The sequence below is a fragment of the Klebsiella sp. ME-303 genome (assembly GCF_007910085.1).
GTDB classification, from domain to species: domain Bacteria; phylum Pseudomonadota; class Gammaproteobacteria; order Enterobacterales; family Enterobacteriaceae; genus Klebsiella; species Klebsiella michiganensis.
The window spans coordinates 32,392-85,803 of sequence record NZ_VOJB01000072.1 but is presented as its reverse complement, the minus strand read 5'-3'; the positions used below and the strand labels follow the sequence as shown (position 1 = coordinate 85,803).

42 protein-coding genes, 1 tRNA gene and 1 pseudogene are annotated in these 53,412 nt (G+C 56.7%); 28 read left to right on the top strand and 16 right to left on the bottom strand.

The window, feature by feature from the left end; genetic code table 11:
- Positions 1-36 precede the first annotated feature (36 nt).
- Complete coding sequence (gene rpoD, locus FQK12_RS11145; protein ID WP_004105908.1) at positions 37-1,881, top strand: RNA polymerase sigma factor RpoD; 1,845 nt, start codon at positions 37-39, stop codon at positions 1,879-1,881.
- 244 nt (positions 1,882-2,125) lie between these two features.
- Entirely contained in the window at positions 2,126-2,788 is a 663-nt protein-coding gene (locus tag FQK12_RS11140; protein ID WP_014226899.1) for a TetR/AcrR family transcriptional regulator, read from the top strand.
- Between the two features lie 69 nt (positions 2,789-2,857).
- Here FQK12_RS11140 and mug read toward each other — a convergent pair whose 3' ends face one another.
- Complete coding sequence (gene mug / locus FQK12_RS11135) at positions 2,858-3,364, bottom strand: G/U mismatch-specific DNA glycosylase (RefSeq protein ID WP_009651862.1); 507 nt, start codon at positions 3,362-3,364, stop codon at positions 2,858-2,860.
- 124 nt (positions 3,365-3,488) lie between these two features.
- On the opposite strand from mug, the gene FQK12_RS11130 reads away from it, so the two are divergent.
- Positions 3,489-3,564: transfer RNA gene (locus FQK12_RS11130), tRNA-Ile, on the top strand.
- 94 nt (positions 3,565-3,658) lie between these two features.
- Here FQK12_RS11130 and FQK12_RS11125 read toward each other — a convergent pair.
- From FQK12_RS11125 to FQK12_RS11115, 3 genes are all read right to left on the bottom strand, one after another.
- Positions 3,659-3,982 (bottom strand): DUF1889 family protein, encoded by a 324-nt coding sequence (locus FQK12_RS11125; RefSeq protein WP_071532228.1) that lies wholly within the window; start codon positions 3,980-3,982, stop codon positions 3,659-3,661.
- 139 nt (positions 3,983-4,121) lie between these two features.
- Positions 4,122-6,035 (bottom strand): dihydroxyacetone kinase operon transcriptional regulator DhaR, encoded by a 1,914-nt coding sequence (dhaR, locus tag FQK12_RS11120; RefSeq protein ID WP_014226900.1) that lies wholly within the window; start codon positions 6,033-6,035, stop codon positions 4,122-4,124.
- A 104-nt stretch (positions 6,036-6,139) separates the two neighbouring features.
- Entirely contained in the window at positions 6,140-7,237 is a 1,098-nt protein-coding gene (locus tag FQK12_RS11115; protein WP_009651847.1) for a glycerol dehydrogenase, read from the bottom strand.
- A gap of 596 nt (positions 7,238-7,833) precedes the next feature.
- Between FQK12_RS11115 and dhaK the strand changes: the two genes are divergently transcribed.
- The 4 genes from dhaK (at position 7,834) to FQK12_RS11095 (ending at position 12,694) form a co-directional block, all read left to right on the top strand.
- Complete coding sequence (dhaK, locus tag FQK12_RS11110) at positions 7,834-8,904, top strand: dihydroxyacetone kinase subunit DhaK (protein WP_009651831.1); 1,071 nt, start codon at positions 7,834-7,836, stop codon at positions 8,902-8,904.
- A gap of 11 nt (positions 8,905-8,915) precedes the next feature.
- Entirely contained in the window at positions 8,916-9,548 is a 633-nt protein-coding gene (gene dhaL / locus FQK12_RS11105; protein WP_014226902.1) for a dihydroxyacetone kinase subunit DhaL, read from the top strand.
- A gap of 10 nt (positions 9,549-9,558) precedes the next feature.
- Entirely contained in the window at positions 9,559-10,977 is a 1,419-nt protein-coding gene (dhaM, locus tag FQK12_RS11100) for a dihydroxyacetone kinase phosphoryl donor subunit DhaM (protein ID WP_014226903.1), read from the top strand.
- 67 nt (positions 10,978-11,044) lie between these two features.
- Positions 11,045-12,694 (top strand): glycerone kinase, encoded by a 1,650-nt coding sequence (locus FQK12_RS11095; protein WP_014839591.1) that lies wholly within the window; start codon positions 11,045-11,047, stop codon positions 12,692-12,694.
- Positions 12,695-13,397: 703 nt separating this feature from the next.
- On the opposite strand, the gene FQK12_RS11090 is transcribed toward FQK12_RS11095, so the two are convergent.
- On the bottom strand, positions 13,398-14,171 hold the full coding sequence (locus FQK12_RS11090; protein WP_014226905.1) for a siderophore-interacting protein: 774 nt from the start codon (positions 14,169-14,171) through the stop codon (positions 13,398-13,400).
- Between the two features lie 238 nt (positions 14,172-14,409).
- On the opposite strand from FQK12_RS11090, the gene FQK12_RS11085 reads away from it, so the two are divergent.
- Positions 14,410-14,964 carry a PadR family transcriptional regulator gene (locus FQK12_RS11085; protein ID WP_004854392.1) on the top strand — a complete coding sequence of 185 codons (555 nt, stop codon included), beginning with the start codon at positions 14,410-14,412 and terminating at the stop codon, positions 14,962-14,964.
- A 240-nt stretch (positions 14,965-15,204) separates the two neighbouring features.
- Positions 15,205-16,584, top strand: a complete 1,380-nt coding sequence (gene ygjG, locus FQK12_RS11080; RefSeq protein ID WP_004854393.1) for a putrescine aminotransferase — start codon at positions 15,205-15,207, stop codon at positions 16,582-16,584.
- 37 nt (positions 16,585-16,621) lie between these two features.
- On the opposite strand, the gene FQK12_RS11075 is transcribed toward ygjG, so the two are convergent.
- Positions 16,622-16,954, bottom strand: coding sequence for a tRNA-binding protein (locus FQK12_RS11075; RefSeq protein WP_014226909.1), 333 nt, complete (start codon positions 16,952-16,954; stop codon positions 16,622-16,624).
- A 219-nt stretch (positions 16,955-17,173) separates the two neighbouring features.
- Here FQK12_RS11075 and ebgR point away from each other — a divergent pair, with 219 nt between their 5' ends.
- From ebgR to FQK12_RS11025, 10 genes are all read left to right on the top strand, one after another.
- Positions 17,174-18,157 (top strand): transcriptional regulator EbgR, encoded by a 984-nt coding sequence (gene ebgR / locus FQK12_RS11070; RefSeq protein WP_014226910.1) that lies wholly within the window; start codon positions 17,174-17,176, stop codon positions 18,155-18,157.
- A gap of 636 nt (positions 18,158-18,793) precedes the next feature.
- The gene (gene ebgA / locus FQK12_RS11065) at positions 18,794-21,886 is read left to right on the top strand and encodes a beta-galactosidase subunit alpha (RefSeq protein ID WP_014226911.1); all 3,093 of its coding nucleotides are present in this window, start codon (positions 18,794-18,796) and stop codon (positions 21,884-21,886) included.
- Positions 21,883-22,332, top strand: coding sequence for a beta-galactosidase subunit beta (locus FQK12_RS11060; RefSeq protein WP_014226912.1), 450 nt, complete (start codon positions 21,883-21,885; stop codon positions 22,330-22,332). The genes ebgA and FQK12_RS11060 overlap by 4 nt, the downstream gene beginning before the upstream one ends.
- 93 nt (positions 22,333-22,425) lie before the next feature.
- On the top strand, positions 22,426-23,859 hold the full coding sequence (locus tag FQK12_RS11055; protein ID WP_014226913.1) for an amino acid permease: 1,434 nt from the start codon (positions 22,426-22,428) through the stop codon (positions 23,857-23,859).
- Between the two features lie 228 nt (positions 23,860-24,087).
- The gene (locus tag FQK12_RS11050; RefSeq protein WP_014226914.1) at positions 24,088-25,521 is read left to right on the top strand and encodes an amino acid permease; all 1,434 of its coding nucleotides are present in this window, start codon (positions 24,088-24,090) and stop codon (positions 25,519-25,521) included.
- 46 nt (positions 25,522-25,567) lie between these two features.
- Positions 25,568-26,626, top strand: a complete 1,059-nt coding sequence (gene ygjJ, locus FQK12_RS11045; RefSeq protein WP_014226915.1) for a protein YgjJ — start codon at positions 25,568-25,570, stop codon at positions 26,624-26,626.
- A gap of 17 nt (positions 26,627-26,643) precedes the next feature.
- On the top strand, positions 26,644-28,995 hold the full coding sequence (ygjK, locus tag FQK12_RS11040; RefSeq protein ID WP_038422969.1) for an alpha-glucosidase: 2,352 nt from the start codon (positions 26,644-26,646) through the stop codon (positions 28,993-28,995).
- A 337-nt stretch (positions 28,996-29,332) separates the two neighbouring features.
- Positions 29,333-30,025, top strand: coding sequence for a hypothetical protein (locus FQK12_RS11035; protein ID WP_014226917.1), 693 nt, complete (start codon positions 29,333-29,335; stop codon positions 30,023-30,025).
- Between the two features lie 7 nt (positions 30,026-30,032).
- The gene (locus FQK12_RS11030) at positions 30,033-31,499 is read left to right on the top strand and encodes a PAAR domain-containing protein (protein ID WP_038422968.1); all 1,467 of its coding nucleotides are present in this window, start codon (positions 30,033-30,035) and stop codon (positions 31,497-31,499) included.
- Complete coding sequence (locus FQK12_RS11025) at positions 31,480-31,893, top strand: hypothetical protein (protein ID WP_014226920.1); 414 nt, start codon at positions 31,480-31,482, stop codon at positions 31,891-31,893. Before FQK12_RS11030 ends, FQK12_RS11025 begins: the two co-directional genes overlap by 20 nt.
- A 39-nt stretch (positions 31,894-31,932) precedes the next feature.
- Here the strand turns inward: FQK12_RS11025 and FQK12_RS11020 are convergent.
- The 7 genes and pseudogenes from FQK12_RS11020 to lsrA all read right to left on the bottom strand — a co-directional run.
- Positions 31,933-32,055, bottom strand: a pseudogene (locus FQK12_RS11020) (hypothetical protein); the annotation flags it as partial.
- Between the two features lie 238 nt (positions 32,056-32,293).
- Entirely contained in the window at positions 32,294-32,590 is a 297-nt protein-coding gene (gene lsrG, locus FQK12_RS11015; RefSeq protein WP_014226921.1) for a (4S)-4-hydroxy-5-phosphonooxypentane-2,3-dione isomerase, read from the bottom strand.
- The gene (gene lsrF / locus FQK12_RS11010) at positions 32,587-33,474 is read right to left on the bottom strand and encodes a 3-hydroxy-5-phosphonooxypentane-2,4-dione thiolase (protein WP_004105939.1); all 888 of its coding nucleotides are present in this window, start codon (positions 33,472-33,474) and stop codon (positions 32,587-32,589) included. Before lsrF ends, lsrG begins: the two co-directional genes overlap by 4 nt.
- 11 nt (positions 33,475-33,485) lie before the next feature.
- Positions 33,486-34,487, bottom strand: coding sequence for an autoinducer 2 ABC transporter substrate-binding protein LsrB (gene lsrB, locus FQK12_RS11005; protein WP_014226922.1), 1,002 nt, complete (start codon positions 34,485-34,487; stop codon positions 33,486-33,488).
- A gap of 1 nt (position 34,488) precedes the next feature.
- Positions 34,489-35,481, bottom strand: coding sequence for an autoinducer 2 ABC transporter permease LsrD (gene lsrD / locus FQK12_RS11000; protein WP_014226923.1), 993 nt, complete (start codon positions 35,479-35,481; stop codon positions 34,489-34,491).
- A complete protein-coding gene (gene lsrC, locus FQK12_RS10995; RefSeq protein WP_014226924.1) occupies positions 35,482-36,516 on the bottom strand; it encodes an autoinducer 2 ABC transporter permease LsrC in 1,035 nt (344 codons plus the stop codon).
- On the bottom strand, positions 36,513-38,000 hold the full coding sequence (lsrA, locus tag FQK12_RS10990; protein WP_014226925.1) for an autoinducer 2 ABC transporter ATP-binding protein LsrA: 1,488 nt from the start codon (positions 37,998-38,000) through the stop codon (positions 36,513-36,515). The genes lsrC and lsrA overlap by 4 nt, the downstream gene beginning before the upstream one ends.
- Before the next feature lie 219 nt (positions 38,001-38,219).
- On the opposite strand from lsrA, the gene lsrR reads away from it, so the two are divergent.
- The 3 genes from lsrR to FQK12_RS10975 all read left to right on the top strand — a co-directional run bounded on the left by lsrR (position 38,220) and on the right by FQK12_RS10975 (position 43,066).
- The gene (lsrR, locus tag FQK12_RS10985; protein ID WP_004105944.1) at positions 38,220-39,191 is read left to right on the top strand and encodes a transcriptional regulator LsrR; all 972 of its coding nucleotides are present in this window, start codon (positions 38,220-38,222) and stop codon (positions 39,189-39,191) included.
- Positions 39,192-39,228: 37 nt separating this feature from the next.
- Complete coding sequence (gene lsrK / locus FQK12_RS10980; RefSeq protein WP_014226926.1) at positions 39,229-40,821, top strand: autoinducer-2 kinase; 1,593 nt, start codon at positions 39,229-39,231, stop codon at positions 40,819-40,821.
- 223 nt (positions 40,822-41,044) lie between these two features.
- Complete coding sequence (locus tag FQK12_RS10975) at positions 41,045-43,066, top strand: NADPH-dependent 2,4-dienoyl-CoA reductase (protein WP_014226927.1); 2,022 nt, start codon at positions 41,045-41,047, stop codon at positions 43,064-43,066.
- A 170-nt stretch (positions 43,067-43,236) separates the two neighbouring features.
- Here FQK12_RS10975 and rlmG read toward each other — a convergent pair whose 3' ends face one another.
- Both rlmG and FQK12_RS10965 read right to left on the bottom strand, forming a co-directional pair.
- Positions 43,237-44,367: a 23S rRNA (guanine(1835)-N(2))-methyltransferase RlmG gene (rlmG, locus tag FQK12_RS10970; RefSeq protein ID WP_014226928.1), complete on the bottom strand. Its 1,131-nt coding sequence runs from the start codon at positions 44,365-44,367 to the stop codon at positions 43,237-43,239.
- A 104-nt stretch (positions 44,368-44,471) separates the two neighbouring features.
- Positions 44,472-45,815, bottom strand: a complete 1,344-nt coding sequence (locus tag FQK12_RS10965; protein ID WP_004854424.1) for a glycoside-pentoside-hexuronide (GPH):cation symporter — start codon at positions 45,813-45,815, stop codon at positions 44,472-44,474.
- A 107-nt stretch (positions 45,816-45,922) separates the two neighbouring features.
- On the opposite strand from FQK12_RS10965, the gene FQK12_RS10960 reads away from it, so the two are divergent.
- The 6 genes from FQK12_RS10960 to sstT all read left to right on the top strand — a co-directional run bounded on the left by FQK12_RS10960 (position 45,923) and on the right by sstT (position 52,923).
- The gene (locus tag FQK12_RS10960; protein WP_014226929.1) at positions 45,923-46,789 is read left to right on the top strand and encodes a helix-turn-helix domain-containing protein; all 867 of its coding nucleotides are present in this window, start codon (positions 45,923-45,925) and stop codon (positions 46,787-46,789) included.
- Between the two features lie 128 nt (positions 46,790-46,917).
- Positions 46,918-48,561 carry a glycoside hydrolase family 43 protein gene (locus FQK12_RS10955; RefSeq protein ID WP_014226930.1) on the top strand — a complete coding sequence of 548 codons (1,644 nt, stop codon included), beginning with the start codon at positions 46,918-46,920 and terminating at the stop codon, positions 48,559-48,561.
- 78 nt (positions 48,562-48,639) lie between these two features.
- Positions 48,640-49,143 carry a M48 family metallopeptidase gene (locus FQK12_RS10950; RefSeq protein WP_014226931.1) on the top strand — a complete coding sequence of 168 codons (504 nt, stop codon included), beginning with the start codon at positions 48,640-48,642 and terminating at the stop codon, positions 49,141-49,143.
- A gap of 69 nt (positions 49,144-49,212) precedes the next feature.
- The gene (locus FQK12_RS10945) at positions 49,213-50,202 is read left to right on the top strand and encodes a Gfo/Idh/MocA family protein (RefSeq protein WP_014226932.1); all 990 of its coding nucleotides are present in this window, start codon (positions 49,213-49,215) and stop codon (positions 50,200-50,202) included.
- Between the two features lie 250 nt (positions 50,203-50,452).
- Positions 50,453-51,421, top strand: coding sequence for a TerC family protein (locus FQK12_RS10940; RefSeq protein WP_014226933.1), 969 nt, complete (start codon positions 50,453-50,455; stop codon positions 51,419-51,421).
- A gap of 254 nt (positions 51,422-51,675) precedes the next feature.
- Positions 51,676-52,923 (top strand): serine/threonine transporter SstT, encoded by a 1,248-nt coding sequence (sstT, locus tag FQK12_RS10935; protein ID WP_004105963.1) that lies wholly within the window; start codon positions 51,676-51,678, stop codon positions 52,921-52,923.
- A gap of 18 nt (positions 52,924-52,941) precedes the next feature.
- Here sstT and FQK12_RS10930 read toward each other — a convergent pair.
- The coding region (locus FQK12_RS10930) for a YgjV family protein (RefSeq protein WP_146295718.1) at positions 52,942-53,412 on the bottom strand (471 nt) is incomplete at its 5' end.

The following is a 53,412-nucleotide window of genomic DNA, read 5'->3' as shown; positions in this document are numbered from 1 at the left end:
ACACCAATCAAACGAATTAAGTGTGGATACCGTCTTATGGAGCAAAACCCGCAGTCACAGCTGAAGCTTCTTGTCCAACGTGGTAAGGAGCAAGGCTATCTGACCTATGCCGAGGTCAATGACCATCTGCCGGAAGATATCGTCGACTCCGACCAGATCGAAGACATCATCCAAATGATCAACGACATGGGCATTCAGGTGATGGAAGAAGCACCGGATGCCGATGATCTTTTGCTTGCTGAAACGAACAACAATACTGACGAAGATGCGGAAGAAGCTGCGGCGCAGGTTCTCTCCAGCGTTGAGTCTGAAATCGGACGCACAACCGACCCGGTGCGCATGTACATGCGTGAAATGGGTACCGTCGAACTGCTGACGCGCGAAGGCGAAATCGACATCGCTAAACGTATCGAAGACGGTATTAACCAGGTTCAGTGCTCGGTGGCTGAATACCCTGAAGCGATCACCTATCTGCTGGAGCAGTACGATCGCGTTGAAGCGGAAGAAGCGCGTCTGTCCGATCTGATCACCGGTTTTGTCGACCCGAACGCCGAAGAAGATATGGCGCCAACGGCGACGCACGTCGGTTCTGAACTCTCTCAGGAAGAGATGGATGACGACGAAGACGAAGATGAAGAAGAAGACGACGACAGCAGCGATGACGACAACAGCATCGACCCCGAGCTGGCGCGCGAGAAATTCGCCGAGCTGCGTACGCAGTACGAACTGACCCGCGACACCATCAAAGCGAAAGGTCGTAGCCACGCCGCAGCGCAGGAAGAGATCCTCAAGCTGTCCGAAGTGTTCAAACAGTTCCGTCTGGTACCGAAGCAGTTCGATTACCTGGTTAACAGCATGCGTATCATGATGGATCGCGTTCGTACTCAAGAACGTATCATCATGAAGCTGTGCGTTGAGCAGTGCAAAATGCCGAAGAAAAACTTCATCACTCTGTTCACCGGCAACGAAACCAGCGAAACCTGGTTCAATGCGGCCATCGCCATGAACAAGCCGTGGTCAGAGAAGCTGCTTGACGTGAAAGAAGACGTTCAGCGCGGCCTGATGAAACTGCAGCAGATTGAACAAGAGACCGGCCTGACCATCGAGCAGGTAAAAGATATCAACCGTCGTATGTCCATCGGTGAAGCGAAAGCGCGCCGTGCGAAGAAAGAGATGGTTGAAGCGAACCTGCGTCTGGTTATCTCGATCGCCAAGAAATACACCAACCGCGGTCTGCAGTTCCTCGATCTGATCCAGGAAGGCAACATCGGTCTGATGAAGGCGGTTGATAAGTTTGAATACCGCCGCGGCTACAAGTTCTCCACCTACGCAACCTGGTGGATCCGTCAGGCGATCACCCGCTCTATCGCAGACCAGGCGCGCACCATCCGTATTCCGGTGCATATGATTGAGACTATCAACAAGCTCAACCGTATTTCCCGCCAGATGCTGCAGGAGATGGGCCGCGAGCCGACGCCGGAAGAGCTGGCCGAACGCATGCTGATGCCGGAAGACAAAATTCGTAAGGTGCTGAAAATCGCCAAAGAGCCTATCTCCATGGAAACGCCGATTGGCGACGATGAAGATTCGCATCTGGGAGATTTCATCGAGGATAACACCCTCGAGCTGCCGCTGGACTCTGCCACCACCGAGAGCCTGCGCGCCGCCACCCACGACGTTCTGGCTGGCCTGACCGCCCGTGAAGCGAAAGTCCTGCGTATGCGCTTTGGTATCGACATGAATACCGATCACACGCTGGAAGAAGTGGGTAAACAGTTTGACGTAACCCGCGAACGTATTCGTCAGATCGAAGCGAAGGCGCTGCGTAAACTGCGCCATCCGAGCCGTTCTGAAGTGCTGCGTAGCTTCCTCGACGATTAATTATCGCCGCGTCCCCTGAAAAGCCAGTCACATGACTGGCTTTTTTTATGCCTAAGCAGAAACCATTTATTTAATAAATATTAAAACCCCAATATAAAACCCATCAATATATATCCAGGTCTTATTCTTATTATTTATTTATGTGCCATTAAACCGCTGGACTCATAGTTTTACGATTGTACTATTGGTTGGTTGATGGAGCGTATTTACGCCTAAAACCGCAGGCAAATCATAGGGAAATGAAATGAATAGCAAGCGTAAAATTCAGCTGGCTGATTTTAATAGAACGGTTATTTTAACCACCGCTAATACATTATTTCTAAGCCGTGGAATAGAAAGTACCACCATGGATGAGATCGCACATGAAGCCGGTTTTAGTAAAACCACGCTTTATACCTATTTCGACAATAAAAAGGATATTCTGGATCATCTTATCCTGGAGGTAATGGCGCGTTTCTATCAGGAGCTCATACCAATCGCCAATAGGCAAAATTCATTTCGCGAATTTTATCGCGAGCTGTGCCATGCGCTGATGGCTCTCCACGAAACAAGCCTTGCCTACTTTTCCGCGATAGCCGGGAAGATCGCCTGTTCTGAAAAAATCACTAAAAACAATAAAGCGTTGAAAAATATCGCTATGACTGGAGAACAGATCCACCAGATTATCGCAAAGCGAATCACAGACGCCGCCGAAAAAAAAGAGATTGGATTAAGTGCTCCCGTCGCGGACGTCATGATGCTGTTCTGGCTCTGCCTGACCGGGCTAGTGGAAAAGTCCTCGTACAGAGAAGAATGTCTTTTACGTCGCCTTGAGAAAGACCGTAAAGCCTTTCTCGACTTCGCTTTTGACGCCCTCTTATTCATGATAGAAAAAGGGAATATTAGCGATTGCGAAAAAGCTGACTAAAGCCTCAGGCTTAAGCCAGCCGCCGACGACCGGGGTGAAAGCCGTAACCCCTTTGTCGTCGGAAATGCATTAAAGCCCTCGCGTGGCCAGCGCCTCGTCAAGCTCCCGGTAGGCCTCCACCAGTTTATCCAGCGTCGCCCGGTTGAGGCCACTGGGATTCGGCAGCACCCACACTTCCGTCGCCCCAATGGTCACCTGCTGCTTGCCCCATTTTACGCCGCGCACCTGAAACGCTTTCTCGAAGGCCTGTTTACCCAGGATCGCCAGCGCGCGCGGCTGATACTCTTCCATTTTTCTGACCAGTTCACGGCCACCATCGCGGAGCTCCAGCAGCTCAACCTCGCTGGCCTGCACCGTCGGGCGTTCGACGAGCATCGTGATCCCGCAGCGGGTATCCAGCAGCTGGAGTTCCTCCTCGGGTTTCAGAAGACGGTCGGTAAAGCCGGCCTGGTGAATCACTTTCCAGAAGCGATTGCCCGGATGGGCGAAATGAAAACCGGTATGGGCGGAAGACTTCCCCGGATTGATACCGCAAAAGACCACCCGCAGGTCCGGCGCCAGAATATCGTTGATCATGTTTTCCCCAGCTCAATGCCTAAAAGGTAATTATAAAGGATTGAAAATGCGTTGTTTATAAAAACAGCAGGCGTGATTTTTAGGCTGGATTGCGGGGAACAGTTACTTTATAATCCCTCGCCACGGCCCCTTAGCTCAGTGGTTAGAGCAGGCGACTCATAATCGCTTGGTCGCTGGTTCAAGTCCAGCAGGGGCCACCAGATACAGCAGGGCTGACGAAAAATCGTCAGCCCTTTTGCATTGTGCGGCCCCCTCGGGGCGCCGCAGCTTAACGTGAGGTTCGCGACAGGCGGCTTACACCAGCGCCTGCAGCTGTTCGCGCATATAGACGGTGAAGAATTCCGGGTTTTTAATGACGATCCGGTTACCGGAGGCAATTTTTTCCGCCCAGCCGGCCACTTTTTCCGTGAACCCGGCATCCCATCCCTCCTTTTCACCCCGGGCCATGACGTCGGCAGGATTTGCCGGTACGCCCAGTTCATGCAAATACTTCAAAATTCCCTTAGCGGTACTTTCATCCATAGTATTCGGCACCGACAACGATGTGTTCATACCACCAATAAAATCCAGGGCTTTATCGATTGCTGTTGGCATACTCTTATCCTTAAAATTAACCACGTAATGAACATGATGACACTATGGACCCATCTTCGCCGGGATATCAAAGAGATCGTTGCCTTTCTTTGATTCAGACCGCAGCTAAACGCTTGCGTGGTGCTTTTCTGCTCGACTATTTCGTACCATTCCTCACAGGAAACTACTCCATACGTCCGCGCTTAAACTGGCCGGCATCGATATCGTACTGTTTCATTTTTCGCCACAGCGTGGTGCGGCCAATATTCAGCAGCTGCGCCATCTCCTGCACCCGTCCGCTGGTCACCCGGGCGGCATGGATAATCGCTTCTTTCTCAATGGCGCTAAAGGTCAGGCTGGCGGGCAGCAGCGAGGAGCCCGCGTCGGCGCCGGGCCGCTCGGCAAACAGATATTCCGGCAAATTACTCAGCCGGATATGGCCGTTATCGCTGCTAATGGCGATATTTTCAATCACGCTGTTCAGCTCAAAATCGTTGCCCGGCCAGGAGTAGGCCACCAGCTGCGCCAGCGCATCGTCATCCATTTTCAGCCGCGAGGAAAAGCGCTTTTCCAGGCTCTTAAGGCGATTGTGCACCAGCGAAGGAATACTGTTACGCCGCGCGCGCAGCGGTGGGATAACGATTTCAAAGGAGTGCAGCGCGTAGTAAAGCTGGCGGCTAAAGCGGTTTTGCTCCACCAGATTGGCAAGATCGACGGTGGTGGTGGCGATCACTTTAACGTCTACCGGAATCAAGCGGCGGGCATCCAGACGGGTTAAAACCCCCTGCTTGATCACCTGCAGCAGCGCGGACTGCAGCTCCGGCGCCAGGTATTCGATTTTTTCCAGAAACAGCGTCCCGCCGTTGGCCAGCTCAAGACGGCTAAGGCGGCCGTTTTCATCGTCCGTCGGCGCGCTGCCCATAAAATCCTGGCCCAGGACGCTGTCGGCATACAGCTGACAGTTGACCGCGATATACGGCCCGCCGCCCCGCTCGCTCTCATTGTGAATCGCCTGGCTGAGCAACTCCTTACCCACCCCCTCTTCACCGCACAGCAGCACCGGGAAAGCGCCGCGCGCCGCCTGGCGGCCAAAGTGAATCAGCCGCCGGGTTTCCGGGTCGTCCGCCGACATCTGTTCAAAGGTATGGCTCACTTTGCCAAGCTGGCTGGTCATCAGCTGGCGCATCTGCTCGACCGGATGCAGCAGCAGAATGAAACTGTTGCCCTGCTCTTCAACGATTGGCTTGAGCGTAATCACGGCGTCGACAAACTGATGCTGGCTTTCGAAGGTGACCTCCACATGGTTCAGCCCGCGCGCGTGCTTAATGGCACGACGCAGCAGGGCCGGCAGCGTCACCAGTTCATTGATGTTTTTCCCCTGGCTGGCCTGGGCATCAAGGTGCAGCAGCGTCGCGGCCTGCACGTTCAGAAACTGCAAAATCCCCTGCTCGTTCCACGCCATCACCCCGTCATCCATGCTCTCCAGCAGACCGTACATCTGGTTAAGATGGCGATTCGACTCGGCCAGCAGGCTATCAGTGAGCAGCGAGTTGCCGACTTCCCGGGCGATAGCCAGGGTCAGGGAGAGGTCAGGCGAAGCCTGTTCTTCCGTCAGACAGCACAGGGAAATGGAACCGAACAGACGCCCGTGGTTATCAAACACCGGCGTGGAGCTAAACGACCATCCGTGCAGCGCATGTTTAAAATGCTCCTCGCCCGTCGTTTTGACTGGCTGCCCGAGCATGGAGGCCAGCGAAAGCGCGCAGCTGCCGATAATGCTTTCCGCGCAGTAGCTGCCGTCACGAAATCCCAGCGCCGCCAGCTGGTCGAGGGTCTGCGGATCGCCGCAGCGGCTAAGAATACAGGCGGACTCATCGAGGATGAACAGCGCGCAGGGGCGGTTATCCATAAACTCCCAGGCATCCTCCAGCGCCGCCTGACCAATCGTCAACAGCGCGGTCTTGCGCCGACAAATCGATTCAAACGTCAGCCCCTGCGCCTGATGCGGCGTCTGCCAGGTTTCCCGCTGCATAAACTTGCTGCAGCGATGCCACGACTGGGTTATCACCAAAGGAAAGCTCTGAGTCTGCGCAGTCATATCCCTATCCGCTGTTTCATAAACGACAACCCCTCCGGCGGCTACCGCCAGAGGGGGAGAAAACGTCTCATCGCTAAAATGAGACGGGGCAGATCGACGCTAAATTAGCGCGCCAGCCACTGCTGTCCGAGCAGGTCGGCGGTCAGAATCGCCGCATGCACGCTCTGCGCGCTGACCGGGAACGGCATGTTATGAATGGTTTCACCTTCCGCGCAGGTCGCTTTGGCGACTGCCTGAATTTTCTCATCGATGCCCTCTTTAACGCCCATTTGCGCCAGCGTAACCGGCAGCCCGACGGTATGGCAGAAGTTCAGCACCGTTTCGATCTCTTCCATCGGGCTATTTTGCAGCACCAGCTGCGCCAGGGTACCAAACGCCACTTTCTCACCATGGTACAGATGGTGGCACTCTTCGAGGATGGTGAAACCGTTGTGAATGGCGTGCGCGGCGGCCAGACCGCTACTTTCAAAGCCGATACCGCTGAGGTAGGTATTCGCTTCAACGATACGTTCCAGCGCATCGGTCACCACGCCGGCCTGGGCGGCGAGGCGGGCTTTTTCGCCTTCCGCCAGCAGCGTATCATAGCACAGGCGCGCCAGGCTCAGCGCCGCTGCCGTCGACTGACCGCCCGCCATGCTGGTGGCTCTGGCGTCATAGCAGGCCCTGGCTTCAAACCAGGTTGAAAGCGCATCCCCCATCCCGGCTACCAGCAGGCGCACCGGCGCTTTAGCGATAATCGCCGTATCCATCACCACCATGTCCGGGTTTTTCGGGTAGATCAGATACTCTTCAAATTCGCCGGCTTCGGTGTAGATAACCGACAGCGCGCTGGTTGGCGCATCGGTGGAAGCGATCGTCGGGATCACCACCACCGGTAGCTTCTGGTAGTAGCCAATGGCTTTCGCCGTATCGAGCGTCTTGCCGCCGCCGATGCCCACCACGCCGCGGCAGCCGTGCTGTTTCAGAATGGCGATCAGGCGATTGATCTCAACGTGGCTGCATTCGCCGTTGAAGCGCTCCGCATGGCAGCTGATATTATGGCTGTGCAAACCTTCCAGCACTTTCTCTCCCGCCAGCTTCATCACGAAGTCATCGGCAATCACGAAAAAGCTGTCCGCCAGGTTTTTGGCGTATTGCCCAAACAGCGTGGATGCATCTGGTCCCTGGAGATATTTGGCTGGAGATTGAATAACTTTTAGCATTCCGTTCACCCTCAAATAAGTGCATGTTTTGACATGATGAGCCCCGGTGTTTCTCCGTCCGGCCTTACATCAAAGGCGGGGACGAAAGCGCTACCTGAGCGATGCCATCACTGTAGGGCGAGCCGCGGGCAAAAAAATCTTTCCCCTTTTTGTCCCGATATGAAACAGGACATAAATTTTATTGTTTCATATTGAAACATGAATTCATGTGAAACGATGGGATTGCGATCTCGATCCGCCCCTTTGGCGCAAAAGAAGGTCACCAACCGGACGATCGTCGACGTTTTTCACCACCACGGGCGGCAAGAAGGGGCAAAATTATTTCTCTGAGCGGGCTTTCCACGCTGATGAAGCGAGGTGAAAGAGGCGCCTTACTTCGCATTTTTCCCTTTCCTTGCGCAAAAATGTTTCATTAAGGAACAAAAATTAATAATTACGTTTCGTAATGAAACTCATTTTATGGCGATTTTTTTTCCCGCCAACTCAGCCAGAATCAATACATCGCCCGATATCGCATATCGTCAGGCGGTACCCCTACACGATGACCGCCTCCGTCAGCAGAGAGGCCGCATCGAAACTCCGACGGAGCATAAACAATGAAAAAACTGATTAACCGTGTCGAAGATGTCCTGAGTGAACAACTGGCTGGCCTGGCAAAAGCCCACCCTGAACTGACGCTACACCAGGATCCGGTCTACGTCACCCGCGCCGATGCGCCGGTGGCCGGGAAAGTGGCGCTGCTCTCCGGCGGCGGCAGCGGCCACGAGCCGATGCACTGCGGCTATATTGGCCAGGGCATGCTTTCCGGGGCCTGCCCGGGAGAAATTTTCACCTCCCCGACGCCGGATAAAATGTTTGAGTGCGCCATGACCATCGACGGCGGCGAAGGCGTGCTGCTGATTATCAAAAACTACACCGGCGATATTCTTAACTTCGAAACCGCCACCGAGTTGCTGCACGAAAGCGGCGTCAAGGTTACCACCGTGGTAGTCGATGACGACGTGGCGGTGAAGGACAGCCTCTATACCGCCGGGCGGCGCGGCGTGGCGAATACCGTGCTGATTGAAAAACTGGTGGGCGCGGCCGCCGAACGCGGCGACTCGCTGGAAGCCTGCGCCGAACTGGGGCGCAAGCTCAACAACCTCGGCCACTCTATCGGCATCGCGCTCGGCGCCTGCACCGTTCCGGCCGCCGGGCAACCCTCATTCGAACTGCAGGACGATGAGATGGAGTTCGGCGTCGGCATTCACGGCGAACCGGGCATCGACCGCCGCCGCTTCACCTCTCTCGATCGCACCGTTGACGAAATGTTCGATACCCTGCTGGAAAACGGCGCCTATAGCCGCACGCTGCGCCACTGGGACAACGTGAAAGGCGCGTGGCAGGAGGTCACGCAGACCAAGCAGGCGCTGCAAAAAGGCGATCGGGTTATCGCGCTGGTCAACAACCTCGGCGCCACGCCGCTGTCCGAACTCTACGGCGTCTATAACCGTCTGACGCAGCGCTGCGAGGAGGCCGGTATCGTTATCGCGCGCAACCTTATCGGCAGCTACTGTACCTCTCTGGATATGGTGGGCTTTTCCATCACCCTGCTAAAGGCCGATGAAGAGACGCTGGCATTATGGGACGCCCCGGTCCACACCCCGGCGCTGAACTGGGGCAAATAAGGAGCAACGACATGTCATTAAGCAGAACGCAAATCGTAGACTGGCTCTATCGCTGCGGCGATATCTTCACCAAAGAGAGCGATTTTTTGACCGGTCTGGACCGGGAAATCGGCGATGCCGACCACGGCCTGAATATGCATCGCGGTTTTAGCAAGGTGGTAGAAAAGCTGCCGTCGATTGCCGATAAAGACATTGGTTTTATTCTTAAAAATACCGGTATGACGCTGCTCTCCAACGTCGGCGGGGCCAGCGGCCCGCTGTTCGGCACCTTCTTTATTCGCGCCGCTCAGGTGACCCAGGCCCACCAGAGCCTGACCCTGGAGGAGCTCTATCAGACCTTTCGCGAAGGCGCGGAAGGGGTGGTGAATCGCGGCAAAGCCGAGCCTGGCGATAAAACCATGTGCGACGTCTGGCTGCCGGTGGTGGAATCGTTGCGCCAGTCCAGCGAACAGCACCTGTCGATACCAGGCGCCCTTGATGCTGCCTGCGAACAGGCGCAAGCCGCCGTCCACGCCACAATCGCCATGCAGGCTCGCAAAGGGCGGGCCAGCTACCTGGGCGAACGCAGCATCGGGCACCAGGATCCGGGCGCGACCTCGGTGATGTTGATGGTTCAGATGCTGGCCGCAGCGGCCAAAGAGTAAGGAAAACGCGATGGTAAACCTGGTTATTGTTTCTCATAGCGCCCGTCTGGGCGAAGGTGTCGGAGAACTGGCCCGGCAGATGTTAATGAACGATGGCTGTAAGCTGGCGATCGCCGCCGGAATTGACGATCCCGCCAGTCCGATCGGCACCGATCCCATTAAGGTTATGGAAGCTATCGAGTCCGTCGCCGACGCCGATCATATCCTGGTGATGATGGATATCGGCAGCGCCCTGCTGAGCGCCGAAACCGCGCTGGATCTCCTCGATCCGGCCATTGCGGCTAAGGTTCGCCTGTGCGCGGCGCCGCTGGTAGAAGGGACTCTGGCGGCGACGGTGAGCGCCGCCGCCGGAGCCGGCATCGACAAGGTGATCGAAGACGCCATGAACGCGCTGGAGGCAAAACGCGTACAGCTGGGGTTACCATCGCAACCGCAACACGCTTCGCTGACCGCCGCGCCGGTCGACGACCGCGACGCGCGCTCGGTTTCCGTGGTGATTCAAAACCACAACGGACTGCACGTTCGCCCGGCGTCAAAGCTGGTCGCCGCGCTGGCGGGATTCAATGCCGACCTGGTGCTGGAGAAAGGGGGTAAATGCGTCACGCCGGACAGCCTCAACCAAATCGCCCTGCTTCAGGTGCGCCGAAACGATACCTTAAGGCTGCTTGCCCGCGGCCCGGACGCCGACGCCGCGCTGGCGGCGTTCCAGGCGCTGGCGGCGGAGAACTTCGGCGAGCCAACGGAGGCGGCGCCCGCGCGTCGGCCCGCCAGCGCCGACCGCGTTGAGGGTAAGGTCGTGCTTTATCCCCAGCCGCAGGACAGGATCTCGCGGGAAACGAGCGCCGCCATCGGCCAGCAGCAGCTGCGGCTGAAACGGGCCATCGACCGGACGCTGGAAGACCTTAGCGCGCTGACGACTCTGGCAGAGGCGACGTTTTCCGCCGACATCGCGGCGATCTTCTCCGGGCATCATACCCTGCTCGATGACCCTGATTTATACGCAGCGGCGTGCGACATCATACGCGACGAGCAGTGCAGCGCGGCGTGGGCCTGGCAACAGGTGCTGAGCGATTTAAGCCAACAATATCGCCATCTCGACGATGCTTACCTGCAGGCGCGCTATATTGATATTGAAGATATTTTGCACCGCACGCTGCGTCACCTTAACGAGCGCAATGAAGCGCTGCCGCAGTTTAGCGCGCCTTCGATCCTCGTTGCCGACGATATCTTCCCTTCTACCGTCCTGCAGCTTAACGCAGAGCAGGTGAAGGGGATCTGCCTGCAGGCCGGCAGCGAGCTCTCTCACGGCGCCATTATCGCCCGCCAGGCAGGTATTGCGATGCTGTGCCAGCAGAGCGATGCCCTGACGCTGCAAGATGGCGAGAACGTCATCCTTGATATTCCCGGCAAACGCGTGATTCGCGGCTAACCTGCCCTAACCTTTCCGCCCCGGAGGCTGTCCCCTCCGGGAACTCGCTTAACTTTCAGGATCCGTTATGTCTCAATTCTTTTTTAATCAGCGCGCCAACCTCGTCAACGAAGTGATTGAAGGGACCATTATCGCCAGCCCGTGGAACAACCTGGCGCGGCTGGAGAGCGATCCCGCCATTCGCGTGGTGGTGCGTCGCGATCTCGACAAAAACAACGTGGCGGTAATCTCCGGCGGCGGTTCCGGTCACGAACCGGCCCACGCGGGCTTTGTCGGTAAAGGCATGCTGACCGCCGCCGTCTGCGGCGATCTGTTTGCCTCGCCGAGCGTCGATGCGGTGCTGACCGCCATCCAGGCCGTGACCGGCGATGCCGGATGCCTGCTGATCGTCAAGAACTACACCGGCGATCGTCTGAACTTCGGCCTCGCCGCGGAGAAAGCGCGCCGTATGGGCTATAACGTCGAGATGCTGATCGTTGGCGATGATATTTCACTGCCGGATAACAAACATCCGCGCGGCATTGCCGGGACGATTCTGGTGCATAAAGTGGCCGGCTACTTCGCCGAACGCGGCCACAATCTGGCAACCGTGCTGCGCGAAGCGCAGTATGCCGCCAGACACACCTTCAGCCTCGGCCTGGCCCTTTCCAGTTGTCATCTGCCGCAGGATGCGGAAACGACTCCGCGCCATCATCCGGACCAGGCCGAGCTGGGGATGGGGATCCACGGCGAACCGGGCGCTTCGGTTATCGCTACGCAGAACAGCGCGGAAATCGTTACGCTGATGGTAGAGAAGCTCAGCGCCGCCCTGCCGGAAACCGGCCGCCTGGCGGTGATGATCAATAATCTCGGCGGCGTGTCGATTGCCGAAATGGCGATTTTGACCCGCGAGCTGGCCAATACTGCGCTGCATCAGCGTATCGACTGGCTGATAGGTCCGGCGTCGCTGGTCACCGCGCTGGATATGAAAGGCTTCTCCCTCACCGCCATCGTGCTGGAAGAGAGCATTGAGAAGGCGCTGCTTTCCGCGGTAGAAACCGCCGGCTGGCAGACGCCGGTACAGCCGCGCGCGGTCAGCGTGATGCCATCATCGCTGCGCAGTACGCGGGTGGAGTTTGCGCCCTCGGAGAACAGCGAAGTTGCGGGCTACGTGGAACGGGTGACCGGCACGCTGTCCGGGCTGGAAGCAGACCTTAACGCGCTGGATGCGAAAGTCGGCGACGGCGATACCGGCTCCACCTTCGCCGCCGGCGCGCGCGACATCGCCGACTTACTTCAGCGTCGTCAGCTGCCGCTGGCTAACCTCGCCACGCTGTTTGCCCTGATTGGCGAGCGTCTGACGGTTGTGATGGGCGGCTCCAGCGGCGTGCTGATGTCGATTTTCTTTACCGCCGCCGGGCAGAAGCTGGAACAGGGGGCAAGCGTCGCCGAAGCATTAAACGCCGGTCTGGCGCAGATGAAGTTTTACGGCGGTGCGGATGAAGGCGACCGGACCATGATTGACGCCCTGCAGCCGGCGCTCACGGCGCTGCTGGCCGAACCGGATAACCTGCAGGCGGCTTTCGCCGCGGCCCAGGCGGGCGCGGATCGTACGCTTCACGCCAGCAAAGCGGGCGCCGGGCGCGCATCGTATCTGAACAGCGATAGCCTGCGCGGCAATATGGACCCCGGCGCCCACGCGGTGGCCATGGTATTTAAAGCGCTGGCGCAGAAATAGTCTCCCCTGCTCGCGCTGCGCTTAGCAGGGCTACAGGTCACCCTCGTCTGCGGGCTAGTCGCCCGGACAGATGCGCAGCATCGCCTCCGGGAAAATCAGCCACTCTGCGCGCTGCTCCCGGGGGCGGCGCTTAACGCGCCTTGCCCGGGCTACGAGTTCCCCCTCGTCTGCGGACCGGTCGCCCGGGCAGATGCGCAGCATCGCCTCCGGAAAATTCAGCTACTCTGCGCGCTGCTCCCGGGGGCGGCCCTTAACGCGCCTTGCCCGGGCTACGGGTTCACCACCACCTGCGGGTCTGGTAGCCCGGACAGATGCGCAGCATCGCCTCCGGGAAAATCGGCCACTCTGCGCTCTGCTCCCGGGGGCGGCGCTTAACGCGCCTTGCCCGGGCTACGGGTTCCCCCTCGTCTGCGGACCGGTCGCCCGGGCAGATGCGCAGCATCGCCTCCGGGAAATTCAGCTACTCTGCGCTCTGCTCCCGGGGGCGGCGCTTAACGCGCCTTGCCCGGGCTACGGGTTCCCCCTCGTCTGCGGACCGGTCGCCCGGGCAGATGCACAGCATCGCCTCCGGAAAATTCAGCTACTCTGCGCTCTGCTCCCGGGGGCGGCGCTTAACGCGCCTTGCCCGGGCTGCGGGTTAACAGCCGTCTGCGGTCCGGTAGCCCGGGTAAGGCGCCAGCCGCAACCCGGGGTTTCTCCGCGCTTATTTGCTGTGCCAGTAGGCCTGCGAACGCACCAGCTGCGGATCAATCTCCGGGCCTTCAAAGCGCGCCAGCAGCGATTTCACCACCGCCCCTTCCCCGGTCAGCCAGATAAAATAATCCTCAGCCGGCACCGCTATTCGCGCCAGGCGCTCGGCCGCGGCAGTGGAGTGATGTCCCACCACCCACTCGATATGAAAACCATCGAGATCGGCCAGGTAATCTTGATAAGACTCATCGCCAATGGTGACGATCGCCGTGACCTGCGGGCGCGTCGGAAGCTGCTGCAATCCCAGCAGACGGCGGCGCAGCGCGGGCATGCCTGACTCATCGGTCACATACAGCTGCCAGGCGTAATCTTCCGGCACCACCAGCGAACCGCGCGGCCCGCCGATCACCAGCTTATCGCCCGTTTTCGCCGCCAGCGCCCAGCTGCTGGCAATACCGTCATCGTGAATAAAAAAGTCGTACGCCAGCTCATGACGCCCGGCGTCGTACAGCGGCGTATAGTCGCGGGTCGCCGGACGCACGCCATCGCCCCAGTTAATGCCTTCATCCGTCACCTCCGGCGGCGTGAACGCAGCGCCCGCGGCCGGGAAAAAGAGCTTGGTGTGGTCGTCAAAACCCTGGGAAACAAAGCCTTCCAGCGCCTCTCCGCCCAGCACGACACGCTGGAATGCGCTGCCGATACGCTCGACGCGCAATACGGTTAACTCACGGAAGCGCAGTTCATTACGTACGCGCTGCGGGTATTTGGGGTGTCTGGTCGTTGTCATCTTTCATAGCCTTCGTGAACGGAATAGATATATCTAAAAATATTGCAAATGATAATGATTGCCATTAAAAAAGAATGCAAGCGTTTTTTGATATAGTCATAGAAAAACGCCACAAAAGCCAAAATCAAAAATTAAAACGTTAAATATCAATTAAATAAAAAATACATTCACTACTTTGTTGCTACTTTATTATTTTTAGATATAAATTAGATATATCAAATAATCACAGGAGCAAAACATGAGACACCATCACGAAGAAGGCCGTGGCCCACGCGGACGCCACGGGGAACATAGCGAACACGGCGAGCACGGTCGCAGAGGCGGCGGACGCCGGCAGCGCTTCTTTGGTCACGGCGAGCTGCGCCTGGTGATTCTGGACATCCTCACCCGCAATGCCAGCCACGGTTACGAACTGATTAAAGAGATCGAAACCCTGACCCAGGGCAACTACAGCCCGAGCCCCGGCGTCATCTACCCGACGCTCGATTTACTTCAGGATCAGGGATTAATCAGCGTGGCTGACGAAAACGGCCGCAAAAAAATCGCCATTACCGCCGAAGGCAGTCAGCTGCACGCGGAAAACCTGGAGCAGCTGGAGCATATTCAGACCAGGCTGCAGGCGCGCATGGTGGGCTGTGAACTCCGTAAAAATCCGCAGATGAAGCGCGCGCTGGAGAATTTTAAGGCGGTACTGGATTTAAGGGTTAACCAGCAGGAAATAACCGAAGCTCAGCTAAAGCAGATCGTCGGCGTCATTGACCGCGCGGCAATGGAAATCTCCCAGCTCGACTAGCCCTCTGCTCCATCGCCGGGCAGCCTGCACCGCCGCGAAGCACGCGGCGGGACCCCTTCTGCGCATGGTTTCACGCCTTCAGGAGTAAAACATGCCAATAATTTCGCGATAAGATTAAATTTTGCTCAACCGCAATTTCACGTTGCGTTTATCCCGATTTTCCTGGCCCGCGCCGAAGTGGCGTAATCCCTGCAATACTTAATTCAGTATCATGTGATACGCCCCGCCCAGGAGCATATTTTGAACAGGTTACCTTCCAGCGCATCGGCTCTGGCCTGCAGCGCACACGCACTGAATCTCATTGAGAAGCGAACGCTCGATCATGAGGAGATGAAATCACTTAACCAGGAGGTCAGGGAATACTTTAAAGAGCATGTGAACCCGGGGTTTTTAGCGTATCGAAAATCGGTCACTGCTGGCGGGGATTACGGAGCCGTAGAGTGGCAAGCGGGAGGGTTAAATACGCTTGTCGACACTCAGGGACAGGAGTTTATCGACTGCCTGGGTGGGTTTGGGATTTTTAATGTAGGGCACCGTAATCCAGTTGTCGTTTCCGCCGTCGAAAATCAGCTCGCTAAACAACCCCTTCATAGTCAGGAACTGCTGGACCCGCTGCGGGCCATGCTGGCTAAAACCCTGGCGGCCTTAACGCCGGGCAAACTGAAATACAGCTTCTTTAGCAACAGCGGTACCGAATCGGTCGAAGCGGCGTTAAAGCTGGCGAAGGCTTATCAGTCTCCGCGCGGCAAGTTTACCTTCGTCGCCACCAGCGGCGCGTTTCACGGTAAGTCGCTGGGCGCGCTTTCGGCCACCGCGAAATCGACTTTCCGTAAGCCTTTTATGCCGCTGCTGCCGGGATTCCGTCACGTGCCTTTTGGCGATATCAACGCGATGCGCACCCTGCTGAGCGAGTGCAAAAAGACCGGTGATGACGTCGCGGCGGTGATCCTTGAGCCTATTCAGGGCGAAGGCGGGGTGATTCTGCCGCCGCCGGGCTATCTGCCCGCGGTGCGCAAGCTGTGCGACGAGTTTGGCGCGCTGCTGATCCTCGATGAAGTGCAAACCGGCATGGGGCGCACCGGCAAGATGTTCGCCTGCGAGCATGAAAACGTCCAGCCGGACATTCTGTGCCTTGCCAAAGCGCTGGGCGGCGGCGTCATGCCGATTGGCGCAACGGTCGCCACCGAAGAGGTATTCTCGGTGCTGTTCGATAACCCGTTCCTGCATACCACCACGTTCGGCGGCAACCCGCTGGCCTGCGCGGCGGCGCTGGCGACCATCAATGTGCTGCTGACGCAAAACCTGCCCGCGCAGGCGGAGCAGAAAGGCGACATGCTGCTGGACGGCTTCCGCCAGCTGGCCCGCGAATATCCGGATCTGGTGAATGACGTGCGCGGCAAAGGTATGCTGATGGCCATTGAGTTTGTCGATAACGAAATCGGCTATGACTTTGCCAGCGAGATGTTCCGCCAGCGCGTACTGGTGGCCGGAACGCTCAACAACGCAAGGACGATCCGCATTGAACCGCCGCTGACGCTGACCCCTGAGCAGTGTGAACAGGTGCTAAAAGCGGCCCGCCTGGCGCTGGCGGCGCTGCGGGTTTCGGTGGAAGAGGCGTAGTGACCTGCCCTCTCCCTCACAGGGAGAGGGCATTGCGTTATACCACCCGCACGCCAGCAGGCATCGCCCTTTCCGGCGTAAGCAGTACGCTTTCGCTGCCATCGTCGGTTTCGGCGCAAAGCAGCATGCACTCCGAGGTTTCACCGCGCATTTTGGCTTTCGCCAGATTACACAGGACCACGACCGTTTTTCCCAGCAACTCTTCTTCGCTGTAGTACGGCACGAGGCTGGTTACCGTCTGCAGCGTGCGATCGCCAACATCAATCCGGGCAATATAGAGCTTGTCGGCATTCTCATGTCGTTTTATCGCCACAATTTTTCCCGTACGCATTTCCAGTCTGGCAAAATCAGCATAAAGCACCGTTTCCATCTTGCACCTCTCAAGTAAAATTTTAGTAAAAGATAACAAATGTCGGCGAGGTTTCCGCATAATAGTGCGAAGAATGTTAGATTCATCACTCTTTTGCGCGCTGGAAACGCTGCGGTGGGGATGAATAATACGGCGGAAATTTACTGAAAAGAGATGCAGCTGCCCGCGCTTGCTTTACAATGGTTTGCGTCGATGGGGCAACGTCAGATAAGGAAAACAATGGCCACACTAAAAGATATCGCGACCGAAGCAGGCGTTTCACTGGCGACGGTTTCCCGCGTTTTAAACGACGACCCCACTCTGAACGTGAAAGAAGAGACAAAACATCGCATTCTTGAGGTGGCGGAAAAGCTGGAATATAAAAGTACCAGCTCGCGTAAGGCTCAGGTTCACACCGTCGGCCACCACCATATTCTGGCCATCTACAGCTACCAGCAGGATCTGGAAATCAACGATCCTTACTATCTGGCGATCCGCCACGGCATCGAAACGCAATGCGAAAAGCTCGGTATCGAGTTGACCAACTGCTACTTTAACAACGCGCTACCCGAGCTGAAAAAAGTGACCGGCGTTCTGATTGTCGGCCAGCCTTCGCGGGCAATTCGCGACGCCGCCACGGCGTTAACCGACAACGTCTGCTTTATTGATTTCCATGAACCCGGCAGCGGCTATGACGCCGTCGACATCGATCTGGTGCGTATCGCCAAAGAAGTTATCGACTTTTTTATCGCCCAGGGCGCGCGGCGCATCGGCTTTATTGGTGGCCAGGATGAGCCGGGTAAAGCCGACATCCGCGAAGTGGCCTTCGTCGAATATGGCCGCCTGAAGGGAGTGGTTTCGGAAGAAGATATCTGGCGCGGCGGGTTTTCCAGTTCCTCCGGCTATGAGCTGGCAAAAACGATGCTGGCAAAGGCGGATTTCCCCACCGCGCTGTTCGTCGCATCAGACTCTATCGCCATCGGCGTGCTGCGCGCCATTCATGAACGCGGTCTCTCGATCCCGGAAGATATTTCGCTCATTAGCGTTAACGATATCCCCACCGCGCGTTTTACCTTTCCGCCGCTCTCCACGGTGCGCATTCATTCAGAAATGATGGGCAGCCAGGGCGTCAACCTGCTGGTTGAGAAAGCCCGCGATGGCCGCGCGCTGCCGCTAAACGTCTTTGTCCCCAGCGTGCTGAAGCTGCGCGGCACCACCCGCTAATCCCGTTTCTGACGCTAAATCCTCTGCGCCCGGCCCCCGGGGGCGGCGCTTATCGCGCCTTGCCCGGGCTACGGGTTCACCGCCGCCTGCCAAACAGTAGCCCGGACAGATGCGCCAGCATCGCCTCCGGGAAATTCCGCCTCTCTGCGCCCGGCTCCCGGGGGCGGCGCTTGACGCGCCTTGCCCGGGCTACGGGTTCACCGCCGTCTGCCAAACGGTAGCCCGGACAGATGCGCCAGCATCGCCTCCGGGAAATCCCCCTCTCTGCGCCCGGCTCCCGGGGGCGGCGCTTGACGCGCCTTGCCCGGGCTACGGGTTCACCGCCGTCTGCCAAACGGTAGCCCGGACAGATGCGCCAGCATCGCCTCCGGGAAACTCCACCTCTCTGCGCTCTGCTCCCGGGGGCGGCGCTTGACGCGCCTTGCCCGGGCTACGGGTTCACCGCCGTCTGCAGGCCGGTAGCCCGGACAGATGCGCAGCATCGCCTCCGGGAATGTCCCCTTCCCGACGCCAACCGCAGGCGCCCGGTAACGCTCATTTTGTGATCGAGTTAAAGTAAATCGCTCCCGGTGATTTTATTTAGTAAAAGTTTTACTAAAATAACCTCTATCCGTTTAGTCCGTTCAGGGAGGCGATATGAATCGCTGGGAAAATCTTAAACTCACTCATGAAAACCGGCTGCCTCCGCGCGCCTATTTCTTCTCTTACGATTCGCTGGCCCAGGCGCGAACCTTCGCCCGTGAAACCAGCAGCCGCTTTTTGTCCCTTAGCGGACAGTGGAACTTCTGCTTCTTTAACAACCCGCTGCGGGTGCCGGAAGCGTTCACCTCGCAATACATGAGCGACTGGGGGCCGATTACCGTACCGGGAATGTGGCAGATGGAAGGCCACGGCCAGCTACAGTACACCGACGAAGGCTTTCCTTTCCCGATTGACGTTCCCTACGTGCCGACCGACAACCCTACCGGCGCCTATCAGCGCATCTTTACCCTCAGCGAGGGCTGGCAGGGCCAGCAGACCCTGATTAAATTTGATGGCGTCGAAACCTATTTTGAAGTGTACGTTAACGGTCAGTACATCGGTTTCAGCAAAGGCAGCCGCCTGACGGCGGAGTTTGATATTAGTCACGCGGTAAAAATCGGCGACAACCTGCTTTGCGTGCGCGTCATGCAGTGGGCGGACTCCACCTATATAGAAGATCAGGATATGTGGTGGTCGGCGGGTATCTTCCGCGACGTGTATCTGATGGGCAAAAACCCGCTTCACGTCCAGGACTTCACTTTGCGCACCGATTTTAACGATGACTACGTCGACGCCACGCTCTCCTGCCAGCTGGTGCTGGAAAATCTCGCCGCGCAGCCGGACGCAGCGACGCTGGAATACGCGCTGTTCGACGGCGAAAAGGTGCTGTATGAAGGCGCAACGCCGCGCCTGAGCGTCAGCCAGCTGCTGAACGTCGACTTTGCGATCGACGTGAAGGCGCCGCAGCAGTGGTCGGCGGAAAATCCCTGGCTCTATCACCTGGTGATGACGCTGAAAAACGCCGCCGGGGAGATTATCGAAGTCATTCCGCAGCGCGTCGGTTTTCGCGATATCAAAGTGCGCAACGGCCTGTTCTATATCAATAACCGCTACGTGATGCTGCACGGCGTTAACCGTCACGACAACGACCATCTGAAGGGCCGCGCCGTAGGGATGGATCGCGTTGAGAAAGATCTGCTGCTGATGAAGCAGCACAATATCAACTCGGTACGTACCGCCCACTACCCCAACGACCCGCGTTTCTATGAGATGTGCGACATTTACGGCCTGTTCGTGATGGCGGAAACCGATGTCGAATCCCACGGCTTCGCCAACGTCGGCAACCTGAGCGCCATCACCGATGACCCGGCATGGGAGCATATTTACGTTGAGCGGATCGTGCGCCACGTCCACGCGCAGAAAAACCATCCGTCGATCGTCATCTGGTCGCTGGGCAACGAGTCCGGCTACGGCTGCAACATTCGCGCGATGTATCACGCCGCTAAGGCGATCGATGATACCCGGCTGGTGCATTACGAAGAGGATCGCGACGCGGAGGTGGTGGATATCATCTCCACCATGTATACCCGCGTACCGCTGATGAACGAATTTGGGGAATATCCGCATGCCAAGCCGCGGATTATCTGCGAATACGCCCATGCGATGGGCAACGGTCCAGGCGGGCTGAGCGAATACCAGAACGTGTTCTATCAGCATGACAGTATTCAGGGCCACTACGTATGGGAGTGGTGCGATCACGGAATCCAGGCCACCGACGACAGCGGCGCGGTATGGTACAAATTCGGCGGCGACTACGGCGACTATCCCAATAACTACAACTTCTGCCTCGACGGGCTGATTTTCTCCGACCAGACGCCTGGACCCGGGCTCAGAGAGTACAAACAGGTTATCGCCCCGGTAAAAGTTCAGGCGACCGACATCGCCCGCGGCGAGCTGCGCATCGATAATAAGCTCTGGTTCTCGACCCTCGATGACTACACCCTGCGCGTGGAAGTGCGCGCCGAGGGGGCTACGCTTGCCAGCCAGCAGCTTAAGGTGCGCGATCTTGCGCCAAACAGCGGCCGCGATATCAAAATCGACCTGCCGGCGCTCGACGACCGCGAAACCTTCGTCAACATCATAGTGACCAAAGATTCCCGTACGCCGTACAGCGAAGCCAACCACCCAATCGCCGTCTACCAGTTCCAGCTCAAAGAGCAGACCGCAGCAAAAACACCGCTGATTAACACCAGCGCCACCTCGCTGCACATTGCCGATGAACGACTGAGCTACAGCATCACCGGGCATAACTTCCGCGTGGTCTTCTCTAAAGTCAGCGGCAAACTGAGCGAATGGCAGGTGAACGGCGTAGACCAGGTGACCCGTGAGCCGAAGATTAACTTCTTCAAGCCAATGATTGATAACCACAAGCAGGAATACGAAGGGCTGTGGCAGCCCAATCATCTGCAAATCATGCAGGAGCATCTGCGCGAATTCAGCGCCGAGCAGCGCGGCGATACGGTGATTATCACCGCCCGCAGCATCATCGCCCCGCCGGTTTTCGATTTCGGCATGCGCTGCACCTATCGCTGGCAGATTACCCCGCAGGGCCATATTAACGTTGAGCTTGCGGGCGAACGTTACGGCGACTATCCGCACATCGTGCCGTGCATCGGTTTTATGCTGGGCATTAACGGTCAGTTTGAACAGGTGGGTTACTACGGTCGCGGTCCCGGCGAAAACTACGCCGACAGCCAGCAGAGCAACATCATTGACCTCTGGCGCACCACCGTGGACGACATGTTCGTGAACTATCCGTTCCCGCAGAACAACGGCAACCGCCAGCACGTCCGCTGGGCCGCGTTTACCGACCGTCACGGCAGCGGTCTGATGGTGGTCCCGCGCGATCCGCTCAACATCAGCGCCTGGCACTATACGGCGGAGAATCTGCACGCCGCGCAGCACTGTAACGAACTGCGTCGCAGCGATGACATCACCCTGAATATCGACGCCCAACTGCTCGGCCTGGGCTCTAACTCCTGGGGGAGCGAGGTGCTGGATAGCTGGCGGGTGTGGCTCAAACCGTTCAACTATGGCTTTACGCTGCTGCCGCTGGAAGGCGGGAGCGCTTCCTCGCAGACGCTGGCGAATCATAGCTTTGGCGCCGGTTTCTTTTCCTCCGATTCACACAGCGAGGCTGAAAAATGAGAATTCTCGATAACTTAGAACAGTTTAAGCAAATTTATCACAGTGGGCGTAAATGGCAGCGCTGCGTAGAAGCGATTAATAACATCGACAATATTCGGCCCGGGGTGGCCCACTCTATCGGCGATTCGCTCTCCTATCGCGTGGCAAGCGACAGCACCACGGATGCGCTGTTCGTTGGCAACCGCCGCTATTTCGAGGTGCATTACTACCTTCAGGGTCAGCAAAAAATTGAGTTTGCCGCCAAAGAGCAGCTGCAGACCGTGGCCTGCTATCGCGATGAAACCGACCGTGAATATTTGAAAGGCATTGGTGAAACCGTGCAGGTTCACGAAGGACAAATGGTGATTTGCGACACCCATGAAGCCTATCGCTTTATCTGCGACTCGCCGGTCAAAAAGGTGGTGCTCAGAGTAACTATCGAAGACGGCTACTTCCTGAATAAGTAAGCCCGCGTGAAGCAAGATGAGGCCAGCGGGTTGACTCGCTGGCCTTCCCGGCCCTAACCCTCAATGCGGGCCAGATAATTTTTCGGAGGACTTATGTCCGAATCAGTTCGTGCCAAAATAGGTAAATTCGCCCTGCTGTCGATGGCGTTTGCCGCCGTATTTAACGTACGAAATATTGTTAATAACAACATCGAGTTAGGGCTCAGCTCCGCCCCTATCTTTCTGTTTGCGACGGTGGTCTATTTTATTCCATTTGTGTTTATCATCGCCGAATTCGTGTCAGCGAATAAGAATTCCGAATCAGGTATGTACGCCTGGCTGAAGCAGCCTTTAGGTACCCGCGCGGCCTATCTCGGCTCGTTCCTGTACTGGTTTGTGAACCTGTTCTTTTTCCTGTCGCTGCTGCCGAACGTGGTGGCCTACGCCTCGTACGCCATTATGGGTTACGCCATTCCTTTCTCGCCGATGGTCACGTCGCTGATCTCTATCGTCCTGTTCGCCATGGCCACCCACATTTCCACTAAAGGTGCGACCTGGCTGGGGAAAATCTCCGAATGCGTGGCGTATGGCGTCTTCGCGCTATTTGCGATTTACGTGGTCGGCGCTTTTACCGCGCTGGGCGCGGGCCATGTCCCCGCGCAGCCGATTACGCTGCACGCCATGGCGCCTACCATCAACTGGGCGACGCTGGGGATCATGTGCTGGATTTTCCAGGCGGCAGGCGGGGCTGAAACCGTCGCCGCGTACCTGAACGACACCAAAGGTGGGCAGAAATCGTTTATTAAAGTCATCATCACCGCCGGGATCCTGATTGGCGGCATGTACGCGCTGGGCTCTTTGCTGGTCAACGTCTTTGTGGCACGTGAAGATCTGACCTATGCGGCCGGCATGGTGGAAATCTTCACCGGCCTCGGCGCCTATTTCCATATTTCAGAAGCGCTGATGGGCCGCTTCGTCGGCATCATTCTGTTTATCGCCATTTTCGGCAGCATGATGATGTGGACCGCCGCACCGGTAAAAATTCACTTCTCTGAAATTCCTGCCGGCATCTATGGCAAAAAAACCACCGAGCTGAACGTCCACGGCGTGCCGGTGCGCGCCGCCTGGTGGCAATTTGTCTTCGTCTTTCTGATGCTCATCGTGAACGGTTTCGGCTCCGCCAGCGTTCAGCAAATGATGAACACCGCTATCAACCTGACCGCGGGTACCGCGATGCTACCGCCGCTGTTTATCATGGCCGCCTACTTTGTTTTCCGCTGGAAACACGACGACACGCCGCGCGACTTCCGCATGGGGTCACGAAAGGTTGGGATGGCCGTGGTGTCGATGCTGATGGTGATTTTCCTGGTCAGCATGACCGCCTCGGCTTTCCCGCCGGGGGTCGATCTGGTGAATGCCTTCTTCATTAACGTCTTTATGACCGCAGTCTTCTCCGGACTCGCGTGGTGGTGGATAACCCGCTTTGAGAAAAAACAGCGCAAGAGCCAACCATCGGTGCTGAAATCAGCCGTAAATCCGGTGAAATAAGCGACCGTTCCTCCCGCCAGCGTTAAATCGCCTGGCGGGATTTTTTTACCCGCCAGCCGGGATCTCACGCTCAACCATTTTCGTGATCGAGTTAAAGCAATTCATTTTTACCGCTTTTATTTACTAAAATTTTTACTAAAATTAACCGCAATACTTAACTACCTCTACCCTACAAACAACACAATCCCCTTCGGCCATTCTCTGAAGGACAATGTGTGGAGATGTGTTATGTCTGATATCAAACGTAATACCATCGGCAAGTTCGGCCTGCTGTCGCTGACCTTCGCCGCCGTCTTCAGTTTTAACAACGTGATCAATAACAATATTGAGCTGGGGCTGGCGTCGGCGCCGATGTTCTTCCTCGCGACCCTGCTCTACTTCGTTCCTTTCTGCCTGATCATCGCGGAATTCGTTTCGCTGAATAAAAACTCCGAAGCGGGGGTTTATGCGTGGGTAAAAAGCTCCCTCGGCGGGCGCTGGGCCTTTATTACCGCCTACACCTACTGGTTCGTGAATCTGTTCTTTTTCACCTCGCTGCTGCCGAGGGTCATCGCGTATGCCTCCTACGCCTTCCTCGGCTACGAGTACATTCTGACGCCCGTCGCCACCACGATGTTGAGCATGGCTTTGTTCGCCCTGCCGACCTGGGTGTCCACCAACGGCGCAAAAATGCTGGGTCCTATTACCTCGGTGACCTCGTCGTTAATGCTGCTGCTGACGCTCTCCTACATTCTGCTTTCCGGCAGCGCGCTGGTGGGCGGTATTCAGCCAGCGGATCCGATTACCGTGGATGCAATGATCCCGAACTTTAACTGGGCGTTCCTCGGCATCACCACATGGATCTTTATGGCGGCCGGCGGGGCGGAGTCCGTCGCGGTGTACGTCAATGACGTGAAAGGCGGATCGAAATCATTTGTTAAGGTCATTATCCTCGCCGGGATCGTGATTGGCGTGCTGTACTCCATTTCCTCGGTGCTGATTAACGTGTTTATCAGCAGTAAAGAGCTGAAATATACCGGCGGATCGGTACAGGTCTTCCACGGCATGGCGGTCTGGTTTGGCCTGCCGGAAATCGTGGTCAACCGTTTTGTCGGCCTGGTCTCCTTTACCGCCATGTTTGGTTCGTTATTAATGTGGACCGCGACGCCGGTCAAAATCTTTTTCTCCGAAATCCCGGCCGGCATATTTGGTAAAAAAACCGTCGAGCTCAATCAAAACGGCGTACCGGCGCGCGCGGCGTGGATCCAGTTCCTGATTGTGATTCCGCTGATGATTATCCCGATGATGGGCTCCAGTACCGTGCAGGATTTAATGAACACCATCATCAACATGACCGCCGCCGCCTCGATGCTGCCGCCGCTGTTTATCATGCTGGCGTATCTCAACCTGCGCCGCAGGCTCGATCATCTGCCGCGCGATTTTAAAATGGGCTCACGCACCACCGGTATTACGGTGGTCTCGATGCTGATTGTTATTTTCGCTATCGGCTTCGTCGCCTCAACCTTTCCCACCGGCGGCAATATTCTGACCATTATTTTCTATAAGGTCGGCGGCATTGTTATCTTCCTCGGATTTGCGTGGTGGAAATACAGCAAATACGTGAAGGGATTAACGGCAGAAGAAAAAATAATTGAAGCGGCGCCGGCTTCCGACGCGTCATAAGCCATTTTCCCTAAAATAATAAATTACAATATCTCTTAATAATGCGATGAAAAAGAATAACTTGATTTACGGGGCGCTTGCCGCCCTGGCCTTCTGCACACCTGCCATAGCGGCTGATGTTGCTCACCCGGCGGAACATGATGATATGAAAACGCCTGAACTGAGCACCACTTCCTATCGTTTTTACGGTGAACTGGGGGTCGGCGGATATATGGATTTAGAAGGCGAGGATAAACATAAATATAGCGATGGCACCTATATTGAAGGCGGGCTGGAAATAAAGCACGGCAGCTGGTTTGGCTTAATTTATGGCGAAGGCTGGACTGTCCAGGCCGATCGTCAGGGGAATGCCTGGGTACCGGATCACGGCTGGGGCGGATTCGAAGGTGGAATAAACCGCCTCTACGGCGGATATAAAACCGATAGCAGCACCGAGATTATGCTCAGCCTGCGCCAGGATTCATCGCTCGACGATCTGCAGTGGTGGGGCGATTTCACACCCGACCTCGGCTACGTGATCCCCAATACGCGCGATATTATGTACGCGCTCAAGGTGCAGAACCTGGCGGGAGATTTTCGCTACAGCGTGACCGCCACGCCCGCCGGGCACCACGATGAAAGCAAAGCGTGGCTCCATTTCGGCAAATACGACCGCTACGACGATAAATATACCTACCCGGCGATGGTCAACGGCTACGTCCAGTACGATATTGCCGAAAAGGTCACCTGGATGAACGGTCTTGAGCTGACCGACGGTACCGGTCAGCTCTTGTTAACCGGTATTCTCACCCCCAATCTCGCCGCCCGCGCCTGGCACCATACCGGGCGCGCCAGGGGGCAAAACGTGCCGGGAACGGAGACCGGCTTTATGGCCAGCGCCATGTATGAAGCGCTCAAGGGCGTATATCTCTCTACCGCCTATAGCTACGCCAAACACCGCCCGGATCGCGCCGCCGAGGAAACCACCTCGTTTATGCAGTTCGGCATCTGGTACGAATACGGCGGCGGACGGTTCGCGACCGCCGCGGACAGCCGCTTCTACATGAAAAACGCCTCCGGAGACCCGAGCGACCAGGTTTTCCTGATGCAATATTTCTATTGGTAAAAAGGGATATCAATACCGTGAAAATCATCACCACTCTGACGCCGCTGGCCTGCGCCCTGCTGCTAAGCTTTTCCGCCCACGCGCTGACCGCGGATGACTTTAAAAATGTTATCAACCGCAGCGGCGCGCCGCAGGCGATGCAGGATTTCGATGGCGACGACCACCAGCGTTTCAACCCGTTTTTCGATTTGGGCGCATGGCATGGGCATCTGCTGCCGGACGGTCCAGCCACCATGGGCAGCTTTCCGGGGCCCGCGCTGCTCACCGAGGAGTACATCAACTTTATGGCGACCCATTTCGATCGCCTGACGGTGTACCAGAACGGCAAAAAAGTGGCCTTCACCATGCAGGCCTGGAGCCTGCCCGGGGCGCTGGTGCAAACGCTCTCCGCGCCCGGCGTACAGATCGAGATGACCCTGCGCTTTGCCAGCGCGCACACCTCTTTACTGGAGACTAAAATCACCAGCAGCGGTCCGCTTAAGCTGGTCTGGGACGGCGAGCTGCTGGAGACGCTCTCCGCCAAAGAGGGGAAACCGCAGTCAACGCAAACCATCGACCAGGCCTTCCCGGACTATCAGCGCCGCCTGAGCGCGACCCACGACGGACTGACGGTCAGCTTCGGTAAAGTCCGTTCCGCATCGGATTTAATGACCTCCGGCGAATCGCAGTATCAGATCCATCGCTCCCTGCCGACGGTCACCCAAATCGATGGCCATCGATTCACCAGCAGCGCGCAAATCAACGGCTCGACCACGCTCTATACCACCTACTCGCACCTGCTGAACGCCGAGCAGGTGCGCCTTGAGAAAGCGCAAATCCGCGATATTCTGGCGCGACCGGCGCACTATCTGCGCGCTTCCGAGGCGCGCTGGAACGGCTATCTGCAAAAGGGGCTGACCAATCCTGATGCCACGGCGCAGCAAACCCGGGTGGCGGTGAAAGCGATCGAAACCCTTAACGGCAACTGGCGCGCGCCGGGCGGTGCCGTTAAGCACAACACCGTCACGCCGTCGGTAACCGGGCGCTGGTTCTCCGGCAACCAGACCTGGCCGTGGGATACCTGGAAGCAGGCCTACGCCATGGCCCACTTCAACCCGGAGATCGCGAAAGAGAACATCCGCGCCGTCTTCTCCTGGCAGATTGCCGCCGACGATAAAGTGCGGCCGCAGGATGCCGGGTTCATTCCGGATCTGATCGCCTGGAACCTGAGCCCGGAGCGCGGCGGCGACGGCAGCAACTGGAACGAGCGGAATACCAAACCGAGCCTGGCGGCCTGGTCGGTGATGGAAGTCTATAACGTCACGAAAGATAAAGCCTGGCTGGCGGAAATGTACCCGAAGCTGGTGGCCTACCATGACTGGTGGCTGCGCAACCGCGACCACAACGGCAACGGCGTGCCGGAGTACGGTGCGACCCGCGATAAAGCGCACAACACCGCCGATGGCGCGATGCTGTTTACCGTGAAAAAGGGCGATAAAGAACGGACGCTTTCCGGCCTGAAAACCTACGAGCAGGTGACGGCGAAGGGCGATTACGACAGCCTGGAGATCCCGGCACAGGTGGCCGCCTCCTGGGAGTCGGGGCGCGACGACGCGGCGGTCTTCGGCTTTATCGATAAAGATCAGCTGGATAAATACATCGCCGACGGCGGCAAACGCAGCGACTGGACGGTGAAATTTGCTGAAAACCGGGATAAAAGCGGCAATCTGCTCGGCTATTCGCTGCTGCAGGAGTCGGTCGATCAGGCCAGCTATATGTACAGCGACAACCACTATCTGGCGGAGATGGCGACCCTTCTCGGCAAGCCGGAGGAGGCAAAACGCTACCGGGCGCTGGCGCAAAAGCTCGCCGACTATATCAACACCTGCATGTTCGACCCGCAGAGCAAATTCTATTACGACATTCGCATTGAAGCGCAGCCGCTGGCAAACGGCTGTGCCGGTAAGCCGATCGTCGAGCGCGGCAAAGGACCGGAGGGCTGGTCGCCGCTGTTCAACGGCGCGGCCACTCAGGCGCATGCCGATGACGTCATTTCGGTGATGCTGGACAACAAAGAGTTCAATACTTTCGTACCGCTGGGTACCGCCGCATTAACGAATCCCGCGTTTGGCGCGGATATTTACTGGCGCGGCCGCGTGTGGGTGGACCAGTTCTGGTTCGGCCTGAAAGGGATGGAGCGCTACGGCCACCGCGAAGAGGCGCTGCAGCTGGCGGACGCCTTCTTCAGGCACGCCCGGGGGTTAACCTCCGATGGCCCGATTCAGGAGAACTACAATCCGCTCACCGGCGCTCAGCAGGGCGCGCCGAACTTCTCCTGGAGCGCGGCGCATCTGTACATGCTGTATAACGAGTTTTTCCGTAAGCCATAGAATATTGCCCTCATTCTACCCCTCTCCCACAGGGAGAGGGGTATTCAAAATCATTGACTATAATTTAATCGCGGACTTGTTATAACTCACTGAGTAAAAAGATAAAGCTTTAAATTTATTGTTATCAGTTAATGGGCTTAAAGAAATTGAAATGCTAGTTAAGCATCAAAAGTTTCGCTGAATCATTCACCAGATAATTATTAACTAAATATGAATTCCTGGTCTGAATTTCATTGAAGAAATTCAGATTCCTTTTATTATTTATGTGATCACGACCGCATTATTTAATTATAAAAATGTGTGATGTTCAGTCTTTCATTAGAGTGGTGAATCACGCATGTACTTTCTCCAGGAAGATAAAAACATCCATCAGTATATATGTCAGCACGAATTATGGGTTCCAGGGCGCGTTGTTGATCTATATAACAGCAATACAAACAAAAAAGAAAAAATGTTAGAGCCGCTTTGGAGAAAATACAATGCAAATTTAGAGGGGGTAATGGTATTTTTATCCAGAATAGAAGCTACAATATACAGTATACATCTGGAGAAAAAATTCAGTGAAAAATGGGCAGTTTATTCCCTGAATGAATTTAACATTAAAGAAATGATGATTCATAATCAGCGTGTTAAAAAAAGTGAAGATTATAATGTATTGCTGAGTGCAGGTTTTTGGGCTAATAAAGATAATCAATTAATGTATTCAGGACATCATCTTGTACAGGTTACGATTCCGATTACTTATAACTCCAATGCTGTAGCAAATGAAAATGGTCATGCCATATTAAGAATACCATCAAACGTCATAGAACACTTTGAAAAATACTGGAAATCAAGATTTGCAGATTTTAAAGATTATACTGAATTCCTTGCAGGTTCGAATAATGAAATCATTCAGGAACAAGCCTTACTTGCATACAATAATTTAAGCTTAATTGAATCTAACAGTATAGAAGACTGCCAATATATTACCACATGGAAAAACAACTGGATTTTTAATAATCCAGAAAATTTAACTTTGATTAAATGAGGTCATTATGGGCATTGGCTATTTTTTAGTGCGTGGTAATAGAACAACCTGTGGTGGTAGTATTATAGAAGGATGTGATAATCATTCTATACACGGTCAGGCCACAGCACGTAATGGTGATAAATATATATGTGGAGTTGATAAAAAAATATATCATATTGCGGGAGGCATACCTAATTATTTTATACATGGCGTTGCAGCAGCTGGAACTGCACATAGCAGAGGGACATGTGCTTGCAAATGCTATTTTATAAATTCTTTTACTGATTGTATTTATGGATATGAATCTGAAACTATTAAAAGTACTGCGAGTGCTACCCGGCCCACTTCACCCATACACTCACAATCATTATCAGAATCATCACCAGCACCAAAACCCGTTACACCCGTTGTAGAACTTGCTGAAGCGCCTACAAAACCGCAGGAAAAGCGTGACCCCGTAGATGCAGGCTTTTGCGTACTGCCCTATGGCGCGACTCCCGCATCATATGAACCGTATCTTTTCACTACGCCTCCAGCGGGAACACGAGAACTCTATTATCAACTGAATCCAGAAATGAAGAAAAAGCCTGGTTCGATATTAATCGTGGTGGATCCTGAAAAGCAGGAACCAGAACAGGTTGAGACGCTACAGCGAGCAAGAGACAGAATTGATGCAGCATTGGCCCCTCTGACAGTTCAGGAAGCAAAGTTATTGCATGATAACAGAGGGGCGGTAGATGCATTTTCATATCAGCTTTTTGCCGATAATTTAGGTAAAGCTGGTGATGGATTAGGCTATATCAGTGAAATAGGAAAAAGTTATTATGATGAAATCAATAGAATTTTGGTTGAGATTGAAGATTTATATAAAAACACTTACAATCGCAACAGAGGTATTATTTCAGGTCAAGAGTTTTTTGGTCAAAGGACAAGGTTATTCAAACAACTTGATTTGGTTTTAACTAAATTCTCAAAAGCACAGTTAAACTTAGGCGAATATCAGAGCATTAAAAGAGTGTTAGGCTTGTCAACAAGATCTATTATGCACCGCTGGGATAGAACAGGTGTTGATAATATAGAAGGATATGCAACATATATTGAACAGTCAGCTAAACTTATGAAGATTATGAAAACAGTAGGGTATGTGGGCATAGGTTTAGATTTTGCAAGTTATACTTCAAATGTTTATGATGCATGTTCGAAGGGGCGAGAAAGTGAATGCCGTAAGGCAGCTATTACTGAATATAGTAAATTTGGGTTTAAGCAAATTGGAAGTGCTGCTGTTGGTAGTGCAAGTGGATGGGCTGCCCGTGGAGCCTGTATGTGGATACTGGGAATAGTAACTTCTGAAGTTGGCGCATTAGGCGCTGGCTTATGTTTAGTTACAGGAGTGGGAGCTTCGCTAGGAGCAGCAAAGCTAGTTGAAGGAGGAGCAGAAGATTTAGGTGAATCTTTTGGAGGGGATATTCTTTATGAGAAACTTTTTAAATAGCAATCCGAATTTCATTGTTTATCTGGTGGCATTTTCTATGCTTGGCATGTTATTAATTATGATAATTTCATTTATTAATAAGATTGCCTACAGAAAAATCGTTTCGCTTTATATTAATAAATATTCACGGCTACCAATAACAGCAGCATTAGCAAAAGAGGCTAGTTTAATAGTCACGCCAGGTGCATATTTTGCAAAAATTGGATTCATTATAGAAACATTAACATTGCCATATAATAAAATATCCAATCATGATATGACAAAAGAACAATATGATTATATAAACAATTTACCAAAAAAATTGACTATTGGTTTTAAAATAGAAGCAGTTTTATGGATTATTTCCATACCTACAATGATAGTAGGGTTTATATTGCAAGCAGTTTATAATTAAAAAAAGGACTCTGTTGAGTCCCTTTTCATTTTTTCGTTGTTATTTCAGTGCACCATAAATCTGTTCGACAATCCATCTATATGTCGCCACTGGCGAATGCGGCCTGTTACCGAGAATAACGATAGCCGGATCGATGGCCGTAAACGTGCCTGTCCATCCTGTGGCCGTATGTCAAAAAGTCGACATGACAACAAGCCGTAGCCATATCAGTAAGCACATTAGTACGGAAGGAATGGATACCGTGTAGAGATGTGGAAAAGCGCTTCTGGCAGACTGTAATAAATGCACGATGAAGTCTCTGCTGTTTTGTTAGCGCAACCAGCAGATCGCACTTCACCGTGCTTTTCATTTTTCTGGGGTACCTCAGCCCTTCAGGAAAGGGCCGGGGTGAGGGCTCGTCTTACACCTCCGGCAGCAGGCCGATAAAGCTGCGCTTCTGCCGCGGCTGCGACATCAGCGCCTCCAGCTTCGCCACGCAGGCCAGATAGTGCGGGGTTTTCTTGTGCGCCAGCACCGCTTCATCATCTTTATAGGCTTCATAAATAAAAAAGCGCGTCTTCACCTCCGGGTCCTGCAGGACGTCAAAGCGCAGATTGCCCGGCTCCTGCAGCGCCCCTTCGTAGTTGGCGCGGAACACCTCAAGAAACTCGTCGACCCGTTCCGGTTTGATATTGATTTCCACCAGCGTTACGTTCATTGCAGCTCTCCCTGTTTTTCCTCCTGCCAGAACTGATACGCCTCGCGGGCACTCAGGTTCTCATGCACCACTTTTTTCACCGCCTTCAGCATCGCGCGCGGCGCGCTGGACTGGAAGATATTCCGCCCCATATCCACGCCGGAAGCCCCCTGGTCGATCGCCCGCCAGCACATCTCCAGCGCCTCCTGCTCCGGCAGCTTTTTACCCCCGGCGATGACGATCGGCACCGGGCAGCTGGCGGTGACTTTCTCAAAGCCTTCCTCAACAAAGTAGGTTTTCACGAACTGCGCCCCCATTTCGGCGGCAATGCGGCTGGCCAGCGAGAAGTAGCGGGCGTCGCGGGCCATCTCTTTGCCCACGCCGGTTACCGCCAGCACCGGCATACCGTAGCGGTTGCCGGCGTCCACCAGCTTGATAATGTTGTTGATGGACTGATGCTCATGCTCGCTGCCGATATAGACCTGCGCCGCCACCGCGCAGACGTTCAGGCGCAGCGCATCTTCCATCGCCACCGCCACGCACTCGTTGGAAAGTTCGCTGAGGATCGAGTTGCCGCCGGAAGCGCGCAGCACCACCGGTTTGTTGGTCGCCGCCGGCACCTGACTGCGCAGCACGCCGCGGGTGCACATCAGCACGTCGGTCTCTTCGAACAGCGGCGCAATAGAGAGATCGATACGCTCCAGCCCGGTGGTCGGCCCCTGAAAATAGCCATGGTCGAACGCCAGCATCACCGTGCGGTTGCTCTGCGGGTTGAAGATACGCGCCAGCCGCGACTGCATCCCCCACTCCAGCGACCCGCAGCCCTTCAGCGTATAGAGCGTATTCTGCTGCGGACGGTCTAAGCCGAAGTTTTTTCCCTCTTTGATATCGTCTAAATCAGCCATCTCATCCTCCATCAGAAATCGTAGTTATTGATATTCTCTTTGGTGAACACCACCCGCTCCGGCAGCAGCACGATGCCGTTGCCTTTCGCTTCATACTGATAGCCCTGCACGCTGTTGGGCTCGACTTTCAGGGCGCCGAGATCTTTCACATCAACGCTGTCGCCGACGTTAAGATCGCCCTTTTTCAGCAGACGATCGGCGACGTTAACCGCGATCTTGCCCTGCTGCACCACGTCCCACAGGCCGAAGGCTTTTACCGTGCCGCGCTCCACGTAGGGGCGCATCACGTTCGGGGTACTAAAGCCGACAATCGCCACGCCCTGGCGCTTGAGATTCTCTGCCGCCTGGGCAGCCGCCGGAAGCGCGTTGGCGTCCGGGGCGATAATGGCGTCGAGATCCGGGTACGCTTTTAAGATCCCCTCGGCGGTTTGCAGCGATTTAGTGGCGTCGTTATAGCCAAACTGCGTGGTCACCACTTCCCACTGCGGATGCGCTTTTTCGATTTTGGACTTCGCCTCTTTTACCCACTGGTTCTGGTCGGTCACCGTCGGGCTGGAGTAGAAAAACGCCACTTTGGCGCCAGGCTTCGTCACCTGCTTTTCCGCCATCTCCACCAGCAGGCCGCCGAGCTGCTGCGGCGTCCCCTGGTTGATATAGATGCTGCGGCACTCTGGTTTGGTATCGGAGTCCCAGGTCAGGACCTTCACCCCGCGCTGCATCGCCCGCTTCAGCGCCGGGCACAGCCCGTCCGGCGATACGGCGGAAACGATAATCGCGTTGTAGCCCTGGTTGACGAAGTTGTTGATCAGCTGCACCTGCCCGGAGACGCTCGGTTCGGTCGGGCCGTCGTAGGTGACGTCCACGCCGAGCGCTTTGCCCGCCTCTTTCGCGCCGTTACCGCCGCTGGTAAAGAAGCCGACGCCAACCAGCTTAGGAATAAAGGCGATACGGTCCGCCGCCTGGGCCGATGCCATACCCAGCGCCATCGCCAGCACGATCAGTTTTGTTTTCATTTTATGCTCCGATTGTTTTACGCGAGAAAAGACGCCGCCAGCTCATCCGCACCCATTCACGGTGCAGGCTCAGCGAACGCCCCATCACCACCACAACCAACAGCGCCCCTGACAGCGCGCTCGACACCTGGTTGGGGATGCCGACCATTTGCAAACCTTGTTGTAAATAGCCCACCAGCAGCGCGGCCAGCGCCGTGCCGACGATCGAGCCGGAACCGCCGTAGATATTGGCCCCGCCGAGCACCGCGGCGGTCAGCGCCGGCATCAGCAGGTCGCGGCCTAAGTCCGAGCGCGCCGAGCCGAAATAGGAGACCATCACCAGCGCCGCTACCGCCGACGCCACGCCCACCAGGCCATACAGCGCGTAGGGCATCCCGTTAACGGAAAGCGCGGCGTAGCGCGCGGCGCGCGGGTTCTGCCCGAGCAGAAAAAGGTGCCGCCCAAAGCGCCCGCGGTGGGCCAGCAGCCAGAAGAAAAAGGTGATAACGGCGAACAGCACCAGCGGTATCGGCAGGCCGAACAGGGTCAGGTTGGCGAAGGCGGTAAAGCTATCCGGGAATCCGCCGATGCCTTCGTAGCCGGTTGCCCCGGCCATGCCAGAAAGCAGCAGCGCGCCGCCGCCGTAGAGGTAAAGGGTGCCAAGCGTAATCACCAGCGGGCTAATGCCGGTGTAATGAATCAGCGCCGCGTTCAGCAACCCGCACAGCAGGCCGAGCAGCAGCGTCAGGGGGATCGCGAGACTCATGGGCCAGCCCGCCTGCATCATCACCCCCAGCGCGATGGCGCACAGGCCGATGGTGGAACCGAGCGAAATATCAATCCCGCCGCTGATAATTACCAGCGTCAGCGGCAGCGCCACGATGCCAATGCAGATAAAGTCGCTGGTGCTGAACAGCAGCATATTGAGATCCAGCATGCGCGGATTCAGGGCGCCAAACAGCAGGATCTCCAGCACCAGTAGCGCCAGCAGCGCGCTTTCCCAGTTGAGCTTCATTTACGCCACCTCTTTGTTTTTGCGTTCGGGAAACGGGGCCACGCGCTTGCCCCCTTTATTACCGGGCTGAAAGCGGCTGTACTTCAGCGCCCGCTGATGGCGGGCCAGCGCCTGACGCAGACGCCCGTCGAGCACCAGTACGCCGAGCAGCACCAGGCCGGCGATGAAGTCGTTCCACCACGCCGGGAGACGGAACAGCACCAGCACGGTGTCAATTTGGGTGAGGAAGAAGGCGCCGAGAAAAGCGCCCAGCAGCGTGCCGGTACCGCCAAGCAACGAGATCCCGCCGAGCACGCAGGCGGCGATGGCCTTCATCTCCAGGCCGCTGCCGGTCTGATTGGGCACAAAGCCAATCTGCGCGGCGAACACAATCCCGGCGCAGGCCGCCAGCATGCCGTTAAGGGTAAATGCCAGCATCCGCGTGCGGTTCACCGCCACCCCGAGCTGGCGGGCCGCGGCGAGGTTATCGCCGACGGCGTAAAAATCACGGCCAAAGGCGGTGCGCGACAGTATCCAGCCGCCCGCCAGCAGCAGCGCCAGCACCAGCCAGCCCAGCGGCGAAATACCGATGAACGCCGGTTCCGACAGCGCCTTCAGGCTGTTCGGCAAGCCTTCAATCCACTTACCGCCGGTCCACAGCAGCATCACCCCGCGATAAAGCCCGAGGGTGCCGAGGGTGGCGACAATCGCCGGGATGCGCAGCCCCACCACCAGCAGGCCGTTAAAGGCGCCGGCCAGCGCGCCGATCGCCAGCGCGAAGGCGATGGCGGTCATCAGGCCATACCCGCTATTCAGTGCCACGCCTGTCGCGATAGCGCTCAGGCCGACGGTGGAGCCTACCGAAACGTCTATATTGCGGGTCAGCATCACCAGCGTCGCCCCCAGTGCCAGCAGGCAAAGGATCTGCGCGCTGGCAAAGATCATGGCCAGGGTTTGCAAACTGAAATAAGCCGGGTTGAGCGCCACCAGCCCGGCAAACAGCACCACGATGGCGAGAAAGGCGCTCAGTTCACGATTCTTTAATAACGTTTTCATGCCTGTCCTCCGAAGGCCAGGGTCATCATCCGGTCAACGCTGACCGCCTGCTGCGCCAGCTCGCCGCTCTGCCTGCCCTGATGCATCACCAGCACCCGATCGGCCAGGCCAACGAACTCGTCGAGATCGCTGGAGATCATCAATACCGCCACGTTCTGCGCGGCGACGCTTTTCAACAGCTGATAGATGTCGGCGCGGGCGGAAACGTCCACGCCGCGGGTCGGCTCATCGACGATCAGCAGCAGCGGGTTAGCCTCCAGGCAGCGCGCCAGCAGTACCTTCTGCTGGTTACCGCCGGAGAGCGTGCGCACCGGGCGATCGCCATCGGCCATTTTGATCCCCAGCGCCCGGTGATAGCGCTCCACCACCGCCGCTTCGCGCCTGTTCTGCTGCCACAGCGACGGCTGGTTAAACATCACCGTGTTCCAGCGCACCGGCGCATCGAGAAACAGCCCGGAAACCTGCCTGTCCTCCGGCAGATAGACCAGCCCGCAGGCCAGCCTGGCGCGCGTACTGTCGCGGCTGATATCGCGGTTTTCCAGCCATACCCGCCCGGCGCGCGCCGGTCGCAGACCGTAGAGCGTTTCGGCAAATTCGGTGCGCCCGGATCCGACCAGCCCGGCGAGGCCGACGATCTCCCCGGCGCGGATCTCCAGGTTGAGATCGATAAAACCTTCTCCGGTCAGATCTTCAACCCTAAGGACCGGGAAATCCTGCGCCTGAGTGCGGCGATTGCCCGGCAGCGCCAGCCACAGCTTTTGCGTGTCGCTCAGCGCACGATCGCGGCTGACGGGCGTCATTGCGCCGATCAGCTGATTGTCGCCGTAGTGCGCGGTTTCCCCGCTCAGCACCACCGCGCCGTCGCGCATCACCGAGACGTGGCTGGCGACCTGGCGGATCTCCGGCAGCTTGTGCGAGATAAACACGATCCCGACGCCGAGCGCCTGCAAAGAGCGGATCTGGCGAAACAGGCGCTCGGTTTCCCCCGGCGTCAATGAGGCGGTGGGTTCATCGAGGATCAGGATCTGCGCGTCGCGCATCAGCCCGCGCAGGATCTCCACCATTTGTTGGTCGGCGACTTCCAGGGTGCTGGCCGCCGCCTCAAGGTTAAGCTGGCAGCTAAGCTGCTGAAGCTTTTCCTGCAGGCGGGCCTCGGTATCCGCCCGCTTTGGCAGACGAAAAAGAATATTTTCCCGCACCGTCAGATTGGGGAATAACATTGGTTCCTGCGGCACCAGATACACGCCCTGCTGATGGGCCTGGGCGGGAGTAAGGCGCGCAAATGTACGTTCGCCGAGGATGAGCTCACCGCTGTCGGGGGTCTCTACCCCGGCGATAATCTTCATCAGCGTCGATTTTCCGGCGCCGTTACCGCCCATCAGCGCGTGCACCTGGCCGGAAAGCAGCGTGAAATCAATCTGCTTCAGCACGGTGACGCCGGAGAACTGTTTGCCGATTTGGCGAGCTTCAAGCAGTGGCTTCATCATCGCGCCTCATTTTGAACAAAAGATTTTTTAAATTAATAATGTTCAAAAGCGTAGACGGTGAACTATATTTACAACCGTGCAACGATCACAGTTTTATGCTTTCGATCGTTTGAAGAAAACCAGCGGACAACGAAAGATCCGTTTTGCCAGTCGGCTCACATTTTCCGACCGCGCAATAACGAACATATGATCTAAATTTTTATAAGAGTTCAATTTATGAGCGAAAAACGCATTACGGAAGAGAGCCGCTACGCCGGGCTGGCGTTAGCCGAGGAGGAGCTGGTGGCGCGGGTGGCGTGGTGTTACTACCACGACGGACTGACGCAGAACGACATCGGCGAGCGTTTAGGGCTGCCGCGGTTAAAGATCTCCCGCCTGCTGGAGAAGGGCCGCCAGTCGGGGGTGATCCGCGTCCAGATTAATTCGCGCTATGAGGGCTGCCTGGCGCTGGAAACCGAACTTCAGCAGCGTTTCGGTCTGAAAATTGCCCGCGTGCTGCCGGCGCTGAATACCCCGCCGATGAACACCCGCCTGGGGATTGGCGCGGCGCAATCGTTAATGGGCGTGCTGGAGCCGGGACAGCTGCTGGCGGTGGGCTTTGGCGAAGCCACCATGAGCTGCCTGCAGCACCTGAGCGGGTTTATCGGCTCCCAGCAGGTTCGGCTGGTGACGCTTTCCGGCGGCGTGGGCCCGTATATGACCGGCATTGGCCAGCTGGATGCCGCCTGTAGCGTCAGCATGATCCCCGCGCCGCTGCGGGTGTCATCGGCGGATGTGGCGGAGATCCTGCGCCGGGAATCGAGCGTCCGCGACGTGATCCTGGCCGCGACGGCGGCGGATGCGGCGGTGGTAGGTATCGGCGCCATTGACCAGCGCCGGGACGCCACCATCCTGCGCTCCGGCTATATCAGCGAAGGCGAACAGCTAATGTACGCCCGCAAAGGCGCGGTCGGCGACATTTTAGGTTATTTCCTGCAGGCCGACGGCAAACCGGTTGAAGGGCTGGAGATCCATCGGGAACTGCTCGGCGTCACCCTTGATGAACTGGCGCAGCTGCCGACCATCGTGGGCGTCGCCGGGGGCACAGAAAAAGCGCAGGCGATTTACGCGGCCCTTATCGGCAAGCGGATTAATGGCCTGGTAACGGAAGAGACAACAGCACGCGCGGTGCTGACGCTGGCCTCATAACGGCCCTGCGCCGCGCAACACGAGCGAGGCGCATGTCATGAGTTACCTGTTAGCGTTAGATGCCGGGACCGGCAGCATTCGGGCGGTCGTATTCAATCTCCAGGGCCGCCAGATGGCGGTCGGCCAGGCCGAATGGAAGCACCTGAGCGTGGACAATGTCCCCGGCTCGATGGAGTTCGATCTTGGCACCAACTGGCAGCTGGCCTGTCAGTGTATCCGTCAGGCGCTGGCCGCCGCCCATCTCTCTGCGGCGGATATTCAGTCCGTAGCCTGCTGCTCGATGCGTGAAGGCATCGTGCTTTACGACCGCAACGGCGAGGCCATCTGGGCCTGCGCCAACGTTGACGCCCGCGCCAGCCGCGAGGTGGCGGAGCTCAAAGAGATCCACGACGACCGTTTTGAATCCGAAGTGTACGGCGTGTCCGGGCAGACCCTGGCGCTGAGCGCCATGCCGCGCCTGCTGTGGCTGGCCCATCATCGCCCGGATATCTACCGCAAAGCGGCGACCATCACCATGATCAGCGACTGGCTGGCGGCAAAGCTTTCCGGCGAACTGGCGGTTGACCCTTCTAACGCCGGAACGACCGGCATGCTCGATCTCTTCAGCCGCGACTGGCGCCCGGCGCTGCTGGATATGGCCGGGCTGCGGGCCGATATTCTCTCGCCGGTCAAAGAGACCGGCAGCGTACTGGGAGCGGTGACCGACGCGGCGGCGGCGCAAAGCGGGCTGCGCGCGGGCACGCCGGTGGTGATGGGCGGCGGCGACGTCCAGCTCGGCTGCCTGGGCCTCGGCGTGGTGCGCGCCGGGCAGACGGCGGTGCTCGGCGGCACTTTCTGGCAGCAGGTGGTTAATTTGCCGGAAGTCCGAACTGACCCGGAGATGAATATTCGCGTTAACCCGCACGTCATTCCCGGCATGGCGCAGGCGGAGTCCATCAGCTTCTTCACCGGCCTGACCATGCGCTGGTTCCGCGACGCGTTCTGCGCGGAGGAGAAGCTGATTGCCGGGCGCCTCGGCGTCGACGCCTACAGCCTGCTCGAAGAGATGGCCAGCCGCGTGCCGGCGGGTTCCCACGGGGTGATGCCGATCTTCTCTGACGCCATGCACTTTAAGCAGTGGTACCACGCTGCACCATCGTTTATTAACCTCTCCATCGACCCGGAAAAATGCAATAAGGCCACCCTCTTCCGCGCGCTGGAAGAGAACGCGGCGATTGTCTCTGCCTGTAATCTGGCGCAAATTTCGCAGTTTTCCGGCGTGCAGTTTGACAGCCTGGTCTTTGCGGGCGGGGGCTCAAAAGGCGCGCTGTGGAGCCAGATCCTCAGCGATGTCACCGGCCTCCCGGTGCGGGTGCCGGAGGTCCGCGAGGCGACGGCGCTGGGCTGCGCGATCGCCGCCGGCACCGGTGCCGGGCTGTACGGCGATATGGCGGCGACGGGCGAGAAGCTGGTGAGCTGGCACCGGGAATTTACGCCCAATCCGGCGCATCGCGAGCTGTATCACGAGATGATGATCAAATGGCAGTCGGTGTACGCCGAGCAGCTCGGTCTGGTGGACAGCGGATTAACGACCTCGATGTGGCAGGCGCCGGGGCTGACGCGCCGTGCCCCTGTTGCCCCCTCACCCTAAGCCTCTCCCCTACAGGAGAAGAAACCGTCCGGGCATAACTGGCCCCGGCGCCATTCCGCCCTTCTCCCTCTCCCGGAGGGAGAGGGCCGGGGTAAGGGAGAACCTTCCGCCGTTCTTTGAATCCCATCACAATCGCCGCACTCCCCTTTTCCCTTTTCGCCCGCGGCGGCTAAATTAGTAACTCATCCGACCACATAACAATAATTTTACACTGGAAGAGATTATGAGCCGCTACCCGTCGCTTTTCGCCCCGCTTGACCTGGGGTTCACAACGCTCAAAAACCGCGTGTTGATGGGCTCGATGCACACTGGCCTGGAGGAGCTGCCGGACGGCGCACAGCGGCTGGCGGCGTTTTACGCCGAGCGCGCCCGCCACGGGGTGGCGCTGATCGTCACCGGCGGGATTGCCCCGGCGCCTTCCGGCGTCACCATGGCGGGCGGCGCGGTGCTTAACGACGCCAGCCATCTCGCTCATCACCGCCATATCACCGATGCGGTACACGAGGAGGGCGGCAAAATCGCGCTGCAGATCCTGCATACCGGGCGCTACAGCTACCAGCCGCAGCTGGTGGCTCCTTCCGCGCTGCAGGCGCCGATCAACCCCTTTACGCCTCACGAACTGAGCCACGAAGAGATCTTACAGCTGATCGATGATTTTGCCCGCTGCGCCCAGCTGGCGCGGGAAGCCGGGTACGACGGCGTCGAAGTGATGGGCTCGGAAGGCTATCTGATTAACGAATTTCTTGCCGCGCGCACCAACCTGCGCGACGACCAGTGGGGCGGCGACTACGCCCGACGCATGCGTTTTGCCGTAGAGGTGGTCAGAGCCGTGCGGGAGCGCGCGGGCAGCGATTTTATTATTGTCTACCGCCTGTCGATGCTCGACCTGGTCAGCGGCGGCAGCACCCTGGCGGAGGTCACCGCGCTGGCGAAAGCGATTGAGGCCGCCGGGGCCACGATTATCAATACCGGCATCGGCTGGCACGAGGCGCGCATTCCCACCATCGCCACTCCGGTACCGCGCGGCGCGTTTAGCTGGGTCACCCGCAAGCTGAAAGGCGCGGTGTCGATCCCGCTGGTCACCACCAACCGGATTAACGATCCCGCCGTGGCGGAGGCGATCCTGGCCCGCGGAGACGCCGACATGGTATCGATGGCCCGCCCTTTCCTCGCCGACAGCGAATTTCTCTCTAAAGCACAGAGCGGGCGGGCGGATGAGATCAATACCTGTATTGGCTGCAACCAGGCCTGCCTCGATCGGATCTTCGCCGGTAAAGTCACCTCGTGTCTGGTCAACCCGCGCGCCTGCCATGAAACCCTGATGCCGATAGCGCCCGCGACCGCACCGAAGCGGCTGGCGGTAGTCGGCGCCGGTCCTGCCGGCCTGGCCTTTGCCGTTAACGCCGCCTCGCGCGGGCATCAGGTGACGCTCTTTGACGGGCACCATGAGATTGGCGGCCAGTTTACTATCGCCAAACAGATCCCCGGCAAAGAGGAGTTCCATGAGACTCTGCGTTATTACCGCCGGATGCTGGATCTTACCGGCGTCGCGCTGCGGCTTAAAACCCGGGTGACGGCCGACGATCTGCGGGCATTTGATGAGATTATCCTCGCCACCGGGATCGCCCCGCGGATGCCGGATATCGCCGGGATCGATCATCCGAAGGTGCTGAGCTACCTCGATGTCCTGCGTGATAAAGCGCCGGTCGGCGAGAAGGTGGCGATTATCGGCTGCGGCGGGATCGGCTTTGATACCGCTATGTACCTCAGCCAGTCCGGCATCGCCACCAGCCAGAATATCGACGAGTTCTGTGCGGAATGGGGGATCGATACCAGCCTGCAGAGCGCGGGCGGATTACGCCCGGAGGGGATGCAGCTGGCTAAAAGCCCGCGCCAGATCGTGATGCTCCAGCGCAAAACCAGCAAGCCCGGCGACGGGCTGGGGAAAACTACCGGCTGGATCCATCGCGCTACCCTGCTGGCCCGCGGCGTCAAAATGATCCCCGGCGTCAGCTATCAACGGATCGATGATGCCGGCCTTCATGTGACGATCGGCGGCGAATCTCAGGTGCTTAACGTTGATCATGTGATTATCTGCGCCGGTCAGGATCCCCGCCGCGAGCTGGCCGATCCGCTGCAGGCGGCGGGTAAAACGGTGCATTTGATTGGCGGCTGCGACGTGGCGATGGAGCTGGATGCCCGGCGGGCAATCGCTCAGGGCACCCGGCTGGCGCTGTCGATTTAGGGAAAGAAAACCCGGCCGGTAGTCCGACTAAGGTATCAGCCGGTAGCCCGGCTAAGGCGTCAGCCGGTAGCCCGACTAAGGCGTCAGCCGGTAGCCCGACTAAGGCGTCAGCCGGTAGCCCGGCTAAGGCGTCAGCCGCAAGCCGGGGAAACCGGGAAAGCCGATAACGCTCAACGCTGTTTGCGCATCTTTGTCGCTTTCAACACCACAAATTTATTATTGGTGGCGATCGTCGTGCAGTTACCGAACGCGCGCTTCAGCTTGCGGAAATAATCGAGATGGCGGTTGCCGACGACATACAGCTCGCCGCCGTACTTCAGGCTGCGGCGGGCGTCGTTAAACATCTGCCAGGCAATATGATCGGTGATCGCATGCTGCTGATGAAACGGCGGGTTGCAGAGGATGGCGGCGAAGCGGTCCGGCTCAATATCGGACAGCGCGTTATTCACCACAAACTCGCAGCGCTCGAGGTCATCCGGCATATTGGTTTCGACGTTCAGCCGGCTGGAAGCGACCGCCATATAGGACTCATCGGTAAACATCACCCGGGCGTCCGGGTTTAAAGCCAGCGCTTTCAGGCCAATCACGCCGTTGCCGCAGCCAAGATCGGCGATCTCGCCTTCAATATTTGCCGGCAGATGCTCCAGGAAGAAGCGCGCGCCAATATCAAGGCCGCTGCGGGCGAACACGTTGGCGTGGTTGTGAATCGTCCACGGCGTACCGTCCAGCGGCCAGCTGTAGGTTTGCGGCGCATCGGCCACCTCAGGCGCGGTAAAGGTACAGAAAATCAGCCGCGCCTTTTTCCATGCCAGCGATGTGGTGGTGGTGCCGAGGATCTTCTCAAACAGCGCCAGGGTGGAATTGTGGACATCCCGCGCTTTCGCGGCGGCGATGATACGGGTTTCCGGCGTGACAACCTCGCGCAGCGCGCGCAGCTGCTGCTCCAGCAGCGCCAGCTGCTTCGGAACCTTAATGAGCACCAGCGCCGGCGCGGCAGGCAGTTCGCTCAGGGGATCCTGAAAACGTACGCTCTCTTCATCAATGCCGTTCATCCGCAGGTTGTAGCGGGTCGCCAGCTCAGATACGTAGGAATCGTTGATGCTGACCGGGTTGCGTTCCGCCAGCGCGCAGCCCAGCGCGCCAAAGCTGTCATTGAAAATGAGCGTCAGGCCGTCGACGTCATTCACCTGTTGCAGCAGATATTCATCCGCCGCTTCCCACGCCTGAAGCGCTTCCTCTTCAGCATTCGGCGGGAACCGCTCTAATGTGAATAACTCACCGTTTAACTCTACCTGGCTCATCGCCTTTGTGCCTCCGGAACTCTAAAACCCGCGAGTTTATACGCAAACTTCGCCCAGTAGAATAGAGATGCGCCGATTATCTCCATCTGCCGGGCGACGGTCCGTTACGCCGGGAGGTCGTCCTGCGCCAGGCGCGACAGGCGTTTATCGTCCAGGCTGTACTTGCTCATGATAACAATCAGCAGCGCCACCAGTACCCCGGGGAAGACGGTGAACAGCAGCGCGATCATCTGCAGCGCGGAGTCGGTTTGCTGCGCTGCGCCGCCAACGTAGTCGCCCCATGCCAGCATATAGCCCACCAGCGCGCCGCCGATGGCGATCCCCAGCTTGATGGCAAACAGGTTTGTTGAAAAAACGATCCCGCTGAGTTTTTTACCGCTGCGTTTCTCTTCCGCATCGATAATATCGGACAGCATGCTCCACTGCAGCGGCGTGGCGGCCAGCTGAATAATATTGATGATAATCACCAGCGCAAAGATAGCGGCCACGTTCCCCGCCGGGACGAAGTACATGCCTATCAGCAGCGCCGCCTCGATGGCCATCGAGATTTTAAACCCTTTCACTTTATCAATATTTTTAAAGATAAACGGGGAGAGCATCGCCCCCAGCACGCCGGAAGCCAGGGTGGTGGTCAGCAGCAGGCTGCCCAGATCCGCCCGCCCCATAATATTGTTGACGTAATAGAGCGTGGTCCCGCCTTTAAACAGCACCGCAATCAGGTTAACGACGTTGAGCGCGAAGAGAATGCGCCAGTCCTTGTTGGCGAGCAGGGTTTTCAGATCATCAAGAATGCTGCTTTGATTGTTGACCGCGATATCCGTGGTGTAGCGCTCTTTCGTCAGGCCGAAGCAGATAAAGAACAGAATGATGCTCAGGCAACCCATCACAATCATGGTGTAAAAATAGCCGTTTTGCACATTACCCTGACCCAGCCAGGCCACCAGCGGCAGCGCGGTCAGCGAGACAATCAGACCGCCGAGCGTACTGAGCGCAAAGCGCCAGGACTGAAGCGAAACGCGCTCGCGGGAATCGTTAGAGATATTATTGATCATCGCGCAATACGGAACGTTAATCGCCGTATAGACCAGCGATAATAAGGTATAAGAAACATAGGCGTAAATCAGCTTGCCGGTATAGCCGAAATCCGGCGTATAAAACGTTAAGCAGCAAAGTACGCCAAAAGGAATCGCGAACCATAAAATATAAGGGCGGAATTGCCCATATTTAGTCCGGGTACGATCCGCCACCGCCCCCATTAATACATCGGTGACCGCATCTAATACCCTGACTGCGAGAAACATGGTCCCCATATGCGCCGGACTTAAACCAAATACGTCGGTATAAAACCAGGCCATAAACAGCATCACCGTCTGCCAGACTAAATTACAGCCGGTATCCCCTAACCCATAGCTAAATTTTTCTTTAATACTGATACGGGCAGTGTTCATCGCGCCTCCGCCAGAAAGATCGTTAATATTTGTCCTCTGTACGTTATTGCTTAGGGCTTACCGATTATGTATAAATCATCCTGTTAAATATAAGAAGAGTGTACTCGATGAGTGATGAATCTCCCGTTTTCGAAAAGATCCCCGTGGGCGCCGGCGAGCTATTTACCCTGCGGGTAGATAACATAAACGATTTCAATGGCATAAACGTAGTCCCGCATTTTCATATGATGGACGAACTGATGTGGTTCCGAGAGTCGGAGGGCAGCTATTCGATTGGTGATGAGAAATTTACGATAAAAAACAATACTCTGATTTTTGTCCCCGCCTTACTGATCCATGAAATGACGCTCCCGGCCGCCGCCAGCCACAAGCGTTATCTTATGCAATTCGAAAAAGAGTGGCTCGAGGGATACGACCTGTCGCTCCCCGCCGCCCACTGCGGTGCGGTCGCTTACCTTTCCGGCGAGGAAGCCGAGCGCCTGGAGCTGCTGCTGAGCTGGTGCGGCGAGTTCAGCGACTTTACCGATTCGCTGTTTCGCTCCCTGATGCAGAGCGTACTGCTGCACGCCTTTAATAGCCTGAAAGATTCCGTCCCCATTACCGAACGCACCAACCATCGCTATCTGAGCGAGCTGATCGAACTTCTGCAATCTATTGATGAAAATGAAAATTTTGAGATGACAACCGAAGAAGCCGCCCGCCGCTGCCGGTGGTCGAAATCCTGGTTTTCCCGCACCTTTAAATCCGCCTTCGGCATCAGCTTCAAAAAATTTATGCTGCTGCGCAAACTGAATATCGCTATCAATCTACTGACCAACACCGACCTGAAGATCAGCGATATCTCGCAAAGCGCCGGCTTCACCGACAGCGCCTACTTCTGCCTCAAGTTTAAAGAGATGATGAACGACACCCCGCTGGCCTTCCGTCACAAAGTCAGAAGCACCGATGCCGTAGGGCGTCAGGCGGAGAAATAACGCGTTTTTGTGAGCCGCATCACCGGATAAGTAGACGTTTATTATATAAATAGCCAGAGTCTATATATCCCCGTCGCTATCGCCTATTTACAATCATCGCTATATTTTGCGCATTAAGGGTAAATACGATGATTCAGAATCCTGTTTTTAAAGGTTTTAATCCTGACCCCAGTATCTGTCGGCGCGGCGATGATTATTATGTGGCGGTCTCTTCCTTTGAATGGTTTCCCGGTCTGCCAGTTTATCATTCGAGGGATTTAAAACATTGGCAACTACTTACCCACGTTCTTACCGATGATAATAATCCGGATTTAAAAAAGCTGCCCTCCGCCAAAGGCATTTGGGCACCGAGCCTGACCTGGTGTGAAGAGGAAAAGCTGTTCTACGTTATTTATGGCGTGATGAATTCCATGAATTCACGTTATTTCGATGTAGATAACTATCTTATTACCGCCAGTGAAATCACCGGCCCGTGGAGTGAGCCGGTTTATCTCCACTCTGCCGGGTTCGATGCCTCCATTTTGCACGACACCGACGGAAAAAAATGGATCGTTTCCCTGGAGTGGGAAACCCGCGAAGGTTACGAAAAACCGGGCGCCATTTGCCTGGTGGAGTATTCGCCGCAAACGCGAAGCGTTGTCGGCTATCCGCAGCGGATCTGGCGCGGCGGTACCGATCGCGGCTGTATTGAAGCACCGCATTTGACGCGCCGCGGCGACTATTACTACCTGATGGTCGCCGAAGGCGGCACCGGCTACGGCCATGCGGTCACCATGGCGCGCGCAACGCAGGTCGCCGGCCCCTATGAAGGCGATCCGCAAAACCCCATCGTCACCTCCTGGCCGGAGAACTTTAACGCGCGCCACGACGCAGACCATCTCAAACCACACTACTTCAATCCGCAAACCTATCTGCAAAAAGCCGGGCACGGCAGCTACGTCGAGACCCCGACGGGCGAAGTCTGGTTAACTCATCTTTGCAGCAGACCCTTCCGCCAGGCGCTGCGCTGCCCGCTGGGCCGCGAGACGGCGATACAAAAGATGGTATGGAGCGACGATGGCTGGCTGCGCATGGCGGCCGGGGGGAACCTCGCTCAGCACCAGGTGGAAGAGTCTAATCTGCCTTCTCAGCCGTTTCCGGTTAAACCAGACAGGGATGATTTTGATGGGCAAGCGCTGGATAACGCCTTCTATGCGCCGAGGATCCGCTTTCAGCGCTTTACCAGCCTTGAGCGTAAAGCGGGTTACCTTGCCTTACGCGGTCAGGAATCGCTGAGCTCGCTGAATAAAGTCAGCCTGCTGGCGAAAAAGCTCACCTCGGTATACGCCACCATCACCACGAAAATGGATTTCAGCCCGGAGATTTATCAGCATAGCGCGGGCCTGGCGATTTACTACGACAATATGAACTATCTGTTTTTGCATAAAACCTGGGATGAAGCCTCCGGCGCAGCGCAGCTGGCCATTATTTATATGGACAACGGTGAGCGTCACGACGACCCGCAGAAAATCTGCCTTACGGAGGGGGAAATCTATCTGGCGATGGCGATTAATGGCCGGGAGATACAGTGCTCGTGGTCCGTGGATGGCGAAAAATACCTCAACATCGGCGCGGTCTACGACACCTCGCGTTTTTCCGATGAATACAGCCGCTATGGCGAGTTTACCGGCGCGTTTGTCGGCATGGCCTGCGTGGATAGCATGCTGCATCGTAAAGAGGCGCTGTTTGACTTCTTTAGCTACCGGGCGGTCGAAGACGCGATAATCGAGTAACGCTGCCTTTCTGGCATCCTGCCCGCGCGGGGTGCTAGAATCCGCGGCTGTTGTCGCTGAATTACGCAAACAGGCCGCATGAGCACTTTAACCTATCTCCAGGGCTACCCTGAATCCCTGCTGGCGCAGGTCACCGCGTTAATCGAACAGAACCGTCTCGGCGAGGTGCTGAAAAAGCGCTATCCGCAGGGTCACGATATCAACAACGATAAAGCGCTGTACCAGTATACCCAGGATCTGAAGTCCCGCTTTCTGCGCGGCGCGGCGCCGATCAATAAGGTGATGTACGACAACAAGATCCACGTGCTCAACAACGCGCTCGGCCTGCATACCGCCATCTCCCGCGTTCAGGGCGGCAAGCTGAAGGCCAAAGCCGAAATTCGCGTCGCCACCGTCTTTCGCGATGCGCCGGAGGATTTTCTGCGGATGATCGTGGTGCACGAGCTGGCGCACCTGAAGGAAAAAGAGCACAACAAAGCGTTCTATCAGCTGTGCTGCCATATGGAGCCACAGTACCATCAGCTGGAGTTTGATACCCGCCTGTGGCTGACCCAGCTTTCGTTAGAGCGTTCTGCGCCATAGCGCACTGGTTTTGTCATGATGGCGTGCTACAGTGACGAAAGGTCCCTTTTACGGAGTTCGTCAACGTTTATGATACGTTTCGCAGTTGTTGGCACAAACTGGATAACCAAGCAGTTTGTCGATGCCGCCCATGAAACCGGCAAATATAAACTCACCGCCATCTACTCCCGCAGCCTTGAGCAAGCCCAGGCCTTCGCCAGCGACTATCCCGTCGAACATCTGTTCACTTCGCTGGAAGATTTAGCGCAAAGCCCTGACGTTGACGCGATCTATATCGCCAGCCCAAACTCGCTGCACTTCCCGCAAACCCGCCTGTTCCTGCGCCATAAAAAGCACGTGATTTGCGAAAAACCGCTGGCCTCGCACCTGCAGGAAGTTGAAGCCGCAATCAAAACGGCGCGGGAAAATAACGTGGTGCTCTTCGAAGCGTTCAAAACCGCCAGCCTGCCAAATTTCCTGCTGCTTAAACAATCGTTCGACAAGATCGGCAAGCTGCGCAAAGCCTTTATTAACTACTGCCAGTACTCTTCCCGCTATCAGCGCTATCTCGACGGCGAAAATCCCAACACCTTCAATCCGGCCTTCTCTAACGGCTCGATCATGGATATCGGCTTTTACTGTCTGGCCTCCGCGGTGGCGCTGTGGGGCGAGCCCCGCGCGGTGCACGCAACCGCCAGCCTGCTGGAGAGCGGCGTCGATGGCCAGGGCACGGTCGTACTCAGCTACGGGGATTTCGATGTCACCCTGCACCACTCGAAGGTCAGCGATTCCGCCATCCCCAGCGAAATTCAGGGCGAAGCCGGCGCGCTGGTAATCGAAAAAATCTCCGAATGCCAGAAAGTGTGCTTCGTGCCGCGCGGCGGCAAGCCTCAGGATCTCACCCAGCCGCAGCATATCAATACGATGCTGTATGAAGCGGAGGAGTTCGCTCGCCTGGTCGAAGCCAACGAGGTGGCTCATCCGGGTCTGGAAGTGAGCCGCATCACGGCGAAGCTGCTGAGCGAAATTCGTCGCCAGACCGGCGTGGTCTTCCCGGCGGATAGTCAACCTGTGGCGTAAAGCTGTGTAAATGGTCCGTCGGCCTCCATTGACGCCATTTATAACCTGTAATACTTTGTTACGCGCAAAGGGGAGTAACTTCCTTGCCGGCCGATCGTCATTACGATGCGTGAAAAACCGCATCCGGTCGCCGGGCAACAGATTCTTGTTGTAAGTGAGACCTTGCCGGAAGGCGAGGTCTATGCATAAAAGCGCAGCGGCTGCCGTCTTCCGACGTCAGCCGTTTTGTTTTTATGTAAGGAAAATAGTAATGAATACTGTCGGCACACCGTTGTTATGGGGCGGATTCGCAGCGGTCGTGGTCATCATGCTGGCTATCGATCTGCTGCTGCAGGGACGGCGTGGTGCGCATAGCATGACCATGAAGCAGGCCGCTGGCTGGTCCATTCTCTGGGTTACCCTCTCGCTGCTGTTTAACGCCGCTTTCTGGTGGTATCTGGTGCAGACCGAAGGTCGCGCCGTGGCCGACCCGCAAGCGCTGGCGTTCCTCACCGGCTACCTGATCGAGAAAGCGCTGGCCGTGGATAACGTCTTCGTCTGGCTGATGCTGTTCAGCTACTTTGCCGTTCCGCCTGCGCTACAGCGCAGAGTGCTGGTTTACGGCGTACTGGGCGCGATCGTGCTGCGTACGATCATGATCTTCGCCGGCAGCTGGCTGATTTCTCAGTTTGAATGGCTGCTCTACGTCTTCGGCGCATTTCTGCTGTTTACCGGCGTGAAGATGGCGCTGGCGAAAGAGGACGATTCCGGGATCGGCGATAAACCGCTGGTGCGCTGGATCCGCAATCATCTGCGCATGACGGATAAAATCGAAGGTGAACGCTTCTTTACCCGCAAAAACGGTGTTATCTATGCCACGCCGCTGCTGCTGGTGCTGATTCTGGTCGAGCTGAGCGACGTTATCTTTGCCGTCGACAGCATTCCGGCCATCTTCGCCGTGACCACCGATCCGTTTATCGTGCTGACCTCAAACCTGTTCGCGATTCTCGGCCTGCGCGCGATGTATTTCCTGCTGGCGGGCGTCGCGGAGCGTTTCTCCATGCTGAAGTACGGCCTGTCGGTGATTCTGGTGTTTATCGGCATCAAGATGCTGATTGTCGATTTTTACCATATTCCCATCGGCATTTCGCTGGGCGTGGTCGGCGGTATTCTGGTGCTGACGCTGCTGATCAACGCCTGGGTCAATAAGCAGAACGATCGGAAAAAACAGCTGCAGTAAGACGTAAACGGCCGGGTGAAGACCCGTTTCACCCGGTCGGCAACGTTTGCCGCGCATTATTCTTACTCATGTCACAAAATAGTTAATACATAGTTAAAAAATAAGATCCCAGCGCGATAAACAGCATTTTACCCTTCCCCAGAAGCGTTCTTTCCGTATACTCAACCAGGCAAACATCTATTTACATCCGGACATAAACGTTACAAATAATACGTAGCCGGGACGGACAGCGACATCACTGGAAGGAATGAATTATGGCAACCCCATCACCCCGATCGACCCTGCTACGGCGACTGGCTCAGGGCAGTCTGGTCAAACAAATTTTAATTGGTCTGGTACTCGGCGTGCTGCTGGCGACGGTCTCAAAACCGGCCGCCGTGGCGGTTGGACTGCTGGGTACGCTGTTCGTCGGCGCGCTGAAAGCGGTGGCGCCGGTGTTGGTACTGATGCTGGTCATGGCCTCTATCGCCAACCATCAGCAGGGGCAGAAAACCAGCATCCGCCCGATTCTGTTCCTCTATCTGCTGGGGACTTTTGCCGCCGCGTTAACCGCGGTGCTGTTCAGCTTCCTCTTTCCGTCAACGCTGCACCTGAACGCGGCGGCAGAGAGCATCACCCCACCGTCGGGTATCGTCGAAGTCCTGCGCGGGCTGCTGATGAGCATGGTTTCTAACCCCATTGACGCGCTGCTGAACGCCAACTATATCGGGATTCTGGTATGGGCCGTCGGTTTAGGATTCGCGCTGCGCCACGGCAATGAAACCACCAAAAATCTGATTAACGACATGTCCCACGCGGTCACCTTTATCGTTAAAGTGGTGATTCGCTTTGCGCCGCTGGGTATCTTCGGCCTGGTCGCTTCCACGCTGGCGACGACCGGTTTTGAAACCCTGTGGGGCTACGCCCAGCTGCTGCTGGTGCTGGTTGGCTGTATGCTGCTGGTGGCGCTGGTGATTAACCCGCTGCTGGTGTTCTGGAAAATCCGCCGCAACCCGTATCCGCTGGTGATGACCTGCCTGCGCGAAAGCGGCGTATACGCCTTCTTTACCCGCAGCTCCGCCGCCAACATTCCGGTGAATATGGCCCTGTGCGAAAAGCTGAATCTGGATCGCGATACCTATTCGGTCTCTATTCCGCTGGGCGCGACCATTAACATGGCCGGGGCGGCGATTACCATCACGGTTCTGACCCTGGCGGCCGTACACACGCTTAATGTTCCGGTCGATCTGCCGACCGCGCTGCTGCTGAGCGTGGTCGCCTCGCTGTGCGCCTGCGGCGCTTCCGGCGTGGCGGGCGGGTCGCTGCTGCTGATCCCGCTGGCCTGTAATATGTTTGGTATCCCGAACGATATCGCCATGCAGGTGGTCGCCGTGGGCTTCATCATCGGCGTTCTGCAGGACTCCTGCGAAACCGCGCTGAACTCCTCGACCGATGCGCTGTTCACCGCCGCCGCCTGTATCGCTGAAGACGAACAGCTGGCAAAAAACGCCCTGCGCAGTTAATCTCTCCTCTCCCCTCCGCTAACGCGCGGAGGGGTTCTCTTTCTGCCCCGCCTTTTCCGCTTTAAACGGATCGATACCGCGCTTTTGCATCCGCCGGAATCGGATGATATTCAGACCGTTCATCAACAGGAAGCTGCCTTCAATCAGGGTGCCGCCGATCGAGCCCAGCCAAAAGTTGTGGATCACCCAGCAGGCGGTCGAACACCACATGACGCAGCGGACGGTTAGACCCGAGCAGCGAAAGAGCGCCCAGGTACTGGCCAGGGTGCCAATAATCGGCAGCAGCTCCATGGCGTGCTGCAGCTTCGCCAGCCCCAGCACCAGGGTGAGCACGATAAACAGAGCCATCACCCACAGCCTGCGAGTGCGCATGGAGATCAGGGTGCGGACGGTATTCAGCTCGGCGCTCATTCCCGCCGGCCAGGCGCCCATCAAAAAGAAATGCACGCCAATGGTGGCGCTATAGACGGCCAGCTGTAGCTTAAAGCG

Excerpts from the sequence above, each read along its gene's own strand:
- rpoD (WP_004105908.1), top strand. The coding sequence starts at position 37 with ATGGAGCAAAACCCGCAGTCACAGCTGAAGCTTCTTGTCCAACGTGGT.
- FQK12_RS11140 (WP_014226899.1), top strand. The coding sequence starts at position 2,126 with ATGAATAGCAAGCGTAAAATTCAGCTGGCTGATTTTAATAGAACGGTT.
- mug (WP_009651862.1), bottom strand. The coding sequence starts at position 3,364 with ATGATCAACGATATTCTGGCGCCGGACCTGCGGGTGGTCTTTTGCGGT.
- dhaR (WP_014226900.1), bottom strand. The coding sequence starts at position 6,035 with ATGACTGCGCAGACTCAGAGCTTTCCTTTGGTGATAACCCAGTCGTGG.
- FQK12_RS11115 (WP_009651847.1), bottom strand. The coding sequence starts at position 7,237 with ATGCTAAAAGTTATTCAATCTCCAGCCAAATATCTCCAGGGACCAGAT.
- dhaK (WP_009651831.1), top strand. The coding sequence starts at position 7,834 with ATGAAAAAACTGATTAACCGTGTCGAAGATGTCCTGAGTGAACAACTG.
- dhaL (WP_014226902.1), top strand. The coding sequence starts at position 8,916 with ATGTCATTAAGCAGAACGCAAATCGTAGACTGGCTCTATCGCTGCGGC.
- dhaM (WP_014226903.1), top strand. The coding sequence starts at position 9,559 with ATGGTAAACCTGGTTATTGTTTCTCATAGCGCCCGTCTGGGCGAAGGT.
- FQK12_RS11095 (WP_014839591.1), top strand. The coding sequence starts at position 11,045 with ATGTCTCAATTCTTTTTTAATCAGCGCGCCAACCTCGTCAACGAAGTG.
- FQK12_RS11090 (WP_014226905.1), bottom strand. The coding sequence starts at position 14,171 with ATGACAACGACCAGACACCCCAAATACCCGCAGCGCGTACGTAATGAA.
- FQK12_RS11085 (WP_004854392.1), top strand. The coding sequence starts at position 14,410 with ATGAGACACCATCACGAAGAAGGCCGTGGCCCACGCGGACGCCACGGG.
- FQK12_RS11075 (WP_014226909.1), bottom strand. The coding sequence starts at position 16,954 with ATGGAAACGGTGCTTTATGCTGATTTTGCCAGACTGGAAATGCGTACG.
- ebgR (WP_014226910.1), top strand. The coding sequence starts at position 17,174 with ATGGCCACACTAAAAGATATCGCGACCGAAGCAGGCGTTTCACTGGCG.
- ebgA (WP_014226911.1), top strand. The coding sequence starts at position 18,794 with ATGAATCGCTGGGAAAATCTTAAACTCACTCATGAAAACCGGCTGCCT.
- FQK12_RS11060 (WP_014226912.1), top strand. The coding sequence starts at position 21,883 with ATGAGAATTCTCGATAACTTAGAACAGTTTAAGCAAATTTATCACAGT.
- FQK12_RS11055 (WP_014226913.1), top strand. The coding sequence starts at position 22,426 with ATGTCCGAATCAGTTCGTGCCAAAATAGGTAAATTCGCCCTGCTGTCG.
- FQK12_RS11050 (WP_014226914.1), top strand. The coding sequence starts at position 24,088 with ATGTCTGATATCAAACGTAATACCATCGGCAAGTTCGGCCTGCTGTCG.
- ygjJ (WP_014226915.1), top strand. The coding sequence starts at position 25,568 with ATGAAAAAGAATAACTTGATTTACGGGGCGCTTGCCGCCCTGGCCTTC.
- FQK12_RS11035 (WP_014226917.1), top strand. The coding sequence starts at position 29,333 with ATGTACTTTCTCCAGGAAGATAAAAACATCCATCAGTATATATGTCAG.
- FQK12_RS11030 (WP_038422968.1), top strand. The coding sequence starts at position 30,033 with ATGGGCATTGGCTATTTTTTAGTGCGTGGTAATAGAACAACCTGTGGT.
- FQK12_RS11025 (WP_014226920.1), top strand. The coding sequence starts at position 31,480 with ATGAGAAACTTTTTAAATAGCAATCCGAATTTCATTGTTTATCTGGTG.
- lsrG (WP_014226921.1), bottom strand. The coding sequence starts at position 32,590 with ATGAACGTAACGCTGGTGGAAATCAATATCAAACCGGAACGGGTCGAC.
- lsrF (WP_004105939.1), bottom strand. The coding sequence starts at position 33,474 with ATGGCTGATTTAGACGATATCAAAGAGGGAAAAAACTTCGGCTTAGAC.
- lsrB (WP_014226922.1), bottom strand. The coding sequence starts at position 34,487 with ATGAAAACAAAACTGATCGTGCTGGCGATGGCGCTGGGTATGGCATCG.
- lsrD (WP_014226923.1), bottom strand. The coding sequence starts at position 35,481 with ATGAAGCTCAACTGGGAAAGCGCGCTGCTGGCGCTACTGGTGCTGGAG.
- lsrC (WP_014226924.1), bottom strand. The coding sequence starts at position 36,516 with ATGAAAACGTTATTAAAGAATCGTGAACTGAGCGCCTTTCTCGCCATC.
- lsrA (WP_014226925.1), bottom strand. The coding sequence starts at position 38,000 with ATGAAGCCACTGCTTGAAGCTCGCCAAATCGGCAAACAGTTCTCCGGC.
- lsrR (WP_004105944.1), top strand. The coding sequence starts at position 38,220 with ATGAGCGAAAAACGCATTACGGAAGAGAGCCGCTACGCCGGGCTGGCG.
- lsrK (WP_014226926.1), top strand. The coding sequence starts at position 39,229 with ATGAGTTACCTGTTAGCGTTAGATGCCGGGACCGGCAGCATTCGGGCG.
- FQK12_RS10975 (WP_014226927.1), top strand. The coding sequence starts at position 41,045 with ATGAGCCGCTACCCGTCGCTTTTCGCCCCGCTTGACCTGGGGTTCACA.
- rlmG (WP_014226928.1), bottom strand. The coding sequence starts at position 44,367 with ATGAGCCAGGTAGAGTTAAACGGTGAGTTATTCACATTAGAGCGGTTC.
- FQK12_RS10965 (WP_004854424.1), bottom strand. The coding sequence starts at position 45,815 with ATGAACACTGCCCGTATCAGTATTAAAGAAAAATTTAGCTATGGGTTA.
- FQK12_RS10960 (WP_014226929.1), top strand. The coding sequence starts at position 45,923 with ATGAGTGATGAATCTCCCGTTTTCGAAAAGATCCCCGTGGGCGCCGGC.
- FQK12_RS10955 (WP_014226930.1), top strand. The coding sequence starts at position 46,918 with ATGATTCAGAATCCTGTTTTTAAAGGTTTTAATCCTGACCCCAGTATC.
- FQK12_RS10950 (WP_014226931.1), top strand. The coding sequence starts at position 48,640 with ATGAGCACTTTAACCTATCTCCAGGGCTACCCTGAATCCCTGCTGGCG.
- FQK12_RS10945 (WP_014226932.1), top strand. The coding sequence starts at position 49,213 with ATGATACGTTTCGCAGTTGTTGGCACAAACTGGATAACCAAGCAGTTT.
- FQK12_RS10940 (WP_014226933.1), top strand. The coding sequence starts at position 50,453 with ATGAATACTGTCGGCACACCGTTGTTATGGGGCGGATTCGCAGCGGTC.
- sstT (WP_004105963.1), top strand. The coding sequence starts at position 51,676 with ATGGCAACCCCATCACCCCGATCGACCCTGCTACGGCGACTGGCTCAG.